We start from the raw sequence: 57,116 nt of genomic DNA, 5'->3' as shown, positions 1-57,116 counted from the left end.
GGCCGCCTGCGCGGGCGGTCGATCACCGTGCCGCCCTCGGGGACCCGGCCCACCACCGACCGCGTCCGCGAGGCCCTGTTCAGCGCGATCTGCAGCCGGATGGACCTGGACGGTGCCGCGGTGTTGGACCTGTTCGCGGGATCCGGCGCCCTCGGTTTGGAGGCGGTCTCCCGGGGCGCCGACGTGGTGTGGTTCGTGGAGGACAACCCCCGGGCGGTCGCGAGCATCCGCGCGAACACGGCGGGCCTGTCGTCGTCGTACCCGTCGGTCCGCCCGATCGTGAGGCGGGCGGCGCTGCCCGCCGCCGTCGCCGGGCCGTGCCCCGTGGCCGGCGGGTTCGACCTCGTTCTCGCCGACCCGCCGTACGAGAAGTCCGGGGAGCTCGACGCGCCCGTCCTCGAGGCGGTGTCGGCGGGAGGGTGGCTGGCCGGTGACGCCCTGGTGGTGTGGGAGAGGTCCAAGCGCGACCCGGCAGTGCGATGGCCCGGCGGATACGAGGTGGTGTTCGAACGGACCTACGGGGAGACCGCCGTCGAGATCGCCCGACCGGTTGATACGGTCGCCCGATGACCACCGTCGTGTGCCCAGGCTCGTTCGACCCGGTGACCCTCGGGCACCTCGACATCGTCCAGAGGTCGGCGCAACTGTTCGACGACGTGATCGTGTGCGTGGTGGCCAACCCCAACAAGCAGGGGACGTTCACCATCGACGAGCGGAAGGCGCTCATCGAGGAGGTCTGCGCCGACCTGCCCGGGGTCCGCGTCGACAGCTTCTACGGGCTGCTCGTCGACTACTGCCGCGACAAGGGCGCCACGGCCGTGATCAAAGGCCTGCGCGACTCGACCGACTACGACTACGAACTGCCGATGGCCCACATGAACAGGTCGATCGCGGGGGTGGACACCGTGTTCCTGCCGACCCGGGCGGACCTGGCCTTCGTGTCCTCGTCGCTGTGCCGCGAGGTCACTCGACTGGGCGGGGACGTCTCGCATCTGCTGCCGGATCCCGTCGCACGGGCCCTGAGGGAACGGCTGGGCTGAGCGCCCCTGGCGTCCCGGACCACCGGACACACCGCCGCCGCACCGGCACCGGGGCCCGGCTTGCGGGCACACTGGTGTGGCAAGAGTGACGATCCGGTGAAGGGACGAGCGTGTACCGAGTGTTCCAGGCCCTCGATGAGCTGAACGCGATGATCGAGGATGCCCGCAGTCTGCCCATGACCGCGAACTGCGTGGTGCCCCGGCACGAGTCCCTGCTGTTGCTCGACGACATCCGTGACTCCTTCCCCGGTGAGCTCGACGACGCCCAGGACGTGCTGGACCAGCGCGACAGTGTGCTCGCGGAAGCCGACGCGACCGCCCGGGACACCGTGTCCGCCGCGGACGCCGAGGCGGATCGAACGCTGCGCGAGGCCCGGGCGGACGCCGACGCGATGCTCGCCGACGCCAAGGCACGGGCCGATCGTATGGTCGCCGAGGCCACGGCCCACGCCGACGGCCTGGTGGGCGACGCCCGTGCGGAATCCGCCGATCTGCTCGACCGGTCCCGCCGCGAGGCCGAGTCGACCACCGCCCGTGCCCGTGCCGAGTCCGACCGGCTGGTGGAACAGGCCAACATCATCTACGACCGCACCATCACCGAGGCCCGTCAGGAACAGCAGCGGATGCTGTCGGAGTCCGAGGTCGTCCGGATCGCCGACGAGGAGGCCAGCCGGATCCGGGACGCCGCGCATGCCGAGAGCGACCGTCGGCGCGAGGAGTGCGACGCCTACATCGACGACAAGATGGCGCGGTTCGAGGAGTTCCTCGGCTCGACCATCCGTACCGTGACGCGCGGGCGCGAGGAACTCCACGGGGTCACCCCGGCCGGGCGACGTGAGGCCCCCGTCCGGCGCGGGGCGCGCGAGGGCGATCACTACGGCGACGGGTACGGGGACTACTGATCGGGGACGGGTAGTCTGCTGGGCGTGTCCACCACCTCCCGCAAGCGACGCCAAGGCCGCCCGGCCGCCGATTCCCTTGTCCTCGACACCCGCAGCATCGCCCGGTCCCCGGGGGCGATGACGCAGGTCCAGCGTGCCGCGGTCCTGCCGTCGGACATCGGGGTCGAGTTGATCCGGATCCCCGAGGGGACCGAGGTCGACCTGGATCTGGACCTGACCTTCGTCGAGGAAGGGGTGCTGGTGACCGGCACCGTCTCGGGGCGGGCCGCGGTGGAGTGCGCACGGTGTCTCGGCGAGTTCACCACCGAGGCCTCCGTGGATCTGACGGAGATGTTCGCCGCCGAGGGGACGGCCGCGGCGGACGGTGCGGAACAGGACGAGGTGCGCCTTCTCGACGGAGATCTGCTGGACCTGGAACCCGCTCTCGTCGACGCCTTCGGGCTGGAGTTCCCGATGTCGCCCACGTGCACGGACTACGGTCTCAGCGAGTGCGTCAACCCCGACACCCCCGCGCCGGACGGGGTCTCCGGCAGTACCGAGGGACGCATCGATCCGCGCTGGGCCGGCCTGGCGGAGAAGTTCGCCGACCCCGGGACCGACGAGGGGGCCGGGTGACGGACCCCTCCCCGGAGCTCGCCGCGGTCCTGGGTGTACAGCTCCCTGCGGAATTGGCCGCACAGGCGCTGACCCACCGGTCATTCGCGTACGAGCACGGGGGGCTCCCGCACAACGAGCGGCTCGAGTTCCTCGGCGACGCCGTGTTGGAACTCGTCGTGACCGAACATCTCTACACCGCGTACCCGGACCGCCCGGAGGGCGACCTCGCGAAGATCCGCGCGAGCCTGGTCAACACCTACGTCCTGGCCGACATCGCCCGCGAGTTGGGCCCGGACGGGCTCGGTGCACTTCTCCGGCTCGGCAGGGGAGAAGAACTCACCGGCGGGCGGGACAAGCACTCGATCCTGGCGGACACCCTGGAGGCGGTATTCGGCGCCGTGTACCTGACCCACGGCCTGGAGGTCGCGCGGGGGATCGTCGAGGGGATCATCGGGGAGCGCCTCCGGGTGGTGCCCACCCTGGGTGCGGCGCTGGACTGGAAGACCAGCCTCCAGGAGAAGTGTTCGGCGCTCGGCCGGCCCAAGGCCCGCTACGAGATCACCTCCACCGGGCCGGACCACGACAAGACCTTCTCCGCGGTGGTCCTGGTCGGCGACGATCCGCTGGGGGAGGGCGTCGGCCGGACCAAGAAGGAGGCCGAGCAGAAGGCGGCCGAGCAGGCCTGGGCCGCCCTGGACCGGGCCACGGGCTGACATGCCGGAACTCCCCGAGGTCGAGGTGGTGCGACGCGGTCTCGAGGCCCACGTGGTGGGTCGTCGGATACTCGACGTCGACGTGACCGGGGCTCGCACGGCCCGCCGTCAGCCCGGCGGTCCGGCGGAGATCGTCGCCCGATTGCGAGATCGGGTGGTGAGCGGTGCCGGCCGGCGTGGCAAGTACCTGTGGTTGACCCTGGACGGCGAGCACACCGCCGGTGCGGACTGTCTGTTGGTCCACCTGGGCATGAGCGGCCAGATGCTGGTCACGACCTCCGACGCGCCGCGGGTACGGCACCTGCACGCCCGCGCCGTTCTCGACGACGGCCGCGAGCTGCGGTTCGTCGACCAGAGGACGTTCGGCGGGTGGACCGTCGTCCCGCTGGCCGAGGCCGCCGACGGCTCCCGTGTGCTCCTACCCGCGCCGGCCGCCCACGTGGCCGCGGACCCGTTCGATCCCGCATTCGACGAGCTGGCCACGGCGCGGACGATCCGCCGCCGGGACACCGAGATCAAACGACTCCTGCTGGACCAGACCGTGGTGTCGGGCATCGGCAACATCTACGCGGACGAGGCACTGTGGCGCTCCGGTGTCCACGGCCGCCGGCGCGCGGGAGCGTTGACGCTGGCCACCGTCCGCGGGCTGCTCGGCCACGCCCGTGACGTGATGTCTGACGCGTTGGCCGCCGGGGGGACGTCGTTCGACGCGCTGTACGTCAACGTCAACGGCGCCTCGGGATACTTCGACAGGTCGCTCGACGTCTACGGGCGCGCCGGTCGGCCCTGTGCCCGGTGTGGGACGCCGGTGGTGCGCGAGGACTTCATGAACCGCGGTTCGCACTTCTGCCCGGGCTGCCAGAGTCCGCCCCGGCGTGCTGTGGCGCGGCGGCCTCGCTCCGTACGATGACCGACATGACGATGACCGACTCGGACGACAGCACTCAGCCCCCGCCGCCCGCCACAGAGCTCCGGGTGGAGCGGGCAGGGACCCGGCGATACGTGGGGCACTCGACACGGGGCGCGCGGGTCGAGATCGGGTCGGTGGACGTCGAGGGCGTGTTCACCCCGGGTGAACTGCTCAAGATCGCCCTGGCGTCGTGCACCGCGATGGCCTCGGACTTCACCGTCTCCCGCAGACTGGGCGACGACTACGCCGCGACCGTCCGCGTCTCCGGGGACGCCGACCGCGAGGCCGAGCGGTACCCGAGGTTGGAGGAGACCTACGAGCTCGACCTGTCCGGGCTCGACCCGGCGATGCGGGACAGGCTGCTGGACATGATCCGGCGCTCCGTGGACTCCGCGTGCACGGTCGGGCGGACGCTGGCGGCGGGGGCGGAGATCGAGTTGGGCTTCGATACCGGACGAGAGCAGGGCGCGGCAGCAGTGGACGGCCCGCGATGAGTGGGCGGGATCCGGACCCGGTCCGGCTGGTGGCCTGGGTCCACGGGCAGGTCCAGGGCGTGGGTTTCCGTTGGTGGACCCGGTCCAGGGCACTCGAGTTGGGGCTCGTCGGGTACGCCGCCAACAAGACCGACGGCCGGGTGCACGTGGTGGCCGAGGGGCCCCGCCAGGCATGCCTTCAGCTCGTCGACCTGCTGCGGGGCGGGGGCGGGCCGGGCACGGTGGAGCTCGTGGTGGACTCCTGGGAACCAGCCCGGGGGGACCTGTCCGGATTCCGCGAGCGCTGAACGCACCTCGGCCCCTGGCCCGGAAAGGTGCTGGGGCATCCTGGAGGCGGACCGATCGCGACGATCTAGACAGACCGGAGGACCGGACCATGACCTCACTCACGACCTCCGGCACCGGAGACGGTGACATGACCGCCGACAACTGGCACGCCCTGGAGGTGCCGGAGGTACTCGACCTGGTGGGCGCCGGTACCACGGGATTGACCTCCGAGGAGGCAACGCACCGGCTGGAGCGTCATGGGCCCAACCTGTTGGAGGCGACCGACGCCACCGCGGCGTGGCGGGTGCTGCTCCGGCAGTTCCGGAGTCCCTTGGTCCTGTTCCTGCTGGTCTGTGCCGCCATCACCGTGGTGCAGGGACACCTGGTTGACACCACTGCGATCATGGCGGCGGTCGTTCTCAACGCTGCGATCGGGTTCTGGCAGGAGCGCAAGGCCGAGACCGAGGTCCGTGCCCTGCAGTCCCTGGCCTCACCCACCGCCCGCGTACGCCGGGACGGTCACGTGCAGACCATCGACTCGGCTGCTCTGGTGCCCGGAGACCTCGTGCACCTCGACAGCGGTGACCGGGTCCCGGCGGATCTGCGGTTGATCGAGGCGGTGGCGCTGAGAGTCGACGAGTCGATGCTCACCGGCGAGTCCCTGGCCACGGACAAGGACACGGATCCGGTCGCCCCCGACGCGCCGACTGGTGACCGGAACGGCATGGTGTTCAGCGGCTCGCTCGTCTCGTCGGGCCGTGCGACCGGTGTCGTGGTCGGCACCGGCGCGCATACCGAGCTCGGGGCCATCAACGAGTTGGTACAGGACACCGCGGCGGCGGCACCGCTGACCGCTCTGATCCACTCCATGGAGCGGTGGATCGGCCTGATCGTGGGGATCTCCGCGCTGGCCGTCTTCGCCGCCGGACTCGCGCTCGGGCACGATGTGTCGCTGATGTTCCGGACCGCGGTGGCTCTCGTGGTCTCCGCCATCCCCGAGGCTCTACCCGTTGTGCTCACCGTGGCGATGAGCGTGGGCGTGGCCCGGATGGCGCGGCGTAACGCGATCGTGCGGCATCTGCCGTCGGTGGAGACCCTCGGGTCCACGACGGTGATCGGGTCGGACAAGACCGGGACCCTGACACAGAACCTGCTCACCGTGGAGCGGCTGTGGACAACGGAGGGGGAGATCGCCGTCGATGCCGCGACCTGGGTCGGCACCGACACCGGGCGGCTCACCACCGTCGCGGGGTCGGCCCTGCGCGCGGGCGCGTTGACCAACGAGGCCGTTCCCACGCGGGATGACCCCTTTCGTTTCAGCGGCGACGCGGTGGATGCGGCGATGGCCGCGGTGGCGGTGCGACTGGGCGCCGTCACTCCGATCGAACGGGCCGCCGCACCGGTGGCGCACATGCCCTACGAGCCCGAGCTCGGGTTCTCGCAGACGATCCGGAACGAGGGCGGTCGGCCGGTGTTGTACGTCAAGGGTGCGCCCGACGCGGTCTCCGCGATGTGTTCGAGCATGCTCACCGCGGGGGGCACCACGATCCTCGATCAGGCCGCCGTCCTGGCCGCCCACGACGCCCTGGGTTCGGAGGGGCTTCGGGTCATCGCCACGGCCCGCCGAGAGCTCGAGGACGGGGATCCGCGTCTGGCCGGCGCCACCCTGCAGGGCGCACCGGAAGATCTGACCTTCCTCGGCCTGGAGGGGATGACCGATCCTCCGCGTCCGGGCGTCCAGGAGGCGATCGCCGGCTGCGGGTCGGCGGGGATCCGGGTGATGATGATCACCGGTGACCACCCGGTCACCGCCGCCGCGATCGCCGGCAGGCTCGGGCTGGACACCGGGAAGCCCCCGCTGACCGGGGCCGAGATCGCGGCTCTGGACGACACGATGCTCCGGGCCCGACTGGCGGATACGACGGTCGCGGCCCGGGTGTCGCCGCAGGACAAGATGAGGATCGTCGAGCAGCTCATGGCGATGGGCAACGTGGTCGCGGTGACCGGGGACGGTGTCAACGACGCGCCCGCACTCCGCGTCGCCTCCATCGGGGTCGCGATGGGCGACTCGGGCACGGACGTCGCCCGCGAAGCCTCCGACGTCGTCCTCACGGACGACGACTTCAGCACGATCGTCCACGCCGTGGAGGAGGGGCGGGTCACCTTCGCGACCATCCGCAAGGCCACCTTCTTCCTCCTGTCGACGGCGATCGCGGCGCTCCTGGCGGTCGCGGTCAACGTCTTCACCAGTTCGCCCCTGATACTCCTGCCGGTCCAGATGCTGTGGGCGAACCTGGTGACGTCCGGGATACAGGTGATCGCCCTTGCGTTCGAACCCGGCGAGGGCGACGAGCTGGAGGTACCTCCCAGGACTCCCGGTGAAGGTGTACTCGACGCCACCATGTGGTGGCGCACCGCGCTGAGCGGGGTGTGGATGGCCGTCGTGACCCTGGTGGTCTACGAGCGCGCGATCTGGGACGGGGTGGAGACCGACCACGCCCGCTCCCTGGCGCTGACGGTGCTGGTTGCGGCCAGCTTCTTCCAGGTGATGAACGCCCGGGCGCTGCGTCGCTCGGTGTTGACCCTCAACCCCTTGGCGAACCCGCTGCTGCTGGCCGCCACGGCGGCCGCCGCCTGCCTGCAGGTGGTGGTGGTGAGCTGGCCGGTCCTGGCCGGCCCGATGGGCCTGAGCGCACTGAGCCCCGGTGAGTGGGTCCTGTGTGTGGCCGTCGGCGCCACGGTCATCGTGGTGTCCGAGATCCACAAGCTGGCGGTAAAACCGGCGGCTCGCCGGCGCGCAACCGCGATCGCCGCCGCAGGGGTCACGGCTCCGGGGCGGTAGCCGCCCGTGCCATAGGATCGACATCCGTGTACCTCAAATCGTTGACGCTCAAGGGATTCAAGTCCTTCGCGGCGCCCACGACCCTGAGGTTCGAACCCGGCATCTGCTGCGTGGTCGGCCCCAACGGCTCGGGCAAATCCAACGTCGTCGACGCCCTGACCTGGGTGATGGGGGAGCACAGCGCCAAGTCGCTGCGCGGCGGCAAGATGCAGGACGTGATCTTCGCCGGGACCGCCGGCAAGGCGCCGCTCGGCCGCGCGGAGGTGACGCTCACCCTCGACAACTCGGACGGCACGCTGCCGATTGACTACGCCGAGGTGTCGCTGACCCGGCGGATGTTCCGCGATGGTGCGGCCGAGTACGAGATTAACGGGGACCGCGCCCGACTGATGGACGTCCAGGAGCTGCTCTCGGACTCGGGCATCGGGCGCGAGATGCACGTGATCGTGGGCCAGGGCAAACTCGCCGAGATCCTCGAGTCCAAGCCGGAGGAACGGCGCGCCTTCATCGAGGAGGCCGCCGGCATCCTCAAACACCGTCGCCGCAAGGAGAAGGCGCAGCGCAAGCTCGCCGGGATGCAGGGCAACCTGGACCGGTTGAGCGACCTGACCGGCGAACTGCGCCGCCAGCTCAAGCCGCTCGGACGTCAGGCCGAGGTGGCGCGCCGGGCCCAGTCCGTCCAGGCAGACCTCCGCGACGCGACCTTCCGGCTGGCCGCCGACGACCTGGTGACCCGACGCGCCGAGCTGGCGGACGCGGAGAGCGTTCGGTCGCGGCTCGCCGACCAGGTGGCCGCGGCCGTCGACAGCCGGGACGAGCTCGCGCGGTCGGTCGCGGAGACGCAGGCCCGGCTCGACAGCCTCACCCCCGATGCCGACGCCGCCCAGCAGCGCCTGTTCGCCCTGTCCACACTGGCCGAACGCGCCCGCGCGACCGCCCGCATCGCCTCCGACCGTGCGCGGTCCCTCGCGGCGGAGTCGGCGGTCCACCACGGCACCGACCCGGACGAGTTGGATCGGCAGGCCGACCGCGCCGAGGCGCACGAGCGGGATCTGGCAGCCGAGGTCTCCCGCGCCGCGGACCGGGCACGCCGGGCCACGGAGACGCTGAGGTCGGCCGAGGCCACGCTCGCCGGGTTGGAGGCCGAACACCTCAAGGCCGTACGGGCCATCGCCGACCGTCGAGAGGGCGTGGCACGGCTCGCCGGCAAGGTGGAGACGCTCGCCGCACGGGTCGAGTCGACCGAGGCGGAAATCGCGCGACTCGACGCGGAATCGGAGAACGCCCGCGCCGCGGTGGCGGACGCCGAGGCCGAGTTCGACGCCGTCCACGCCCGGGTCGACGTCCACGCGGAGGGTGAGCGGACTCTCGACGAGCACCTGGGGCGGGCCGAGCGCGCTCACCTCGCGGCCCGCGCGCGCCTCGCCGAACTGCGGGGGATCGAGAGGGAGGCGGACCAGCGGATCGCCAGCCTGGCCGCCCGGATCGAGACACTCGAGCAGAACAAGGGGGCCGGCGACGGAGCCGAGTGGGTGCTCCGTCACCTCGGACCGGAAGTGGTCGCCGGAACCATCGGGGAGCTTCTCGGAGTCGAAGCAGGCTGGGAGCGCGCGGTGGGCGTGGCTCTCGGGCCGGCCGTCGACGCCGTCGTCGTCGACTCCGGCGTCGACCGCCGCTCGGTTCTGGCCGCGCTCCGTGAGGCCGACGCCGGCCGGGCAGGTCTGGTGGGAAGTGGCGCCGCAGGCGGCGACTACCGCCTTGAGGCGGACCTGGTTCCCGGCGCCCGGTGGGCGCTCGACGTTGTCGAGGCCCCCGCGGACCTGGTCGCCGCGGTCACGGCCCTACTGGTGGACGTGGTGGTGGTCGAGGACCTGACCGGGGCCCATGCACAGGTGGAGGCGGATCGGCGCCTACGCGCGGTCACGCGGGGTGGTGAGATCGCGGGGGCGGGATGGACCGTCGGGGGCTCGGCCGCCGGACGGACAGGGCTCGAGATCCAGTCCGCCGTCGACGCGGCCGTCGCCCAGAGGGACGCCGCACGCGCCGAGATCGAGACCACCCGCGCGGAGCTCGCAGGCGCCGAGGCGGAGGACGTCGAACGGGCGGACCGGTTCTCCGAGTCCCTCGCCGCGATCACCGAGTCCGACGCCGCGATCGAGGAGATCTACGCCGAACTCGCGAGGATCGGCACGCGCCGACGACGCGCCGAGGCGGAGGTGCGGCGCCTCGAGCAGGCACGGAGGATGGCCGTCGACAAGCTCGACGCCTCCCGGGCCGAACACGCCCAGCTCACCGACCGGCTCGCCCGAGCCGGTGACGACGACGAGGCCGAGCTACCCGCGGACGACGGACGGGTCGCCGCGCAGGCAGAGGTCGCTGCCGCCCGGGGGGCCGAACTCGAGGCCCGGCTGGCACACCGGTCGGCGGAGGAGCGCGCGGCGGGGGTCCGCGGGAAGTCGGCGTCGCTGCGCAGGGCAGCACAATCCGAGCGCGAATCCAGGGCACGGGCGGCCCGTGCCGCCGCGGCACGCCGGCGCGGGGCCGAGGTCGCCGGAGTGGTGGACGAGCTGAGCGTGCGGCTGCTGGCACGGCTCGACGAGCTAATCGCCGCTGCCGGGGCCGAGCGTGACAGACTGGCGTCCGCGCGGTCGGAGGCCTCCGCACGGGTGGCCTCGCTCCGGACCGAGTTGGCGGACGCGGAATCCGAGGTCACCAGACTGGGGGACGCCGCCCACCGCGACGAGATCGTCCGGGCCCAGCTCGAGGTCAAGGTCTCCGAACTCGAGTCCGCGGTGCTGGAACGGCACGGCATCGAGCCCGAGGCCCTGGTGGCGGACTACGGACCGGAGGTGCCGCTTCCGCCGTCCGCGCTCGAGATCGAGGAGTACGAGGCGGCCCGCGAGCGCGGGGAGGACGTCACCCCACCACCACCGATGCCGTATCTGCGTGCCGAACAGGAGCGTCGGCTCAAGCGGGCTCAGAAGGACCTCGCGACCCTGGGCAAGGTCAATCCGCTGGCGCTGGAGGAGTTCGCCGCCCTGGAAGAGAGATACGCGTTCCTGTCCACCCAGCTCGACGACGTCAAGAAGGCCCGCGCCGACCTCGAGGGGGTGATCGACGACGTGGACGAGAGGATCGAGCAGATCTTCACCGAGGCATGGGTGGACGTCGAACGCGAGTTCCGCGACGTGTTCGCCGTGCTGTTCCCCGGCGGCGAGGGCCGCCTGATCCTCACCGACCCCGCGGACATGCTGGCCACGGGGATCGAGGTCGAGGCCCGGCCGCCGGGGAAGAAGGTCAAGCGCCTGTCGTTGCTGTCCGGTGGCGAGAAGTCGCTGACGGCCGTGGCGATGCTCGTGGCGATCTTCAAGGCCCGCCCCAGCCCGTTCTACGTGATGGACGAGGTCGAGGCCGCACTCGACGACACCAACCTGCGCCGCCTCATCGGGTTGTTCGAGCAGCTGCGGGAGACCAGCCAGCTCATCGTGATCACCCACCAGAAACCCACGATGGACGTCGCCGACGTCCTCTACGGGGTGTCCATGCAGGGCGACGGTATCTCCAAGGTGATCTCCCAGCGCATGCGCTGACGTCCCCGGGCGCCCGCGGGCCGGTCACGAGCGTCTGAAGACCGCGCGGAGGCGCTCCCGGTTGACCATGCCGATCGCACGCAGTGGGATTCCCGCCGGGCACACCATCGAGCACTCGCCGTAGAGGGAGCAGGAGCCGAACTCCTGATCCGCGGCGCCGACCATCTCGCGTGCCCGGGACCCGCGTTCGCGGCTCGTCACCGGCATCAGGGCCAGATGCCCCAGCTTCGCACCCAGGAAGAGATTGGCCGATCCGTTGGGGCAGGCCGCCACGCACGCACCGCAGCCGATGCAGGCCGCCAGATCCAGTGCCGTCTCCGCGTCGTCGTGCCCCTGCGCGGTGAGGTCGGCGTCGGGGGCTGTCCCCGCGGGAAGTGACACGTGGGCCCCGGCCTCGACGATCCCGTCCAGCGCGAAGCGATCCACCACCAGGTCCCGGATCACCGGGAACACGGCCGCGCGCATCGGCTCGATGCGCAGGGTGTCACCGTCGGAGTAGGCGTCCAGGCGCTGATGGCACGAGGGGGTGTTCTGGGCCGGGCCGTGCGCGCGCCCGTCGACGGTCACCCCGCACGCTCCGCAGATCCCCTCCCGGCAGTCGGAATCGAAGGCCACCGGGTCCACCCCGTCGTCGACCAGTCGGTCGTTGAGTGAGTCGAGCAGCTCGAGCAGGCTCATCTCCGGTTCGGCGTCCGGCACGTGGTACTCCACGAAGGCACCGGTGTCCTCGGGACCGGCCTGCCTCCACACGCGCAGTGTGAGCCTCACGGGGTGCTTCCCGCAGTCGTTCGTCGGGTGGATCTCATCGGTAGTCCCTCGTGGTGAGCTCGACCGCGGAGAAGTCGAGCGGTTCGGCATGGCGGGTGAACGTGCGTGGGCCGCCGCGGTCGTCGCCGGCCGATCCCCACGCCGAGGCGAAGCGCCAGAGGTCGTCACGGCGCAGCGCCTCGCCACCCGGGGACCGGTGTTCGTCGCGGAAGTGGGCGCCGCAGGATTCATCGCGGTCCAGGGCGTCGACGCACATCAGTTCGGCCAGCTCCAGGTAGTCGGCCGTCCGGCCGGCCAGTTCGAGCACCTGGTTGAGGTGCTCACCGGTTCCGGTCACGCGGAGGTCGGACCAGAACCGGGCCCGGAGGTCGCGGATGCGCTCGATGGCGGCGGTCAGACCCTCGGCGGTGCGGGTGACCCCGCAGCCGGAGTAGAGGATCTCGCCCAGCGCGCGGTGGAAGTGTGCGGGCCCGGTGGATCCGCCCACCGCGAGGAGTGCCTCGACGCGCGCCCGGGCGCGGCCCACGGCGGTGGTGACCACCTCGTCGTCGTCGTCCGGTGGATCGTCCCCGAGGCGACCGGACAGGTACGCCGGCACCGAGTACGGGAGGGTGAACCAGCCGTCCACACTGGCGCTGAGCAGCGAGTTGGCGCCGAGCCGGTTGGCCCCGTGATACGCCCAGCCGCATTCGCCGCCCACGAACAGTCCGGGGATCGAGGTCTGGAGGTCGTAGTCGCTCCAGAGCCCGCCCATGGTGAAGTGACAGGTGGGCGCGATGCGCATCGGGACGGAGTACGGGTCCTCGCCGGTGGCGTGTGAATACATGTCGAACAGGTTGCCGTAGCGTTCGGTGATCCGCTGCCGGCCGTCGCGGGCGAGGGAGTCCCGGAAGTCGAGGTACACCGAGTTGCGGCGGGGGCCCACCCCGCGGCCGTCTCGGATCTCCGCCGTGATCGCCCGTGAGGCCACGTCGCGGGGGACCAGGTTTCCGTAGGCCGGGTAGCGGCGCTCGAGGAAGAAATCGCGGTCGGCATCGGGGATGTCGCCCGGCGGTCGGTCGTCGCCCGCGCGCCGCGGCACCCAGATGCGGCCGTCGTTGCGGAGCGACTCGCTCATGAGGATGGTCTTGGCCTGCCAGGTCGTGTCCTTGGGCAGTGCGGTGGGGTGGAACTGTACGAACGACGGCGAGGCGAACAACGCCCCCCGCTGGTGAGCCCGCCACACGGCCGAGGCGTTGGAGTTCACCGCGAGCGTGGAGTCGTGGAATACGTTCCCGTAGCCGCCCGTCGCCAGCACCACGGCGTGGGCGGTCTCGGCGCGGATGTGTCCGGTGACGAGGTCGCGGACCACGACCCCGTGACATCCAGCGTCGTCGACGATCAGATCGAGCATCTCGTGGCGGGTGTGCAACCGCACCGTGCCCGCCCGGATCTGCCGCTGGAGGGCCTGGGTGCCGGCGATCTGGAGCTGCTGACCGGTCTGCCCGCGTGAGTAGTAGGTGCGTGAGACCTGGACACCGCCGAACGACCGCGTGGACAACACGCCCCCGTACTCCCGGGCGAACGGCGTGCCGATCGCCGAGAAGTGGTCGATGACGCGGACCGACTCCTCGCCGAGCCTGAACGCCTCGGCCTCCCTGCTCCGGAAATCACCGCCCTTGACGGTGTCCGCCACGAAGCGGTGCAGGGAGTCGCCGTCGACCCGCCTCGCGCGGGCGGCGTTGATCCCGCCCTGGGCCGCCACGGAGTGCGCGCGCCGCGGCGCGTCGTGATAGGTCAGCGCGGTGACCCGGTACCCCAGTTCGCCGAGTGCGGCCGCGGCTCCCGCACCGGCCAGGCCCGTGCCCACCACGACCACGTGGAAGCGGCGCCGGTTGCCGGGGGAGACCAGGGGATAGGTGTCCCGCCGCCGCGCCCAGGCCGTGGCGGGATCGCCGTCAGGGGCACCCGAGGACAGGACGGACCCGACCCGAGCGCCGGGGACCGTCACGGGCGGCGATTCGAAGGTGCCGGACGACCCCGGCGCGCGCGGGCCGGTCACGCGAGCCACCCGGCCTGTACCGCGATCGGGATCAGGGCGTTGCCCACCAGGACGGCGACGGCGGCGACACCGCCCACGACCGTCACCGCGGCACGGCTCCGGATACCCGTCACCCCGAGATCGCCCGCCGCCGTGCGGACGCCGTGCGCCACGTGCGCCGCCAGCAGGACCATCGTGATCCCGTAGAACGCGGCCACCCACGGCCTGGCGAAGCTGGCCACGAGATTCGCGTACGCCGAACCGGGGACGAACGAGTCACTGGCGGCGGGCGGTGTGCCGGTGGTCATGTCCAGGACGTGGAAGACCACGAACAGCAGCATCACCACGCCGGTCAGCATCATGGATCGCGCGCCGAAGGAACCGGCGGTCGGACGGGTGCGATGACGACGAGGGCCCGCCGACGCCCGGGACCGCCGCGCGAGCACCACCGAGCACCCGATGTGTGCCACCAGGCTCAGCACCAGCACCACCCGCAGGGCCCACAGCACGCCCTCGTGCGGCACCAAGGGGTGGAGCAGCGTCCGTAACCACTCGGCGTAGCCGTCGAAACCGGCCGCACCGCCGAACACCTTGAGGTTGCCGATCATGTGCACCACGACGAACGAGGTGAAGACCAGGCCCGTCACGGCCATGACCGTCTTGGCGGCCCAGGTCGGAAACGCGGGGACGCGGCGGAGGTGAGGTCTCCGGGCTCTGACCGGGACGTGCGGGGCAGCGACCTCGGTCACGCGCGGCCACCTCCTTACGGGAACGCGCGCCAGTCTAGGTCCGCCCACGCCGCCCGGGGCCGGGATGCCGGCGGGGGTCGTCGTCCATACTGGGCACCGTGAACACCACCTGGATCATCATCGCCGTCGTCGCCGTCCTGTTGCTCGCCGTACTCGCGCTGGTCGTGGGGCTGCAGCTCCGCAAAAAGCGACAGATCTCGCTGAGCAAGCCGGAGGAACGCAGGGAACTCACCCGTGAGGAACGCTCCGGCAACTACCAGGCGGGGACGGGTTTCTCGTTCACCGAGGCGGGCGGCACCGCCACCGCGGCACCCCCGAGGGAGCCCCTGCCGCGCGAGACGTCCCGGCCGGGCGACACAGCCCCGCCGGTCGACACACACCCGCCGGTCGGGACAGCCCCGCCGTCCGGCTCACCCCGCCCGGCCGACACGGTCGAGGAGCCCCGGCCGGTCGAGACGCCGGTCGTGCCCGAGCCGGACACCCGATCCGGTCCGAGCGACGACACGGTCGTCGTGGAACCCGCGCCCGTCGAACCAGTGGTGGTACCGCCGGAGGTCCCGGACGAGGAGGTCCCGGTCCCGACGACCGAGCTGATCACCGGGGCCCCCTCCCCGGTCGCCCCGGTCGAGCGGATCGACCCGTCCGAGGGACGCCTGGACCGCCTCCGCGGTCGACTGGCGCGCTCCCAGGGCGCCGTGGGTCAGGGGCTGCTCGGGCTCCTGGGCGCAGGTGATCTCGACGAGGACGCGTGGGAGGAGATCGAGGACACGCTGATCATGGCGGACCTGGGCACCACGGTCACCCAGCGCGTCGTGGACCGTTTGCGCCAGGACATCGCGACCAGACAGATCCGCACGGAGGCGGAGGTCCGGGACCTGCTGCGGCAGGCCCTCGTGGACAACCTGCACCCCGAGTACGACCGCTCGTTACGTGCGCTGCCGAACGACGGCACCCCCGCCGTGATCTTGGTCGTCGGGGTGAACGGCACCGGCAAGACCACCACCACCGGCAAGCTGGCCCGCGTCCTGGTGGCAGACGGGCGCCACATCCTCCTGGGAGCCGCCGACACCTTCCGGGCCGCGGCCGCAGACCAGCTTCAGACCTGGGCAGAACGGGTGGGAGCGGAGGTCGTGCGCGGCAAGGAGGGCGCGGACCCCGCGTCGGTGGCGTTCGACGCTGTCGCCCGGGGTGTCGAGACCGGGGTGGACGCCGTCCTGGTGGACACCGCCGGCCGCCTCCACACCAAGACCGGGCTCATGGACGAGCTCGGGAAGGTCAAGCGGGTCGTGGAGAAGAAGACCCCGGTCGACGAGGTGCTGCTGGTCATCGACGCGACGACCGGGCAGAACGGTCTCATGCAGGCGCGGGTGTTCAAGGAGGTCGTCGACATCACCGGCGTGGTGCTGACCAAGCTCGACGGCACCGCCAAGGGCGGCATCGTCTTCCAGGTCCAACACGAACTCGGGGTCCCGGTCAAGCTTGTCGGACTGGGCGAGGGAGCCGACGACCTGGCGCCCTTCACGGCGGATGCCTTCGTCGATGCCCTGCTCGGAACCTAGGACGCGCGAGCACCCAGGACACATGATCGGAACCGGAGGGCCGGCCACGTTACAGACCGGAAACACGGCCGCGCATCCACGGAAACAGCGGAAAGGAATTCTTCTGAACCGAGAGTGAGTGACAAACGCTCACCATGGAGACGAGGAGGACCTCACCGTGAGAGGTGACAGTGTCTTGTTGCTCGCCCAGGAGGCGGCGACGGAGATCGATACGGGAGACACGGCCTGGATGCTCATGGCGGCATCCCTGGTCCTGCTCATGACGCCCGCACTGGCGATGTTCTACGGCGGGATGTCCCGCCAGAAGTCAGTGCTCAACATGATGATGATGTCCTTCAGCGCGATGGGGGTCATCGGCATCGTCTACGTGCTGTGGGGCTGGTCGATGTCCTACGGCGAGCAGGACATCCTCGGGCTGTTCGCCAACCCCTTTGAGATGTTCGGCCTCGCCGGGGTGATCGGGGACGCCGAGAACTGGGTCATGTCGGGTGAGGGCCCGTACCCGCAGGTCGTCGACGTGGCGTTCCAGGTCACCTTCGCCATCATCACGGTCGCACTCATCTCGGGCGCCATCGCGGAGCGCGTGAAGTTCGGCACCTGGCTGACCTTCGCCGCCGTGTGGGTCACGCTGGCCTACTTCCCCATGGCCCACATGGTCTGGGGCGGCGGGCTCCTCTCGCATTCGGAGAACAGCCTCGCCGCGATGATCTTCGGCACCGTCGACGACGGTGAGGGCGGCCTCGTCGCAGCCGTCGCCCCGGTCGACTTCGCGGGTGGCACGGTGGTCCACATCAACGCCGGTATGGCAGCGCTGGTCCTCGTCCTCCTGATCGGCAAGCGCTACGACTTCGGCCGCACCGCGTTCCGCCCCCACAGCCTCCCGCTCGTCATGCTCGGCGCCGGTCTGCTGTGGTTCGGCTGGTTCGGCTTCAACGCGGGTTCGGCCTTCGGTGCCAACGGGGCCGCCGGCCTGGCCTGGATCAACACCACGGTCGCCACGGCCGCCGCGATGCTCGGCTGGCTCCTCACCGAGCGGATCAGGGACGGCCATCCCACCAGCCTCGGCGCGGCCTCGGGCGTCGTCGCCGGCCTGGTCGCCATCACCCCGGCCGCAGGGTCGGTCCACCCCCTCGGCGCGATCGCCCTCGGTGCCGTGTCCGGCGCCCTGTGTGCCCTCGCCGTGGGACTCAAGCACCGCTTCGGTTACGACGACTCGCTCGACGTCGTGGGCGTCCACCTCGTGGCGGGTCTCTGGGGCACCATCGCCATCGGCCTCCTGGCCACCGGCACCTTCGACACCGATGCCGGCGTGTTCTACTCGGCGGACGGGTGGAAGCTGCTCGTGGTCCAGATCGTGATCGCCGTGGCGGCGCTCGTCTTCACCGCCATCATGACCGCGATCGCCTACGTGATCTGCCGCCCGCTGGGATGGCGCATCAGCGAGACGGACGAGCAGTCCGGTATCGACGGCGCCGAGCACGCGGAGTCCGCGTACGAGGCCTCCACCAACGCGCTCATCCGTTGAGCCGACATCTGCGAAAGGAATCCCTGACATGAAGCTCGTCACCGCGATCGTCAAGCCGTTCACGCTGGACGACGTCAAGGCAGCACTCGAACAGGCGGGAATCCACGGACTCACCATCAGTGAGGTCCAGGGTTACGGCCGCCAGAAGGGTCACACCGAGGTCTATCGCGGTGCTGAGTACGCCGTGGACTTCGTTCCCAAGATCCGGGTCGAGGTGGTCGTCGACGACGAGACCGCCGACACCGTCGTCCAACTGGTCGTGGATGCCGCGCGTACCGGGAAGATCGGCGACGGAAAGGTCTGGGTGACCCCCGTCGAGAGCATCGTCCGGGTCCGCACGGGCGAGGCGGGCGACGCCGCGATCTGATCGACGACACCACGAGGCGCGGTCGACCCCGGACCCGGGGTCGACCGCGTTTCTCGGTGATTCCCCCTGCCTCACCGGGGATCTCGGTGGACGTGCACCGGCGTTCACCAAAGTGAAACACCGTGGCCGCTACGAGGTGACACGGGGCCGACAGTCTGGAGACACACTCATGAGGGAAAGAGGGACGACGTGAGCCTGACGGGGGACGGTGAGCGGGCCATGGCGCTGCGGGCCGGACGCGAGCAGATCCTCTCCGCCGCGACGGCCGACCTCCCCGCGGCGCACCTGCGGGACGCACTGTGCGAGCTGTACGAGATGGAACTCGGACGGCTCGCGGAGGAGGCGGGGATCGGCCCGGGATCCGGTTTCGCCCTCGTGGCCTTCGGCGGGCTCGGCCGGCGAGAGGTGCTCCCGTACTCCGACCTCGACCTGGTGCTCGTGCACGAGAGACGACCTGACCGCGACGTCGGTGAGCTCGCCGATGCCATGTGGTACCCCCTGTGGGACTCGGGCGTGGGCCTGGATCACAGTGTGCGGACCGTGGACCAGTGTCTCGCGGTGGCGGCTGCGGACGTCTCCGTGGGGTTGAGTCTGCTGGACGCCCGGGTGATCGCCGGGGACGCGGATCTGGGCGCGCTCGTGGTCGACGGTGCCCGGCGACAGTGGCGTGACCAGATCGCCTCCCGGTTCGACGATCTCGTGGCCGCCGCGGTGGCCCGGCGTCAGCGTTCCGGGGTGATCGCGCATCGGAGTGAACCCGATCTCAAGAACGGCGTGGGCGGGCTGCGGGATTCTCAGTTGGTCACCGCGCTCGCGGTGGCCCACCTCAGCGACGGACGACCGGTCGTCCCCGGAGGGCTGACGACCGCGCACCGGCTCGTGCTCGACGCGCGGACCGAGCTCCACCGGGTGAGCGGACGGCCCCGGGAGGTCCTGCACGCCGAATACGGAGACGACGTCGGTCAGGCGCTCGGGTTGGGGGATCGCTTCGACCTCGCCCGTGCGCTCAGCGACGCCTCGCGGACCATCGCGTTCACCGCGGACCAGGCCATCCGCGGATCGGTCGCGACGCTGTCCTCCCGTGGACTGACCGGGCTGCTCCGCAGATCGCCGGTCCGCAGACCGCTCGACGACGGCGTGGTGGAGCACGCGGGGGAGGTGGCGCTAGCCAGGAGCGCACGGGTCACCGAGGACCCCTGGCTTCCGCTTCGGGTGGCGGCGGCGGCAGCCCGCTACACGCTGCCGGTGGCGAGCTCGACGCTCGGGGTACTGGTGGAGCGTTCGCCGATCCCGGAGGGCCGATGGCCTGCGGAGGCGCTCTCGGACCTTCTCGTCTTGCTCGGATCGGGCGAGGCCCAGGTGGTCGTTCTCGAGGCGTTCGACCGGAGCGGGTTGTGGGAGAGGATCCTGCCGGAGTGGTCGGGGGTGAGGGACCTGCCGGCCCGGGACCGGGCGCACATCTACACGGTCGATCGTCACCTGGTCCAGACTGCGGTGGAGGCATCCCGACTCACCACCTCGGTCGCGCGGGCGGATCTGCTCCTGTTGTCGGCGCTGTTGCACGACCTCGGCAAGAGTCGCGAGGGCGACCACAGCGAGACGGGCGCCGTGATGGTCGAACCGATCGCCCGGCGCATGGGGCTGGGTCCGGCCGACGTCGACACCATCGTCCGCATCGTCCGGCACCACCTGCTGCTGGCCGCGACCGCGACCAGTCGCGACCCCTCGGACCCGGCGACGGCCGACTCGGTGCTGGCCACGCTCGACCAGGACGCGACCGCCTTCGACGTGCTCGCCACGCTCACCGAGGCCGATTCGCTGGCCACCGGGCCGACGGTCTGGACTCCGGGCAGGGCCAGGGCACACGCGATGCTGGTCGACGCGTGCCGGGACCGGATGGGATCGCAACCCGGCGCGGTGGAGGCGCCGACCGTCGACGCCAGCCGGCCGCACGGCCCCCCCGACGTCGTGGTGGACCTGCGCCCCGCCGGGACGGGGACCAACCACGAGCTCACCCTCGTGGTGCCCGGCTCGGGGAAGTCACTCGCGGTGACCGCGGAGGTCCTCGCCGCGCACCGGTTGGAGATCGTCGACGCGGAGATAGACCTGCGCCCGCCCGGTGGGGTACGCGCGAGGATGACTGTGTCGACCCGTTTCGGTGACCCCGTCGATCCGAAGGTGCTCCGCCAGGATCTGCGTCGGGCGGTCGACTCCGGGGTGTCGGCGTCGCTGAGGGCGGCGCTCGCCCGCAACGCCTCCCGCCTGATCGGCCCGCCTCAGGCCAGGTCGTCGGTCCTGGTCAACAGACGGACGGATGCCGACGGCATCCTGCTCGAGGTGCGGGCCGAGGACAGACCGGGTCTGTTCGCCAAGGTCATCGCGTCGATCCTGGGCAAGGGGGCGAGGATCGACTGGGTCGTGGTGCGCACGCGCGGCGCCGCGGTCGAGGACGTCTTCGCACTGTCCGGCCCCGGAGCGGTGCTCAGCACGGCCACGGAGGTGGAGTCCCTGCTTCCCCGGCGCGATCCCGCCACGCCCGGCGTCGGGCGTGCCGATACCCTGTGAGCAGTCGTCGTCGACGACGCCGGGGCCACCACGCCCCCGGCCCGCGACCCAGGGAGCTGTAACCGTGTTCGATTCCTTGTCCGATCGCCTGGCAGGTGCGCTCAAGGACCTGCGCGGGAAGGGGCGGCTCAGCGACGCCGACATCGATGCGACGGCGCGCGAGATCCGCCTCGCGCTGCTCGAGGCGGACGTCGCCCTCCCCGTCGTGCGCACGTTCATCTCGCGCGTCAAGGAGAGGGCCAAGGGATCCGAGGTGTCGGAGGCCCTCAACCCCGCGCAGCAGGTCGTCAAGATCGTCGACGCCGAACTCACCGCGATCCTGGGCGGAGAGGCGCGGCGCATCGAGTTCGCCAAGCAGCCCCCGACGGTGATCATGCTCGCCGGCCTGCAGGGTGCGGGTAAGACCACTTTGGCGGGCAAGCTCGCGTACTGGCTCAAGGGCCAGGGCCACACCCCGCTCCTCGTGGCGTGCGACCTCCAGCGGCCGGGTGCGGTCGACCAGCTCCGGATCGTCGGCGAGCGCGCCGGCGTGCAGGTCTTCGCACCCCATCCCGGCACGTCCGTCGGGGGAGACGGGGAGGTCGTCGGTGTGCAGGAGCCGGTGTCCGTCGCGCAGCGGGGCCTCGCGCACGCCCGTGCCAAGATGCACGACGTCGTGATCGTCGACACCGCCGGCCGATTGGGTATCGACGACGAGCTCATGGCCCAGGCCAGGGGCATCCGGGACGCGGTCCAGCCGGACGAGACCTTCTTCGTCCTCGACGCGATGATCGGCCAGGACGCCGTGATGACCGCGGAGGCCTTCCGCGAGGGGGTCGGTTTCACCGGCGTCGTCCTGACCAAGCTCGACGGCGACGCCCGTGGCGGCGCCGCACTGAGCGTCCGTGAGCTCACCGGCACGCCGATCATGTTCGCCTCCGACGGGGAGAAGCTCGAGGACTTCGACGTCTTCCACCCCGACCGCATGTCGAGCCGGATCCTCGGCATGGGCGACGTGCTCTCGCTCATCGAGCAGGCCGAGACCGTCTTCGATGCCAAGGACGCGGAGAAGACCGCGGCCAAGATCGGCTCGGGGGAGCTGACGCTCGAGGACTTCCTCGACCAGATGCTGATGATCCGCAAGATGGGCCCCATCGGAAACCTGCTGGGGATGCTCCCCGGGGGCAAGGAGATGAAGGCGGCCGTCGGCGACATCGACGAGAAGTATCTGGACCGTATCCAGGCGATCATCCGGGGGATGACGCCGGAGGAGCGCGCCGATCCCAAGATCATCAACGGCTCCCGCCGCCAGCGCATCGCCAAGGGTTCCGGTGTCACCGTCACCGACGTCAACCAGTTGGTGGACCGGTTCTTCGAGGCCCGCAAGATGATGAGCCGCATGGCGGGACAGATGGGCATGCCCGGAGCCGGCCGGAAGAACCAGCGCAAGGGCAAGAAGGGCAAGGGCAAGGGCCGCGGACCGACCCAGCCCAAGAACAGGGGCATGATGCCCGGTGGGATGCCGGGAATGCCTCCGGGGATGCCGGGGATGCCCCCCGGGGGGATGCCGGATCTGTCACAGATGCCGCCCGGACTCGACAAGCTCCCACCGGGACTCGAGGGCATTGACCTGAACGACCTGAAGTTCCCCAAGCGCTGACCTGGTCGGCCGGGCGGGCGCCGATTGGTACCAGGGGTGGCGGGGCGTTTAGACTGGTGCGCTGGACGCCGTCACCGGTGGGTCCGGTCGTGCTGGTCGCGACCCGGGGCCCGCGCCGAACGGCGGTCACCCGGAAGGCGAAACCGGGCCCCGCAACAGGTGCGGGAGTCGCTGAATCGCCACGTGACCCGCAAGAGAAAGCGAGACGCCACATGGCCGTCAAGATCAAGCTCACCCGCCTCGGCAAGATCCGTAACCCGCAGTACCGGGTGGTCGTGGCCGACGCCCGCACCCGCCGCGACGGGCGCGCCATCGAGACGATCGGGCTTTACCGCCCCAAGGAGGAGCCGAGCTTCATCCAGATCGACTCCGAGCGTGCGCAGTACTGGCTCGGCGTGGGCGCGCTGCCCACCGAGGCCGTCGAGGCGCTCCTCAAGATCACCGGCGACTGGCAGAAGTTCAAGGGCCTCGAGGGCGCCGAGGGCACTCTCCGGGTCGCCGAGCCCAAGCCCAGCAAGCTGGAGCTGTTCAACAAGGCGCTCGAGGAGGCCCAGGGCGAGCCGTCCGCCGAGGCCATCACCACCAAGCGCAAGGCCGAGAAGGCCAAGAAGGCCGAAGAGGCGAAGAAGGCCGAGGACGACGCGAAGAAGGCCGCCGCCGAGGCCTCCGAGACCGAGTCCGCCGAGGCCGGGTCGCCCGACGCCGAGAACGCCGAGGCCTGAGTCGGATGAGTGACATGGTCGTCGACGCCGTCGACCATCTCGTCCGCGGCATCGTGTCGGATCCCGACGCGGTGTCCGTCCGGTCGAGCGGCGGTCGGCGCGGCACCGTGATCCGCGTGACCGTGTCGCCCGAGGACCTCGGACGCGTCATCGGCCGCGGTGGCCGCACCGCCTCCGCGATCCGGACGATCGTCTCCGCCGTCGGCGGGCCGGACATCCGGGTCGACGTGGTCGACACCGACCGCTAGTCCCACTCGGATCTCACCCGCACCGGAAGGACACCATGGAACTCGTCGTGGGCCGCGTCGTCAAATCCCACGGAGTCCGCGGTGAACTGGTGGTGGATGTGCGGACCGACTCGCCCCGTGACCGTTTCGCGGTGGGCGAGCGCCTGCTGGGTCGCACCGGCAAAGGGAACAACGTCACCGACCGAGAGGTCACCGTAGAGGCCGCCCGGGATCATTCCGGGCGGCTTCTCGTGCGCCTGGCGGGCGTCTCGGACCGGGACTCCGCCGACGCGTTGCGCGGGATGCTGCTGCTCGTGGACTCCGAGTCGCTGCCGGAGACCGGGGATCCGGACGAGTTCCACGACCACCAACTGGTGGGGCTCCGGGCCCTGGACACCGATGGGGCTGAGCTCGGCGAGGTCACCGAGGTCGTCCACACGCCGGGTGGCGAACTGCTCGCGGTGCGCCTCGCGAACGGTGCGGACGCACTCGTGCCCTTCGTCACCCGGATCGTGCCCGAGGTGGACCTCGGTTCCGGTACGTGCGTGATCGACCCACCGGAGGGACTACTCGACCTGGGGACCTCGTGACGGGGATCGACGACACGGTTCCCGCGCCGCGACTGCGACTCGACGTCGTCACCGCGTTCCCGAACTATCTCGCCCCGCTCCGTCTGGCGCTGCCCGGGCGGGCGATCGATCGCGGAATCCTGGATCTCGAGGTCCACGACCTCCGGGCGTGGGCCCACGACGTGCACCGGTCCGTCGACGACACCCCGTTCGGTGGGGGCCCCGGCATGGTCATGAGGCCGACGGTCTGGGGAGAGGCCCTCGACGAGTTGGTACCCCCGTCCGCGGACGAGTCCGCGGAGCGGTCCCTCCTCATCGTGCCCACCCCCGCCGGCCGGCCCTTCACCCAGGACGACGCCCACCGGTACGCCCGGCGCGGTCACCTGCTCTTCGCGTGCGGCCGATACGAGGGAATCGACCAGCGGGTGATCGACGAGGCCTCCACACGGATGGACGTCGAAGAGGTGAGCATCGGCGACTACGTGCTGATCGGGGGAGAGGTGGCCGTCCTGGTGATGGCGGAGGCCGTCGTCAGGCTCCTGCCGGGAGTCCTGGGCAACCAGCGCAGCCACGAGGAGGACTCCTTCTCCGACGGCCTTCTCGAGGGACCGAGCTACACCCGACCCGAGGAGTGGCGGGGACGGCCGGTTCCCGCAGTGCTCAGGAGCGGTGACCACGCGAAGATCGCGCGGTGGCGGCGAGACGAGTCACTACGACGCACCGCGCAACGCCGACCCGAGCTACTCGACGACGCGGATCTCCGTCCGGCGGACCTGGAGACGCTCGCCTCAGTCGGCTGGACGCCCCGCGCCGGCTGATTTGGGGCGGGCAGGCAGGTAATGGCACACTAGCGAGGTTGATCATCCGGGCGCATCCGTGCGTCCGCGGACGGTCGCGCTGATCCGGGCACGAACCGGTCGTCCCGCCTGGAGGCGGGCGCCAGGGTCCTCTGTCCTCAATTCCTGACATCCGAGGAACACAATGAACACTCTCGACTTCATCGACAACAAGTCACTCCGCGACGACATTCCGGCGTTCCGCCCCGGCGACACGCTCGACGTGCACGTCAAGGTCATCGAGGGCTCCAAGGAGCGCGTCCAGGTCTTCAAGGGCGTCGTGATCCGCCGCCAGGGCGGTGGCGTCCGGGAGACCTTCACCGTCCGCAAGGTCTCCTTCGGCGTCGGCGTCGAGCGCACCTTCCCGGTCCACTCGCCCACCATCGACCACATCGACGTCCTGACCCGCGGAGACGTCCGTCGCGCCAAGCTGTACTACCTCCGCAACCTCCGCGGCAAGGCCGCGAAGATCAAGGAGAAGCGCTGAGCGCGTAGAGCGGGTCGGACTCGGCCGCCGTGTGCGGTGGCCGATCGACTACGCTCGTCCGGGTGAGCAGCACCGAATCACCTGGACAGAACCCCTCCGAGCCGGGCCCCCGAGAAGACGGGGACCCGGCTCGAGGCGTGGGTGGGCGTCGACGCGACGCGCGGACCACCGAGAAGAAGGGGCAGCCCTGGTACATCGAGATCCCCTTGTTGGTGGTGATCGCCCTGGTGCTGGTGTTCGTCTTCCAGACCTTCGTCGGTCGGGTCTACCAGATCCCCTCGGAGTCGATGGAGCCCACGTTGCACGGGTGTGCCGGCTGCACGGGTGATCGGATCTTCGTGGACAAGATCTCCTACCGGTTCGGCGATCCGAAGCCCGGGGACGTCGTGGTGTTCGAGGGGCCGGATTCCTGGAACCAGGGATACCAGTCCATCCGTTCGGACAACCCGGCGATACGCACCCTGCAGGACATCGGAGGGGTCATCGGCATAGTCCCACCCGACCAGAACGACATGGTCAAGCGCGTGGTCGCCGTGGGTGGTCAGACCGTGGGCGGGTGCTCGCCGGAGGGTGGCCTCCTCGTGGACGGCGAACCCCTGGACGAGCCTTACCTCAACGCGGACCCCGCCCTCGAACGCAACCCACTCAACTGCGCGTTCGGCCCGGTCACCGTTCCGGAGGGCAACTACTGGGTGATGGGTGACAACCGGGGCAATTCGGCCGACTCCCGCTATCACATGGGCGACGAGTTCCAGGGCACCGTCCCCGGGGCGAACATCATCGGCAAGGTGCAGGCCATCATCCTTCCGTTCAACCGGATCGGGTCCGTCCCCTCGCCGGACATCCACGCGGGGTGAGCCCGGTCCGACCGGGCCGGGTCAGGGTGACCCGGCGTGACGGACGGCTGGCACTCGAGGCGGCACTGGGACGGCGCGGCCTCGGGCCGGTCGCCGGGGTCGATGAAGCCGGACGCGGGTCGTGCGCGGGGCCGCTGGTGGTGGCGGCATGCGTGTTGGGGGACCGTCTCCCCCCGGACCTCGCCGACCTCGATGACTCCAAGAAGCTGTCCCCGCTCACTCGGGAACGGCTCCACGACGCCGTGCTGCGGAGGGCGACCGCAGTCTCCGTGGTGGTGATCGAGCCCGATCGCATCGACGAGCGGGGCGTGCACCGGTGCAACCTCGAGGGCATGCGTCGCGCGGTGGCCGCTCTCGACCCGGCACCGGGTTTCGTCCTCACCGACGGGTTCGCCGTGGACGGTCTCGGATGCCAGTCCACGGCGGTGATAGGCGGCGACGCGGTCGTCGCATCCATCGCCGCCGCGAGTGTCCTCGCAAAGGTCACCCGCGATCGGATTATGGTGGACCTCGACCCGAGGTACCCGGGCTACGGGTTCGCCGCCCACAAGGGGTACAGCACCCCGGGTCACGCCAGGGCGATCGAGCAGCTCGGTCCCACCGACATCCACCGGATGTCGTACGCCAACGTCCGTCGCGCCGCCCAGGCGCATTCGAGGAGCAGCACTAGATGAGCGCCGAGGATCTGGAGAACTACGAGACCGAGATGGAGCTCTCGCTGTACCGCGAGTACCGCGACATCGTCGGTCAGTTCACCTACGTCGTCGAGACGGAGCGGCGCTTCTATCTCGCGAACGCGGTCGAACTGATCCCGAGGTCCGCGGACGGCGAGGTCTACTTCGACGTCCGGATGTCCGACGCCTGGGTGTGGGATATGTACCGACCTGCACGTTTCGTGAAGTACGTGCGGGTCCTGACCTTCAAGGACGTCAACATCGAGGAACTCGACAAGCCCGAACTCCGCCTCCCGGAGTAGAACCCGGCGGCTGGTCCTCCACAGCCTCCCACGCCCCCACAGGGCGCTCCCGGCCCGGTCCGTGTCCAGCGGATCGGGCCGTCGTCGTGGTGCAGGGTGAGCCGCGGTGGACCGGACGGACCGGACTGCCGGGGAGGGGCTCGGGATGGCGGGGGACAGGGCGGGATCGGTCGCCGGCACGGACGGGGGTGACGGTCGCCGACGGACCGGGGCGATCGGGGAGGCCCATGCCGCGGGGTTGATCGAGGCGCGTGGGGGCGCGGTGATCAGCCGGAACTGGCGGAGCCGGACGGGGGAGCTCGACCTGGTCGCCCTGGACGCCGGGGGACGGTTGCGGTTCGTCGAGGTCCGCACGCGGACCGGCACCGGGTTCGGAACACCGGCCGAGTCGGTGACCGCGGTCAAGCGTCGCCGCCTGCGCACGCTGGCAGGGGAGTGGCTGGCGGCGAACCCGGGTCCCTGGCGACAGGTCTGTTTCGACGTGATCGGCGTGGACCTCGCGGACCCCTCCCGTCCGCGACTCGAGCTCTTCGAGGACGTGTTCTGAGGTGGCGCTCGGACGGACGTGGGCGGTGACCCTGTCGGGGATCGGTGGCCAACTCGTCGAGGTCGAGGCCGATGTCGGGCGCGGACTGCCCGGGGTGAGCATCGTCGGAATGGGCGACGGTGCGGTCATGCAGTCCAGGGAGCGGATGCGGGCGGCGGTACTCAATTCGGGCCTGTCCTGGCCGAGGGGGAAGGTGGTGCTCTCGCTGTCACCCGCGGCGCTGCCAAAGCGCGGATCGGGATTCGACGTGGCGCTCGCGATCGGAGCGCTCACCGCGTCGAACGAGCTGCCAGCCAGCGGGTTCGAGGGGACTCTGCTGGTCGGTGAGCTGGCGCTCGACGGCCGCGTCCGTCCGGTGCGTGGAGTGCTGCCGGCCGTGCTCGCGGCGCGGGACGCCGGTCTTCGGCGCGCGATCGTTCCGGCCGGGAACCTGGCCGAGGCGAGGCTGGTGGGCGACATCGACACGGCGGGGGTGGAGTCCCTGGCGATGCTGGCTGCCTGGAGTCGAGGCAGCGGTGACCTCGTCACCGAGGCCCCGGACCCGCCGGCTGCGAGTACGGACGACGGGGTGGACCTCGCCGAGGTCCACGGTCAGGACGACTGCCGCCGCGCGATCGAGGTCGCGGCGGCCGGGGGACACGCGATGCTCCTCCAGGGTGCTCCCGGGACGGGCAAGACGATGTTGGCCCGGCGTCTGCCCGGTCTGCTGCCGGATCTGGGGGAGCGGGCGGCCCTCGAGGCCACAGCGATCCACTCGGTCATGGGCCGACTGTCGGACCACGACCCGCTGCTTCGACGCCCGCCGTTCGTCGCCCCACATCACACCGCGTCGGCGGCAGCGCTCGTTGGCGGTGGGAACAACACCGCCAAGCCGGGTGCCGCGACTCTCGCGCATCGGGGTGTGCTCTTCCTGGACGAGTGTGCGGAGTTCTCGGGAAGGGTCCTGGACAGCCTGCGGACTCCGCTCGAGGACGGGGAGGTCCGGATCGCACGCCGGGACGGCGTCTCGGTGTTCCCCGCCCGGTTCCAGTTGGTGATGGCGGCGAACGACTGCCCGTGTGGCTCACCGCGACCCTCCGAATGCTCCTGCACCCCCGACGCGCGGCGCCGCTACGGGAGGTCGTTGACCGGGCCGCTGCGCGACCGGCTGGACATCCTGGCCCGGACTCTGCCGTTGGGGTCAGGACTGTTCGCGGTCGGGGACGAGGAGGACAGCGCTGTGGTCCGCGCCAGAGTGGCAACCGCCAGGGCGGCGGCCGCCGAGAGGTGGTCGGCGTGCCCCGGCACGGCGGGCGCCCGCACCAACGCTGACGTTCCGGGGAGAGTGCTGCGCACAGTGCGCGGACTGGACCCGCGAGCGTTGCGGCCGCTCAACCGGTCCCTGGCGCTCGGGGTGCTCTCGCCCCGGGGGGTGGACCGGTGCCTGCGCCTGGCCTGGACGGTCGCTGATCTCGACGGCGCCGGTGTTCCCGGGGAGGCGCACGTGTCCGAGGCACTCGTGTTGAGGGGGGAGGAATGATGGACGACCGTGACGATGTCGTGGTGGCACCGGAGGTCCGGCGGGCGTACGCGTACCTGGGGGCCGTGACGGAACGTCCGACGACGGAACTGTGGGATCTGGTGGACGAGGTCGGACCGATCGAGGCCTGCGACCGCATCAGGGTGGCGTGCGTACCGGAGGCGCTCGCGGAGCAGTCGGCGTCCCGTCGCGATCGCGTGGACGGCGCGGCACTCATGGATGCCGCCGGTGAGGTCGGAGCCCACCTGCTGGTTCCCGGGGACCCGGGGTGGCCGGCGCACGCCCTCGAACCGCTGGACCGACCGAGGTGGAGGCGGCGAGGCGGCCGGGGCGGTGTCGCCACCGCGCTGCGCCCGCTGGGTCTGTGGTGGCGGGGGACCGCCGATCCCGCCCTGTCGCTCGGGAGATCAGTCGCCGTGGTGGGCACCCGCGCGCCGACGCCGTACGGTCGTGCGGTGACCGCGGATCTGGCCTCGGGCGTCTGTGCCGAGGGGTTCACAGTGGTGTCGGGAGGCGCGTTCGGTATCGACGCGGCCGCCCACAGGGCGGTCCTCGGCGCTGGTGGATGCACGATCGCGGTGCTCGCCGGGGGCGTCGACCGGCTCTACCCCCGCGGCAACGACGGGATGCTGAGGGCGGTCACGGAGTCGGGGGCGGTGGTCTCGGCGCAGGCCCCGGGTACCGGGGTGACCCGATACCGGTTCCTCGACCGGAACCGGCTCATCGCGGCCCTGTCCCGCGCCACGGTGGTGGTCGAGGCGGCCGCCCGCAGCGGTGCGCTGAGCACGGCGGCATGGGCCTCGGCACTGGATCGCCCGGTGGGCGCCGTTCCCGGACCGGTCACGTCGGTCGCATCGGTGGGGTGCCACCTGCTCGTGAGGGACAGGGGAGCGGTCCTGGTCGGTAGGACTGCCGACGTTGTCGAGCTGGCCGGCGACATGGGGGAGACGGCCGCGCCGCCCACCGGGCACTCGAGTCCCTGGGACGGGTTGGACGACGTGACCCGTCGGATCCTCGAGGCGCTGCCCGTCACCGGCGGATCCGCACCGGCTGAGATCGCGGCGTCCGCGGGGACGGCGCCGACGGTCACGCGGGCGGTCCTGGGCAGGCTGCTGTCCGCGGGTGCGGCGGTCCGCGGCCCCGAGGGGTGGCGCAGATCGGGGGACGGTGGTGTCCAGCTGACCATCCCCGTGGCGTGAGGCCCGAGCGGCCGCAGACGGCACGGCCAGACACGGCCATCGGAGAGCGACGAGTCCGCGATCTGAGAGCGACGAGTCCGCGCCGGGCCAGACCGTCACAGGAGCGCCTGCAACCCGAGGTAGAACAGCGAGGGCCCCAGGAGGCAGCCGAGTCCCGTGTAGAAGGTGGCGGTCATCGCACCGTAGGGCACCAATCGCTCGTCGGTGGCCGCGAGGCCGCCCGCGACGCCCGAGGTGGTCCCCATCATCCCGCCGTACACCATCGCCGATTTCGCATTGTTCAAGCGGATCAGCGGTGCGATGAGCGGGGTGGCGACCATCACCAGCACCGCCTTGATCAGCCCGGCCGCGACCGAGAGCGCGATGACCTCCGAGGAGGCTCCCACGGCCGTGCCGGTGACCGGTCCGACGATGTACGTCGCGGCGCCGGCGCCGATGGTCGCGAGTGACTCAGGGTCGGTGTAGCCGAACGCCCACGCCAGCGCGGCGCCCACGAAGAACGAGACCCACACGCCGGCGAGGAGGGCGATCACCCCGGCGAGGCCGGCTTTGCGGATCTCGCGCAGGTCCACCCCGAACGCGGTGGAGACGATGGCGAAGTCGCGGATCATCGCGCCGCCCATGAGCCCGAGTCCGGAGAAGAGGGCGATGTCCGCAACACCCTTCTCACCGCCTGTGTGCTGCCCTGCCCAGTACGCCAGGGCGAGTCCGACCATGATCGCGATCGCCGAACCGTGCAGAACGCCTCGGGTCAGTGTTCTCGACAGCCAGCCTGACACCAGGATCGTCACACCGACCACGGCGAACGCGACCAGCAGGCCGTTCGCCTCCAGGACTTCGATGACGGTGTCCATGTCAGATCTCCTGAGCTGCGGCGTCGGGGTCGTTCAGCGGCGGTAGAGGCGCGGAGGGCGGCCCGATTCTGGCGAGAACCGGCACGAGGGCCGCGCCGACGAGCATCGCGGCGAGGCCCGCCGCGACCGCAGCGGCGCCGCCGGACACCGCTGCGGAGACGTTCTGCACCGAGGCCATCGCGACGACCACCGGGATGTACATCGCGCTCCAGAACAGGACGCCCTGTTCGGACGGTCGGGGAAGCCGCCCCTTCCGCCGCATCACGTCGGTGACGACGATGAGCATCAGCATCGCGAAGCCGACACCGCCGACGTTCGCGTCAACCCCCAACAGCTCGCCGAGCAGCTGTCCGATCACGGCGCCCGCGAGGGTGCACCCCGCGAGAATCGCCACTCCGTAGGTGACCATGATCTCTCTCCCAGCCCGGCCGTCAGGCGCAGGTGTCGGTGTCGGTGAACAGTTCGGCGTACCGCTTGCGCAGTTCGGCCTTCTGGACCTTGCCCATCACGTTCCGGGGCAGCGCGTCGACCACGCGGACCGCCTTCGGCTGCTTGAATCGCGCCAGCCGATCCGCCACCGCACCGATCAGGTCGGGCTCGACGGGCGTGTGCCCCGGCGCGGCGACCACCACGGCGACGACGGTTTCGCCCAGATCGGGGTGGGGCACCCCGATCACCGCGGACTCGGCGACGGAGGGATGAGCGTCGAGGAGTTCCTCGATCTCGACCGGATACACGTTGAACCCGCCCGAGATCACCATGTCCTTGTCGCGGCCGACGATGCTGAGATAGCCGTCGTCGTCGAACCGGCCGACGTCGCCCGTACGGAAGTAACCGTCGTCGCAGAACTCCGCCGCCGTCTTCTCGGGCATGTTCCAGTACCCGGAGAACACGTTGGGCCCGCGCACCTCGATCCCACCGACCTCGCCTCCGGTGAGCGGCGCCCCGGTCTCCCTGTCGGTGACCCGGACCTCGATCCCGGGCAGTGGCAGGCCCACGCTGCCGGGCCGTCGCTCGCCCTCGTATGGGTTGGAGGTGATCATGCCCGTTTCGGTCATCCCGTAGCGCTCCAGGATCCGGTGGCCGGAGCGCTTCTCGAACGCCACGTGGTCGGCGGCGAGCAGAGGTGCGGATCCGGAGACGAAGAGCCGCATCTCCGCGCAGAGTCCGGGGGTCACCCGGGCGTCGGCGGCGAGCCGCGTGTAGAACGTGGGCACCCCCATCAGCACCGTCGACCGCGGGATCAGGTCGACGATGGCATCCGCATCGAACTTGGGGAGGTAGTGCATGCGCGCACCGGTGGTGAGGGTCAGATTCGTGGCGACGAACAGGCCGTGGATGTGGAAGATCGGGAGTGCGTGGATCAACCGGTCCTCGGCTGTGTACCGCCAGTACTCGCGGAGAGCGTCGCAGTTCGACGCCAGGTTGCCGTGGGTGAGTACCGCACCCTTGGACCGTCCGGTGGTACCCGAGGTGTACAGGATCGAGGCCGGGGCGCCGGGGGTCGCCGGATGGACATCGCGGTCGGTGTCGCGGGACAGGAGCAGACTGCCGTCGCCCTCGGTGCCGAGCGTCTCGACCACCGTGGAGGCCGGCGTGCGGCCGCGGAACTCCGCCTCGCGTGCGGGGGTGCAGACGAGCACGCGCGGCGTCGCGTCGCCGAGAAAGTAATCGACCTCGCCGCCCGTATACGCGGTGTTGAGCGGCAGAAACACCCCGCCCAACTGCAGGGTCGCCAGGTACAGGGCGATCGCCTCGGGCGATTTGTCCACTTGCATCGCGACCCGATCGCCGGGCTGGACGCCGTCCGCTCGTAACCGAGCAGCGATGTGGTGCACGCTCTCGGCGGTAGCGCCGTAGCTGATGGTGGTGCCGTCGGGGAGGTCGAAGAGGACGGCGTCGGGCCGCCGCCGGGCGTGGCCGAGGAACGAGTCCAGAACCGATTCGAACGTGCTCACGGGTGGGGGTTTCCTTTCATCGGGCGGGGCCGCCGGGGAGCAGCTTCCGCGGGGGAATGAGGAGGTCGGAGACCGCGTCGCTCAGGGCGACGGTGCCGTGCCGCACGAATCCTTCATGCCGGCGTTCGAGGTCGGCCGGTTCGTAGCGGTAGTTGATCATCGCGCCGTAGGACTGGCTGACTCCGTTGGCAGAGGTGTCCGCCGGCCAGTTGAGTCGCCAGGCCTCGGCGCCGTTGCTGAGGTGGAACCGGGCCACCCGGTCGAGGGGCCTGCCGCGGTCGTCCTTGGCCAGGGAGATGTATTTCGCTGCTGCCGCCAACACGAGCGGTCGCAGCGCCTCCACCTCCGCCGAGCCGGTCCGGTCCCATCCCGGCGGCAGGTCGAGGCCTGTGAGGCGGTGCCGGAGCTCGCGGAGGTGGGGGTCGTCCTGGGCGTCGAGCCAGCGCCGGAATCCGGGAATCGGCGACAGGGTGACGAAGGTGGTCAGGTGGGGAAGGGCGGCTCCCACGTCGTCGATGACCTGTTTGATGAGCAGGTTGCCGAGGGAGACACCGGCCAGCCCGTCGAGGCAGTTGTTGATCGAGTAGAGCACCGCGGTGTCGGCCTCCGCCTCCGCGAGCGCGGGGCCGGGGCGCAGAATCGGCGTGATGTCGGCCGGGACGCCTCTGGTGAGGGCGACCTCGACGAAGATCAGCGGCCGGATGCCGGTGGCCGGATGGAAGAACGCGTAGATACGCCGATCGGCCGGCTGGAGTCGGCGACGGAGCTCGTCGAGCCCGGCCATGGGGTGCACCTGTTCGTAGCGGATCAGGTGATCGAGCAGTTCTCCGGGGGAGTCCCACGTGACCTCCTCCATGCGGAGGAATCCGCGGTTGAACCACGAGCCGAGCAGGTGGTGCAGGTCGTGGTCGAGCGCCCGCAGTTGTGGATGGTCGGGCAGGAGGGCCCGCAGGTCGTTCCGCAGCTCGGTGAGCGCATGGGTTGCCCCGGGAGCGTGGTTGATGCGGCGGAAGAGCCGCTGCCGGAGCGGCTCGACCGCATCGACGAGCTCGATCTCGGCGGCCGCGGCGCGCGCCTTGTCCGGCCCGGTCGCGCTCCATGCCGCGTACGCCGAGTCCACACGGTGCGGGTCGACGCCGTAGTCCTCGACCAGGTGGGAGAAGAACTCGACGCGACGATCCGCCGGGAGGTCCCGGTACGCCCGCAGCAGGCCGTCGCCGACGTTCCGCATCGACGCCTCACCGATGTCGCTCATGAGCTCTCTACAGGCCTCCCTGAGTCGCGCGAGTGCGGGCATGGCGTTCTCCTCAGTGGCGTCTGGTCTGGTAGGGCGCTATTTGTATTTCATGCGCTCTGTTATATACATCACAAGTGGTATCAGACTGTGAGCGCGATCACAAGGATCAGCCGGGATATTCTGGGGCGAAAGGAGGTGGCCGATGGCCCGAGTGACCGAGTCCCAGCGCGTGCGGGACACACTGGAGAACGCGGTGATCGACGGTCGGTACCGCCCGGGCGACCGTCTTGATCCTGTGCGGTTGGCGGAGGAGTTCGGTTGCTCCCGCACCCCGATCAGAGAGGCGTTGCAGGCGCTCGAGCGCTCCGGGCTGGTGCAGATCAGGCCGAAGCAGGGCACCTTCGTCACGCATTTCGGCGTCACCGATCTGGCGGAGCGGTTCGAGGTGATGGCGGAACTGGAGGGTATGGCGGCCCGCCTCGCCGCACGCCGGATCCAGCCGGAGTCAGTGCACGCCATGGAGATCGCCCTGACCGAATGCGAGGACCGGGCCGCCGCTGCGGACGCGGACGGCTACTACTACGCGAACGCGCGCTTCCACGGAGTGATCTACGAGTCCTGCGGCAACGAGTACCTCACCCGGCAATCGTTCGGCCTGAAGAAGGTGCTGCAGCCCTACCGGCGACTTCAGTTGCGGGTGCCGGACCGGATGCGGCGCTCACTCGCCGAACACCGGGCTATCGCCGACGCGATCGTGGCCGGCGATCAAGACACGGCCGAGAACGCCGCCCGCGACCACGTCCTGGTGCAGGTTCACGAGTTCAGCGAGCTCGTTCGCATCCAGCGCACGATCGCCTCGAACTGAACCGGCCTGAACCGGCCTGGTGCAATCGGAGGGTTCCGGTCGACAAACGAAGGCCGGGACCCATGGCGGCACCACCAGCCGACGCATGGCATGGGCGCACCTTGCGCCTGGTGGTGACACAAGTGACAATTGATACCATGGGAGGCAAGGGTGAGTCGGTGGTGCGCGGCCGGACCCTGTCGGCTCCGCTTGAGAATGTCATCGACGACTACGTCCAGGACCTGATAACCGGCCGGTCGCGCTCGGAGGCCACCGCTCGGTCGTACCGCTCCGATATCCGGGCGTTGGTCGCGCATCTGGGAGCGAACGGCGACGGGCCGGACACGGTGACCGATCTCGCGGCGGCGCTCACCCTGCCCGCGCTCAGGGGTTGGCTGGCCGCCCAGGTCAGAGCCGGCGCGGCCCGGTCGACCATCGCCCGGCGCGTGGCCGCCGCCCGATCGTTCAGCACGTGGGCCTGTCGTCGAGGTGTACTCCCCACGGACGTGGCGGCCCGGTTGGAGGCGCCCCGGGCGCGACGTCACCTGCCGCAGGTCCTCGATCGGACACAGGCCGCCGAGACGATCCGGACCGCTGAGCTCGGGGCGGCTGAGGGCGACCCGATCGCGCTGCGTGACCGCCTGGTCGTGGAGTTGCTCTACTCGTGCGGCATCCGCGTGGCCGAGCTCTGCGGTGTGGACGTGGACGACGTCGACACCGGGCGTCGACTCCTGCGGGTGACCGGCAAGGGCGACAGGGAGCGTGCGGTTCCCTACGGTCCGCCCGCCGAGCGCGCACTGCGCGCCTGGCTCGACGGAGGCAGGCCCGCACTGGCCACCTCCGTCTCGGGTCCGGCCCTGCTCCTGGGGGCGCGGGGAGGCCGTCTCGACCCCCGGGCGGCGCGACGGGTGGTCAACGAGGTCACGTCCGCCACTCCCGGATCGCCGCGGGTCTCCCCCCACGCACTGCGTCACAGCAGCGCCACACACCTGCTCGAAGGTGGAGCCGATCTCCGCCACGTCCAGGAACTCCTGGGTCACTCGACGCCGGCGACCACCCAGATCTATACGCACGTCTCAGCGGAGCGGCTCCGTGCGGCCTACCGGGGCGCCCATCCGAGAGCCTGACCGGTTCAGTGCGGGGAGGGGTCAGCCGAGCCCGTCCCCGGGAAGGGTCGGCTTGAGGCGGATCGGCCTGGCATCGGCCGACAACAGGCTCAGCGGATCGATGTAGTCGTCGTCTCCCGACGGCCCACCCGAGGCCAGGCGCGCGCCCCAGTGCAGGCACGAGTCGACGGGACACCCCGCGTGGCCGGTGAGAAGATGTCCCACCGCATCCCCGGTGGTGACGCTGTCCCCGGCGCGCACGGTGGCCCGCACCGGTTCGTAGGTCGTGCGGAGACCCGCGCCGTGGTCGATCGAGAGTACCGGCCGACCGCCGACAGGCCCCGCGAACAGCACCGTGCCGCCTGCGGGTGCGCGAATCGTCGTCAGGGGTGGCGCCGCCAGGTCCACCCCACGATGGCCGGGCAGCCAGCGCTCGGCGGGAGGGTCGAAGGGCGTCACCACCGAGACCGGACCGGGGAGCGGCCCCCTCAGGTCCCGGCGCGGGGGATCCGGGACGGCGGCGGCAGGTGGGACGGTGACGAGGGTCGCGAGCACGGCTGCGGCCGCCACCGCGACCATCACCGTCGGTCGTCGGCACGGCGACCCGGTGCTCGGTGTCGGGGGGCTCATGGATCGAGTACACCCGGAGGCGCGGTGGGAAACCCGATCGACGGACCCCGCTGTGGAAGGGGTCCACGACGTTCCACAGGGGCAGGACGGCTACCGATCGCGTGTTGGAGTGCGGGCGCGGGCGGGTTATGATTGCCGATGCGGTCGACTGATGTCGATTGACTTCGCGTGTCCTGCGCCTTCCACGGGAGGAGCATCCGGACCCGGGGCCGAAAAGCCCTGGCTTCACCGGACACCGGACCCGTAGGTGCCCCTGCTCGTCGGGGGTTCGGTCCGGCGCGGACACCAGGGCCTGAGACCACCCGGTTTCTCGGGCATAACCCGATACACACCAGAAAGCGAGGACGAGGGCCTCGCGGTCCGGCTGCTTCCAAGCCGGACGAGCCCCTCAACACTTCCATGGCAGTTATCTCCATGAAGCAGCTGCTCGACGCGGGCGCACACTTCGGTCACCAGACCCGTCGCTGGAACCCGAAGATGCGGCGGTTCATCTTCACCGACCGCAACGGCATCTACATCATCGACCTGCAGCAGACGCTCACGTACATCGACCAGGCGTACGAGTTCGTCAAGGAGACCGTCGCCCACGGCGGCACGGTCCTGTTCGTCGGCACCAAGAAGCAGGCCCAGGAAGCCATCGCCGAAGAGGCCGCCAAGGTCGGGATGCCCTATGTCAACCAGCGGTGGCTGGGTGGCATGCTCACCAACTTCCAGACCGTGCACCAGCGCCTCATCCGCCTCAAGGAGCTCGAGGCGATGGAGCAGTCGGGTGGGTTCGAAGGGCGCACCAAGAAGGAGATTCTCATGCTCACGCGTGAGATGACCAAGCTGGCGCGCACGCTCGGCGGCATGCGGGACATGACCAAGGTGCCGTCCGTCGTGTGGATCGTCGACACCAACAAGGAGCACATCGCCGTCGGCGAGGCACGAAAGCTCAACATCCCGGTCGTGGCGCTGCTCGACACGAACTGTGATCCCGACCTCGTGGACTACCCGATCCCGGCCAACGACGACGCGATCCGCTCGGTCAGCGTCCTGACCCGGGTCATCGCCTCTGCCGTCGCCGAGGGCCTCAAGGCCCGTTCGCAGGCGGGCAAGGCCACCGGCGAGGAGTCCGAGCCCCTCGCCGAGTGGGAGGCCGAGCAGCTCGACCAGGTGACCGGTGAGACCGCGGCACCCGAGGGCGAGAAGCCAGCCGAGGCCCCCGTCTCGGAGATCACGGGCACCGAGTCCCCCGTGGCCGAGGCCCCTGCGGCCGAGGCCGCTGCGACGGAGGCCCCCGCGGCCGAGTCCACCGAGGCCTGATCTCACACCACCAGCTCGAGCACGTCGGGCCCGGCCGCCCACGATCCCCACGCGGGATCTCCCGGGGGCCGGGCCCGACGTGTCGGTGAAGGTGGGCGAGGGTCCCCCGGCGCCGAGGCGTCTAGGGTGGAGTCGATCGCGCCCGCCGGCCGACGTCAACAACTTCCGACACATCACGAACTCTTTTTAGGAGGGTCGCCCCACCATGGCGAACTACACCGCTGCCGACGTCAAGCGTCTGCGTGAGCTCACCGGCTCCGGGATGATGGACTGCAAGAAGGCACTCGAGGAGACCGACGGCGACTTCGACAAGGCCGTCGAGGTCCTGCGCATCAAGGGCGCCAAGGATGTGGGCAAGCGTGCGGAGCGCACCACCGCCGAGGGCCTGGTCGCCGTCAAGGACGGCGTCATGATCGAACTCAACTCCGAGACCGACTTCGTGGCGAAGAGCGCCGAGTTCATCGCGCTGGCCGACAAGATCGTCAACGTGGCCGCCTCCCAGGGCATCTCCGACCTCGACGCGCTCAACGCCGCCGAGCTCGACGGGTCGACGGTCGCCGACGCGGTGGTGTCGTTCTCCGCCAAGTCGGGCGAGAAGCTGGTCCTGCGTCGCGTGGGCAAGCTCGACGGCCCCGTCGCCGTCTACCTCCACAAGCGTTCCTCCGACCTCCCGCCGGCGGTCGGCGTGATGGTGGCGTACCAGGGCGAGGGCGAGTCCGCCGAGGCCGCCGCGCGCTCGGCGGCCATGCAGATCGCCGCGCTCAAGGCGCAGTACGTCTCGCGCGACGAGGTGCCCGCCGACATCGTGGCCAAGGAGCGCGAGATCGCGGAGGCCACCGCCCGCGAGGAGGGCAAGCCCGAGCAGGCGCTCGTCAAGATCGTCGAGGGTCGTCTCAACGGCTTCTACAAGGACGTCGTCCTGCTGGACCAGCCGTCCGTCACCGACAGCAAGAAGACCGTCGGCGCGCTCCTCACCGAGGCCGGCGCCACGGTGACGGCCTTCCTCCGTTTCGAGGTCGGCCAGGCCTGATCCGCCCCTGGTATCCGCGGTCGCGGGTACTCCTCCGACGGCGGCACCCGGACTCCCGGGTGCCGCCGTCGGCGCATGTCCGACCGATCCCGAATGCAGGCGCGCGGGCTGCGGTGTGGCGGCGGTGGCGATAGGGCAGAATAGACGAGGTCCCACCAAGGGCCGTACGGCCTCTCGACGACGACGTCGGGGGGCGTTGACGCACGAGACGGGCGTGATCCGTCCGGGACGAGGAGAGCGATGACCGACCCGCGGGACGGCTACAAGCGTGTGATGCTCAAGCTGGGTGGAGAGATGTTCGGCGGGGGCGGCGTGGGGATCGACCCCGATGTGGTCCAGTCGGTCGCCAGGCAGATCGCCGAGGTGTCCCGCACGGGCGCGCAGATCGCGATCGTCATCGGCGGCGGGAACTTCTTCCGCGGCGCCCAATTGCAGCAGCGTGGCCTCGACCGTGCCCGAAGCGACTACATGGGGATGCTTGGCACCGTCATGAACTGCCTGGCGCTGCAGGACTTCCTCGAGCAGGAGGGCGTGTCCACCCGCGTGCAGACCGCCATCCACATGGGACAGGTCGCGGAACCGTACATCCCGCTTCGTGCCGAGAGGCATCTGGAGAAGGGGCGAGTGGTGATCTTCGGTGCGGGCATGGGAATGCCCTACTTCTCCACCGACACGACCGCCGCCCAACGCGCCCTCGAGATCAAGGCCGAGGTGCTGTTGATGGCCAAAGCCGTCGACGGGATCTACTCCGACGACCCGCGGACCAACCCCGACGCCGAACTGTTCGCCCGGATAGAGCACCGCGAGTGCCTGGAACGGGGACTGAAGGTCGCCGACACGACCGCGTTCAGCCTCTGCATGGACAACAAGATGCCCATCCTGGTCTTCAACCTCCTCACCGAGGGCAACATCGCGCGCGCCGTCGCCGGTGAGGAGATCGGGACCCTGGTCAGCAGCCCGGCCTGAGGCGCAGGATCCGCGACCCTCACTCACGTAGAGAACGGAAGGCAACACATGATCGACGACACCCTGCTCGAGGCCGAGGAGAAGATGGAGAAGGCCGTCGAGCACGTCCGTGACGAGCTCGCCGCAATCCGTACCGGTCGCGCCAACCCCGGCATGTTCAACCGGGTCCTCTGCGAGTACTACGGGACCCTGACCCCCATCACCCAGATGGCGAGTATCGCGGTGCCCGAGCCCCGGATGCTCATCATCAAGCCGTACGAGATGTCCCAGATCGGTCCGATCGAGAACGCGATCCGGAACTCCGATCTCGGCGTCAACCCGACCAACGACGGCCAGGTTCTGCGCGTGACGGTTCCGCAGCTCACCGAGGAGCGCCGGCGCGATCTGGTCAAGCAGGCCAAGTCGAAGGCCGAGGACGGGCGTATCGCGCTCCGTGGTGTCCGGCGCAAAGCGATGGACGAGCTCAAGCGCATCGTCAAGGACGGCGAGGCGGGCGAGGACGAGGTCAACGCCGCCGAGAAGGAACTCGACAAGCTCACCCATCGGTTCGTGGCCGACGTGGACGAGCTCGTCAAGACCAAGGAAGGCGAGTTGATGGAGGTCTGATCTCCCAGCCCCTACCGACCGACCCCGAGACTCGAGGAGAATGACGTGGACACCGCCCCGCCCGGCCCACCAGGGCCCACAGCCGCGGCCGCGGCTCCGCCGTCGCGGGCCGGCAGGGACCTGACCCGCGCCATCCCGGTGGGCGTCGGACTCGGGGCGCTGGTGATCGCGAGTATCGCGTTCAACCCCAGGGCCTGGTACCTGGTCGCCGCCGGCGCCGTGGCCATCGGGACCTGGGAGGTGTTCAAGCGGCTGCGGCAGGCGCAGTTCCGTCTGCCACTGGTGCCCCTGCTCCTCGGTGGACAGGCGATGGTCTGGGCCGGGTTCTTCGCCGAGGCCAAGGGCGCCTTCGCCGCGTTCGCCGCCACCACCGTCCTTGTCCTGGTCTGGCGCCTCCTGATGGCGGGGCTGACCACAGCTCCACAGAACTATCTCCGTGACGTCTCGGTCGCCCTGTTCGTCCTCGTGTGGATCGCGGTCCCGGGCGCTCTCGGCGCCATGCTCGCGGACGGTGACCACGGGGCGCAGCGTGTCGTCGCCCTGATCCTGTTGGTGGTGTGTTCGGACGTCGGGGGATACGTCACCGGCGTGTTGTTCGGCAGACATCCGATGGCGCCCGCGGTGAGTCCCAAGAAGTCGTGGGAGGGCTTCGCGGGATCGATGGTGTTCGCCATCATCGGCGGGGCGCTCGTGGTGGTGCTGCTGTTCGACGACAACTTCCTCAAAGGCGTTCTGCTCGGCGTCCTCACCGTCTTCACGGCGACCCTGGGCGACCTCATCGAGTCACAGGTCAAGCGGGATCTCGGCATCAAGGACATGGGCACGATGTTGCCCGGCCACGGTGGCTTCATGGACCGCCTGGACTCGGTGCTGCCCACCGCCGTCGTGGTGTGGATCATCTTCACCTACGTCGTCCCGACCTGACCGCGCGGCCGCGCGCACCGCGGCGGTCGGCCGTGGGGACGATACCTCTCAGTGGTGGCGGGCCGACACCTTGCGCGCCTTCCGGGCGCGCATCCGCAGCTGCAGGATCCGGACCCCGGCGAACAGAGCCATGATCAGTGCGCCGGCGATGGCGGCGAACAGGATCAGGACCCCCAGGGGGAGGCTGAACTCCAGCCCCAGATAACGCACGTCCGTTGACGTGGTGTTCTGCGCGATGAAGATCAACAACAGGATCGTCACCAGGGCGCCGAGGACCAGTCCCACCCAGGCCGACCCCAGCTTGCCGCCGTGGGTGTCCATGACGTCGTCGTGGGGTGCGCGTCCGCCGCGTGAGTCCTCGGCGGGGACCGTTGCGGGAGCCGAGGCGTGGGTGTCCTCGACTGGCGCGAGCTCCGCCGTTCCGGCGGTGTGGTCGGTGTGGTCGGGATCAACTGGTTCGTGCGAACGCGTGGCCATGGGAGGACTCTATTCCCTCACCGGCGCCGACGGCATCCGCTGGCGGTGTGTCGTGCGGTCCGGTTTCTGACACAATGGCAGCCATCATGGTTGAGCCACTACCCCTCGTCTTCGACGCCCCCCGCCGGGGCCTTCCGCCTCGTCACTTCGCCGACCTCAACGCAGAGGGCCGGGCTGTGGCGATGAGCGAACTCGGGGTCCCCGCGTTCCGGGGGAAGCAGCTCGCCAACCAGTACTTCGGACGGCTCGAGGCCGACCCCGCGGAGATGACGGACCTCCCGGTCGGTCTGCGTGACCAGATCGGTTCCGAGCTGTTCCCGCGCCTGGCCTCCTCGGTCCGGCACATCTCCGCCGACGGGGGCACCACGCGCAAGACCCTGTGGAAGCTGCACGACGGCTCACTGGTGGAGAGCGTGCTCATGCGCTACCCGGACCGGGCGACGCTGTGTATCTCCAGTCAGGCCGGATGCGGCATGGCCTGTCCGTTCTGCGCCACCGGCCAGGCCGGGCTCGACCGCAACCTCTCGGCCGCCGAGATTCTCGAACAGGTGCGGGAGGCCGCCCGGGCGATGCGGGACGGTGAGGTCCCCGGTGGCCCGGGCCGACTGTCCAACGTGGTGTTCATGGGGATGGGTGAGCCGCTCGCCAACTACAAGCGGGTCCTCACGGCCGTCCGGGGGATCGTCTCGCCGCCGCCGTCCGGCTTCGGGTTGTCCCAGCGGTCGGTCACGGTCTCGACGGTCGGAGTCGTCCCCGCGATCCATCGCCTCGCGGAGGAGGGACTCCAGGTGACCCTGGCGGTCTCGCTGCACACCCCTGACGACGAACTGCGTGACACCCTCGTGCCGGTCAACAACCGGTGGCCGGTCTCCGAGGTGATGGACGCGGCCCGGCACTACGCCGATGCCACGGGCCGGCGGGTGTCGATCGAGTACGCGCTGATCCGCGATGTGAACGACCAGACGTGGCGCGGGGAGATGCTCGGTCGGCTGCTCGTGCAGCGCCTCGGGCCCATGGCCCACGTCAACCTGATCCCTCTCAACCCGACTCCCGGCAGCGAATGGGACGCCAGCCCGAAGCCCCAGCAGGACGCGTTCGTCGCCGCGGTCCAGCAGTCCGGCGTCTCCTGCACGGTCCGGGACACCCGTGGGCAGGAGATCGCGGCCGCCTGCGGACAGCTCGCCGCCGAAGGCTGAGCTGCGACGAGGCCGCCGCCCGCGGAATCCGGGGGCGGCGGCCTTCGTCGTGCAGGGGCTCTCAGCGCTTGGCGGGAGCCGTCGCGACCGCGCCGGTCGCCGCAGCGCCGAACACCGAGTAGTGATCGGCGGGGACCTCGTAGACCCTGGCCTTCTTGAGGCTGTCGTCCTTCTTCGGTCGCAGCGACAGGAACATCCACACGGCGAGGAACACGGCGATGGCGACCACCCAGATGTCCTCGACCCTGCCCACGTGGTTGCCGAACAGCATGGCGAGGAGGAACAACACGAAGAAGCCGCCCACGACGAGGCCGACCTTCCTGCTGTGCTGGTGCCAGCCCCACTGGACCGAGGGCTCGTCGAGGGTGCTGATGCCCCCCACGACGATTTCCTTGCTGGTGTGGTGCCCGTCCGCGCTCATGCTCCCCGGTTCTCCTCACGGCTCGCTGGCAGCCCTGCGGGCCGCCGACATCCCGCTCAGTCTGGCACACGCCCGGCCGGGGCCGACGGGTAACCCGCCGGTGTCAGGCCCCCGACGCGTCACGCGATGCGGCACCCGGGCCTCCGGACGTGGACAATGACGGTGTGACCACGCGCGTTCTCATCCTCGGAAGCACCGGCTCGATCGGTACCCAGGCACTGGAGGTGACCTCCGAGGCCGGCCCCGGCCGGTTCGAGGTCGTGGGCCTGGCCGCGGGCGGCGGTCGGATGGACCTGCTCGGTGAGCAGATCGCCGCGACGGGAGCCGGCTACGTCGCCGTCTCGGATCCCGCCGGCGCCGCGCGGATCCGATCGGAGTTCCCCGAGGCGACCGTCTTCGACGGGCCGGGTGGTGCGGCCGAGTTGGTCGGGGCGGTGGAGGCGGACGTCGTCCTCAACGGCATCGACGGCTCGATCGGTCTCGGTCCCACCCTGGCCGCGCTGGCGACCGGCGCCCGGCTGGCGTTGGCCAACAAGGAGTCCCTCGTCGCCGGTGGTGCGCTGGTGACCGGCGCCGCCGCCCCGGGGCAGCTGGTGCCCGTGGACTCCGAGCACTCGGCCATGGCGCAGTGCCTGCGATCGGGCACCGCGGACGAGGTCGCCGGCCTCGTCCTTACCGCGTCCGGAGGTCCGTTCCGGGGCCGGACGCGCGCGCAGCTGGCGGACGTCACCGCGGAGCAGGCGTTGCGGCATCCCACGTGGGCGATGGGTCGGATGATCACACTCAACTCGGCCACCCTGGTCAACAAGGCGCTCGAGCTCATCGAGGCTCATCTGTTGTTCGGGGTGCCCTACGACAGGATCGAGGTGACCGTCCACCCCCAGTCGGTGGTCCATTCAGCCGTGACCTTCGTCGACGGTGCCACCATCGCCAAGGCCTCTCCTCCGTCGATGAAGCTGCCCATCGCACTGGCCCTGGGCTGGCCGGACCGGATCCCCGGGGCCACGACCCCTCTGGACTTCTCCCGGTCCCACACCTGGACGTTCGAACCCGTGGACGAGCAGACGTTCCCGGCGATCTCCGTGGCCCGTGCGGCGGGATCGGCCGGAGGGCTGCGCACGGCGGTGTTCAACGCCGCGAACGAGGAGGCCGCACCGGCCTTCCTCGACGGGAGGATCGGCTTCACCGAGATCGTCGACGTGGTGGCCGAGACGGTCGCCGCGGCGGACGAGTGGTCGTCCGATCCGCGCGACCTCGACGACGTGACGGCGGCGGAGTCGTGGGCACGGCGCCATGCCGCCGCGCTCGTCTCGGGCCGGGAGGGCTGAGTCGTGATGGTGCTCGGGATCGTGCTCTTCGCACTCGGGATCATGGTGTCGATCGTGCTCCACGAGTACGGGCACATGCGGGTGGCGCAGTGGTCGGGCATGAAGGTCCGTCGGTTCTTCGTCGGCTTCGGTCCGACACTGTGGTCCGTGCGCCGCGGCGGGATCGAGTACGGACTCAAGGCGGTCCCACTGGGTGGGTTCTGCGATATCGCGGGGATGACCGCGTACGACGAGCTGGCCCCGGAGGACGAACCCAGGGCCATGTGGCGTCAGGCGTGGTGGAAGCGCGTGGCGGTGCTGTTGGCCGGCCCGGCCATGAACATCGTCCTGGCGATAGCACTCTTCTACACGGTCGCGCTGGGCTGGGGGCTGGTCAACCGCGATGTCCAACCGATCCCGACCGACCGCGTCGCGGCGGTGGTGGGCGACACCTGCGCGGGGGCGGACCGGTGTGGAGTCGGTGTGGGCCCGGCTGGTGAGGCCGGCATCCTGGCCGGCGACCGGATCACCTCCGTCGACGGCCAGCCGGTCGGCAGCTGGGCCGATCTGTCCGAGGTGGTCTCCGCGCGTCCCGGCCAGACCGTCCCCGTCACGCTCGACCGGGCAGGGGAGACCGTGACGACGACGGCGAGCCTGACCTCGTCCTCCGTCGGGGGTCAGGAGAGGGGCGCGCTGGGGGTGCAACTGTCCGAGGACGGCATCCCCCCGGAGATCCTCGACGATCCCGCCTATCAGACGGTCAACACCTACGACGCGCTCGGTGCGGTCCCGGCGACCTTCGTGTTCACCGGGGAGATGATCGAGGCCACGATCCAGGGGCTCATCTCGTTCCCGTCCAAGATCCCGGCGGTGGCGGCGTCGATCTTCGGCGCCGAACGGGCCGATGACTCTCCGGTCTCCGTGGTGGGCGCGAGCCATATCGGTGGCCAGGCCGCCGAGGCGGGTGCCTGGTGGCTGTTCCTGCTCTTCCTCGCCGGGCTGAACCTGTTCCTCGGCGCGTTCAACCTGGTCCCGCTCACCCCGTTCGACGGCGGCCACATCGCGGTGGTGTTCTACGAGAAGATCCGCGACGCGTTGCGACGGCTCCGTGGCCTGGCTCCGGGTGGGCCGGCCGACTACGAGAAGCTCGCGCCGGTCACCATCGGGGTGTTCGTCCTGCTGATGGGCGTGTCCGCGATCGTCATCACCGCGGACTTCGTCAACCCCATACTGCTGACGGGATGAGCGTGCGGACTCCCGATCTCGCCCCCGCGCCCCGGAACGCGGATAATGGCGGACGGGATCCGCGAGCACCCGGCTGGCGACCCCTACGGAAGGCCCTGTTGTGAACGACTCCTCCTCCATCCCCGTCGGACTGGGTATGCCAGACGGTCCGCCGCCGGTCCTCGCACCGCGCCGGAAGACGCGGCAGCTGTTCGTGGGCCAGGTCGGTGTGGGCAGCGATCATCCGGTGTCGGTCCAGTCCATGACCACCACCAAGACCCACGACGTCAACGCCACGCTCCAACAGATCGCCGAACTCACGGCGTCGGGCTGCGACATCGTCCGCGTGGCGTGCCCCCGCCAGGAGGACGCCGACGCGCTGTCGACCATCGCCCGCAAGTCGCCGATCCCCGTCATCGCGGACATCCACTTCCAGCCGAAGTACATCTTCGCCGCGATCGACGCCGGGTGCGCGGCGGTGCGCGTCAACCCCGGCAACATCAAGGAGTTCGACGGACGGGTCGCCGAGGTCGCCAAGGCGGCCGGTGCGGCGGGGATCCCCATCCGGATCGGTGTCAACGCCGGGTCCCTCGATCCGCGTCTGCTCGCCAAGTACGGCAAGGCCACCCCGGAGGCGCTGGTGGAATCCGCGCTGTGGGAGGCCTCGCTGTTCGAGGAACACGGCTTCGGCGACATCAAGATCTCGGTCAAGCACAACGACCCCGTGATCATGGTGGAGGCCTACCGTCAGCTCGCGTCGAAGAGCGACTACCCCCTTCACCTCGGGGTCACCGAGGCCGGGCCCGCGTTCCAGGGCACCATCAAGTCCGCGGTCGCGTTCGGCGCCCTGCTGTCGGAGGGGATCGGCGACACCATCCGGGTCTCGCTCTCCGCGCCGCCGGTGGAGGAGATCAAGGTCGGCACGCAGATCCTGCAGTCGCTCAACCTGCGTCCGCGCAAGCTCGAGATCGTCTCCTGCCCGTCGTGTGGTCGTGCCCAGGTCGACGTTTACAAGCTCGCCGACGAGGTCACCGCCGGCCTCGAGGGGATGAGCGTCCCCCTGCGTGTGGCGGTCATGGGGTGCGTGGTCAATGGCCCCGGCGAGGCGCGTGAGGCCGACCTCGGCGTGGCCTCGGGCAACGGCAAGGGGCAGATCTTCGTCAAGGGCGAGGTCATCAAGACCGTGCCGGAGGCGATGATCGTCGAGACCCTGATCGAGGAGGCCATGCGGATCGCGGAGGAGATGGGCGAACCCGTCGGTGAGGCCGCACCGGGGCAGGGCCCCCAGGTCAAGGTCACGCGATAGGCCGATGACCGATACGGCTGCGCCGGAGGCAGCGACCGGCGGGTGCCGCGGGGTGGGCCCCGGGGAGGCCCGAGCGCTGCTCGGCGTCCTCGAATCCGACCCCCTGGTCTCGTGTCCCGCGGCGGAGAAGTTCGCCGCGTCCGGCGCGGTCCCCGGGCCGGAGGGGCGGTTCCTCACGCTGGGGGGCCCCGAGAGGTCGCTGGTGTTCGTGGGGAGTTCGGTGCTGCCGCTCCGTGGTGACGCGCACGATCACCACGAGCTCGGTCACGCCGTGGCGGGGCTGGGGTTCGGCCCCATGTCCGTCCACGGGCGGAGGGATCAGGTCTCCGCGCTGTGGGGCGCCCTCGGCTCCTGCTGGGGGTCTTCCAGGGAACACCGCGGAGCGCAGCACCTCATGGCTCTGCGTCGACCGGTGGACCGCTCGCTCGTGCTCGACGATATCCGGGCCGCGACCCTCCTCGAGTTCGAGCAGGTGCTCGCCGCCGCGGCGGCGATGTACCGCGAGGAGCTGGGCTCCGATCCGTTCGCCGTGGGGTCGGGGATACCGTTCCGCCGCCGGGTCGCGCGCTCCCTGGCGAGGGGGAGGACCTGGATCGGGGTCGACGACGGCGAGGTGTTCTTCAAGGCCGACGTCGCCGCCGTGTCTCCGTGGTCCGCGCAGATCCAGGGGGTGTGGGTCCGGCCGGGCAGGAGGGGCGCGGGGCTCGGGGCCGGCGGCATCGCCGCCGTGTGCGCAGCACTCCAGGCCGGTCGACTGACACCGTCCCTGGTGGTCAACGAGTCCAACACCGCCGCCCGCTCGGCGTATCGGCGGGTCGGGATGGTCGACGTGGTCGACTACGCGACCGTCCTGATGTGACCTGCCGGGCCACGGTGGCGGCGCCCGGGGACCCGCGGCCGGGGCCGGGTCGGGGCCGGGTCGGCGGCGAGCCCCTGAACGCACCTATCCTTGAGGCCATGACCACCTCAACCCGTCAGCCCCTCGTCCCCGGCGATCCCACCCCGATCCGGACGGTTCCCGAGTCGATCCCGCGGCCGGAGTACGTCTGGCGGGAGGAGGTCGACGAGGCCAACGGGGAGCCGTGGGTGCAGACGCCCGAGGTGATCGAGGCGATGCGCAGGGCGTGCACCATAGCGGCGGACGCCCTCGTCGAGGCGGGGCGCGCCGTCGCACCCGGGGTCACGACCGACGAGATCGACAGGATCGCCCACGAGTACCTGTGCGACCACGGCGCCTACCCGTCGACGCTGGGGTACAAGGCGTTCCCCAAGTCCAGCTGCGTGTCGCTCAACGAGGTGATCTGCCACGGCATCCCCGACACCACGGTCATCCTCGACGGGGACATCGTCAACATCGACGTCACCGCGTACATCGGGGGCGTCCACGGCGACACCAACTCCACGTTCCTGGCGGGCGACGTCGCCGAGGAGAACAGGCTCCTGGTCGAACGGACGCGAGAGGCCATGAACCGCGGGATCAAGGCCATCCGCCCCGGCCGGGAGATCAACGTGATCGGGCGTGTCATCGAGTCCTACGCGCGCAGGTTCGACTACACAGTCGTCCGGGAGTTCACCGGGCACGGGGTGGGGCCCACCTTCCACAACGGCCTGGTGGTGCTCCACTACGACGAGCCCTCACGGACCGAGGTCCTCGAGCCCGGGATGACGCTGACCGTCGAGCCGATGATCTCGCTGGGCGGTCCCGGGTTCGACGTCTGGGATGACGACTGGACCGTCACCACGGCGGACAAGGCGTGGACCGCACAGTTTGAGCACACCGTGCTGGTCACCGACGAGGGCTACGAGGTGTTGACGCTGCCGAGCGGGGGCTGAGTCCGCCCCCCCACCCTGCTCGCGGGGTCGGAGCTTGTCGCCGAGCCCCGCGGGGGGTGGTGGGTCAGAAACCGCGGTCCGGGAAATCCAGTCCGAGGAGGGCGTTCTCGACCACCTCGGCCATCGCAGGGTGGATCCAGTACTGGCGACGCGCGAGCTCGGGGACGGTGATCTCGAACTCCATGGCCTGGATAAGGATCTGGATGAGGGACGGCGCGTGGGCCCCCATGATGTGGGCGCCGAGGAGTAGTCCGGTCGCCCGGTCGGCGATGAGTTTGCAGCACCCGACCGAATCCTCCATGGCCCAGCCGTACGCCACGTCGCCGTAGTCCTGAACCTTGACCGTGATGTCGAATCCGGCCTCCCGGGCCTCTGCCTCGGTCAGTCCGACCGACGCGATCTGCGGCCAGGTGAACACCGCCCAGGGAACGTGTCGGTGGTTGACGGGGTGGAGGTCGTCAGGGCGCCGCAGGTTGTGCCCGACCACCCGCTGCTCGTGGTTGGCGACGTGCTTGAGCTGGTAGGGGGAACTCACGTCGCCGAGTGCCCACACGCCGTCCGCGGTCGTGCGGCCGTACTCGTCGACTCGGACGCGCTCGATGTCCATCTCCACCCCGGCCGCGTCGAGACCGAGCAGGTCGCCGTTGGGGATCCGGCCGGTCGCCACCAGCAGTGCGTCGCCGGAGCAGGTCGACCCGTCCTCGAAGGTGATGTCGACGCCGCGCCGGTCCGCGCCGGTCGCGGTCATCGTGGTGATCTGCTGTCCGAGGCGGACGTCCCATCTCCGCCGGGCCTGGTCGGTGAACCGCTCGGCCAGTTCCCGGTCCACGTGCTTGAGGAGCACGTCCGAGCGGCCGATCACGGTCACCTCGACGCCGAGGGCCGAGAACACATGGGCGAACTCACAGGCGATGAAGCCGGAGCCCTGGATCACCATCGACCTGGGGAGCTCGGGGATCCGCATGACGTCGTCGCTGGTGTAGTAGGCCACACCGGCGTCGGTGACGATCTGGGGGATCGACGGGCGGGCCCCTGCGGCGATCACCACGGAGTCGGCCGTAATGGTCTCCCCGGTCCCCGTGTCGATGGTGCGCGGACCCACGAAGGTCGCGTGACCGTCGTACACGGTGACGTTGTCGCAGCGTGTACGCCGGTAGTCCTCGCCGCTGGAGGAGATGGGATCGATCCGGCGGTCGAACACCCGGGAGACGATGTCGGGCCAGCGGACGCCGTCGAGCGTCGAGTCGATCCCGTACGTGCTCGAGTGCGCCACGGAGACGGCGGTGTCGGCGGCGTAGACGAACATCTTGGTGGGGATGCAGCCCACGTTGAGACACGTCCCGCCGAAGGATCCCTTCTCGCAGATCGCCACGGACTTGTCGGCGAACGACTCGTCGATCAACGAGTTACCGCTGCCGGTGCCGATCACGACGAGGTCGAAATGCCGGGAGGGGGTCTGGGTCATTGTCGTCAGGACTCCTTGATGTGGGGGGCGAGGACCTGGTCCAGCCAGTCGCCGAGGTGCCGGAAGACCACCTCGAGCACGTCCGCGCGGGAGAGGAACACGTCGTGTCGGGCGCCGTCGACGGGGACGTCCGTGACCCGGTCCGAGACCCGGTCGGCGAATCGCTCCATCGAGCGGACATCCAGGATCAGGTCGGTGTCGACGTCGAGCACCCCGCCCGCGCCACGCGCGCCCACGGAGGACGCCGTCGACCTCAGCAGGAGCACGGGCAGCGGAAGGTGGACCCCCGACTGTAGAGCTTTCTGCGCCCGGCGGACGGCCGCCAGCCATCCGGCCCGGACCCCGACCCCGCCCGGGGGTTTGAGTGCGGTGTCGAAGTGGAAGTCCCCGTCGTGATCGATGTGGGTACTCACTACGTACCGGTCCGAGGTCTTGAGGGGCAACCGGTAAAAGGGCCTGGCGGTACCCAGGGTGCGGATGACCGGGTCCAGCAGGGGTCGGGCACGGTCGGGGACGTCGAGCTGGAACCAGGGGGAGTTCAGGACCAGTCCCACAACGGGGTCCATCGAGCCCCGGTCGCGGCGCCGCCCGAGCCACAGCGGCACGACCAGCCCGCCGGTGGAGTGTGCGGCCACGATGACGGGCAGGCCGGGGTGTTCGGCGGCGATCACGTCCAGGGACTGGTCCAGCTCGTCGTCGTACCTCTTCAGGTCGGTGGTGAAGTGCGGCGTCAGGCCGTCCCGCCTGGAGCGTCCACACTTGCGCAGGTCCACGCCGTAGGTGGCGATGCCGCGATCGGCGAGGAACTCGGCGAGATGGGTGTGGAAGAAGTAGTCGGACAGACCGTGGACCACGAGCAGGGCGGCGACGGGCCGCGCGGGTGCGTCCTCGTGCCGCACGAGAGTGGCGGAGATCGGTCCCTCACCGTCCGGATCGGTACCGAGAGGGAGCTCGAGACGGCGGTAGGACGGGCCCAGCAGGTCCGGGGTCCACTGCGCACCGGATCCGGTGGGGGCGACGGCATCGGGGGAGGGCGGAGGCACGACGACCACCCTAGTCCGGTGTGCCGCGGGGGCAGGCCGGTGAGTAGTCTTGGGATCCGGTGGACGCGGGGTCGCCGGACGGTCCCGTGTCGATTCCGATTCGGGTCCACGACCAAATAGCGAGGGTAACCGGTGACTGCAGACCAGGTGGCAAAGCACGGAACGACTGATGTGGCGCTCATCGGCGCGGGCACCATGAGCGCGACGCTCGGGGCTCTGCTGCGTCGCCTCCAGCCCGACTGGCAGATCGAGATATTCGAGCGCCTCGAGGGCCCCGCGCTGGAGTCCTCCGACGCGTGGAACAACGCGGGTACCGGCCATTCCGCCCTCTGCGAGCTCAACTACTCGCCCAAGACCGCCGACGGTGACGTGGACATCACCAAGGCCGTGAGCGTCAACGAGAAGTTCCAGGTCTCCCGGCAGTTCTGGTCCTATGCCGTGGAGAACACGATCCTCGGCGACCCGACGGAGTGGATCCGCCCGGTCCCGCACATGAGCTTCGTGGCGGGCAAGGACGGCCAGGACTACCTGCGGAAGCGGTACGACAAGCTCGCCGGCCACCCCCTGTTTCCCGGGATGGGCCACACCACGGACTTCGGAGAGCTCGAGCGGCTCGTTCCACTCATGGCTCGTGGCCGGTCCGCCGAGCAGCCGTTCGCCCTCAGTCACTTCGAGAACGGCACCGACGTGAACTTCGGCGCACTCACCCGACAGTTCGTCAAGTACCTCACCCGGACGGGCACCGAGGTCCACTACCAGAACCAGGTCAAGGACCTGGAGCGCAACACCGACGGCACCTGGCGGCTCACCGTGGCCAACCGCCACACCGGTGACGAGCGCACGGTCGATGCGAAGTTCGTCTTCGTTGGAGCCGGCGGCGGTGCCCTCCACCTCCTGCAGAAGTCGGGCATCCCGGAGATCAAGGGCATCGGCGGGTTCCCCGTGGGGGGCCAGTGGCTGCGCTGCACCAACCCCGACCTCGTCGACCAGCACCAGGCCAAGGTGTACAGCCAGGCGTCGGTCGGCGCGCCGCCGATGTCGGTGCCGCACCTCGACACCCGCGTCATCGACGGCAAGAAGGGTCTGCTCTTCGGCCCATTCGCCGGCTGGACCCCCAAGTTCCTCAAGATGGGCAGCTTCATGGACCTGCCCTCGAGCATCCGCCCGGGCAATCTGCTGCCCATGGCCAACATCGGGCTCACCGAGATGGGCCTGGTCAAGTACCTCATCACCGAACTCGCCAAGAATCACGGCGCGCGAGTGGAGACCCTCCGGGACTTCGTGCCGTCCGCGCAGGACGGCGAGTGGGAGAAGGTCGTCGCCGGCCAACGTGTCCAGGTGATCAAGCCCAACGGGCGCGGTGGCACCCTCGAGTTCGGTACCGCCGTGGTCAACGCCGCAGACGGCTCGATCGCCGGCCTGCTCGGGGCGTCCCCCGGGGCGTCCACGGCGGTCGACGCGATGGTCGACGTGCTGCAGCGCTGTTTCCCGAGCCGGTTCGCGGACTGGAAGCCCGCGCTCGAGGAGATGATCCCGTCCCTCGGTCGCGACCTGGCCGCGGAACAGGGACTGTTCGCCGAGCAGTTCGAGCGCTCGACCCGCACCCTCAAGCTCGATCAGCGGGCCTGACAGCGGGCCGGACCCCGCCCAATCACCCCCTCATCCCCCGGTCGCCGCGACGCTGCGGCCGGGGGATGACGCGTATCACAGTGCCTCGGGGCCGAGGCGGTCGCGGCCACCGACGGCGGATAGGATCTGCGGCATGATCCGGCCCGTGAACCCGTACCCCGTCGGCTTGGACCTCGAAGGCCGCCGGGTCGTGGTGATCGGCGGCGGATCGGTGGCCCAGCGGCGGATCCCGGTCCTCCTCGAGTCGGGGGCCGTCGTCCACCTGGTGAGTCCGGAGATCACGCCCACGTTGCAGGGACTGGTCGACTCCGGTCGCATCCGGTGGGAGGCCCGTGAGTACCGGTCCGGCGACCTGGAGGGCGCCTGGTACGTGGTGGCGGCCACCAAGGACTCGCTCGTCAACGCCAGGGTCGCCGCCGAGGCCGAGCAGGACCGCACCTTCTGCGTGCGGTCGGACGCCGTCAACTCGGGCACCGCGGTGACGCCCGCCGTCGTCCGCCGCGACGAGATGGTGGTGGCGGTACTCACCGGGGACCGCGCACGGACCGCCGAGGCCCGCGATGTGGTCGCCCGCGCTCTCAGCGACGCCGGCGCCGAGGCGCCGGAGGTCGAGGAGAGGCTGCGGGGGACGGTCGCGCTGGTCGGCGGGGGGCCGGGCGCCGACGATCTCATGACCGTGAGGGGCAGGCGTCTGCTCGCGCGCGCCGACGTCGTGGTGGCCGACCGGCTCGCGCCGCAGCGGCCACTGGGCGAACTGCGCTCGGACGTCGAGATCGTCGATGCCGCCAAGATCCCGTACGGCCGCTCCATGGCCCAGGACGCCATCAACCAGGTCCTCGTGGACCGGGCGAGGGAGGGCAAGTTCGTCGTCCGGCTCAAGGGCGGCGACCCGTTCCTCTACGGGCGCGGTTACGAGGAGGCCCACGCCTGCGCCGAGGCCGGGATCCCCTGCACCGTCGTCCCCGGGGTGTCCAGCGCGCTCAGCGTTCCCGCGCTCGCGGGGATCCCCGTGAGCAACCGAGGCATGACGCACGAGGTCACCATCGTCTCGGGTCACCTCCCGCCGGGACACCCGGGCTCCCTCGTCGACTGGGAGGCCCTGGCCCGGATGCGCGGGACGCTGGTCGTGCTGATGGGCGTCAAGAACTCCCCGGCCATCGCAGACTCGCTCATGGCCGGCGGCCGATCGGAGGACACCCCCGCCGCGATCATCGTGGACGGCAGCCTCGACGGTCAGGTCACCCACCGGTGCACGGTCGGCACTCTGGCCACCACGCTCGCCGACCGCGGGGTCAGGCCGCCTGCGATAGTCGTGGTCGGTGAGGTCGCCGGACTCCCGCAGGTGTTGACCCGGGCCTGAGTCCAGTCTTCAGAGGCCCTGGTCCTGTCCTCAGGGGCCCGCTGTCCCCCTCAGGGTTCGGTCACCATCGTCAGGGTGGAGGGTGAGCTGTGCTCGAGGGTGTGCCCAGCCCGGCGGGCCACCCGCAGGAGCGCCTGCACGTCCGCCATCTCCGCCCGTGAGGTCGCCAGCGTCCTGGCGAGCAGGCCCTTGTGGTGCTTGGAGAAATGGGACACCACCTTGCGGGTGCCGTCCGGGTACTCCGTGACCACGTCGACGGTGACGGCCCCCGGGACCGGCCCCAACTGGTGGTAGCCGCCCGAGCGGAGGTCCACAACGAGGTCGTCGGCCCATCCCGAGGTGGCGTCGGTGAGCGAGGGCTTCCACACCGCGCGGAGCGTTCCCAGGCCGGGCAGTCGCGTCCCCGCGGAGAGTCGGTAGTGGGGGATGGGGTCGGCGGCGGCGAGCAGACCGAACAGCGCTGACCCGATCCACAGCCGGGATTCGGCGCGCGCCCGGGTGGCCCGCGTGAAGGAGGACTGGTCCAGCGCGTCGTAGAGCACCCCGGTGTACCGGCTCAGTGCGGGGGCGGTGGGGGAGCACCACAGGTGTGCGTCGTGCGTCACCTCGTCGGCGAGCGCCTCGCTCAGGCCCAGCACGCGACGTGCACCCGGCGGGTCGTCGACACACATCGCGACCAGGGCCCCGGCCACCGACTCCCGGGTGTCGGAGAGCGCGGGCAGAGACAGCGCGGCCAGATCGAGGGGGTCGCCCGACCCGCCGACGGACTTGGTCTCGGAGGGCGAGAGGAGGATGCGCACCCGGCTGAGGCTACCGTCGCTCCGGTGGCGGCTCCCCGGGCGGCTACGCTTGACCACCGTGATCACGCGTCTGTCCCACCTCTTCCTGCGCACGCTCCGCGACGACCCGGCCGATGCCGAGGTCCTGAGCCACAAACTGCTGGTCCGTGCCGGCTACGTCCGGCGCGTCGCGCCCGGCGTGTACTCGTGGCTGCCGCTCGGCCTGCGCACCCTCCGGCGGATCGAGCAGGTGGTGCGAGAGGAGATGAACGCCTCCGGCGCCCAGGAGATCAGCCTGCCCTCGCTCCTGCCCCGCGAGCCCTACGAGACGACGGGCCGGTGGACCGAGTACGGATCGGCGTTGTTCCGTCTCAAGGACCGCAAGGGCAACGACATGCTCCTCGGCCCCACCCACGAGGAGCTGTTCACACTCACGGTGCAGGGCGAGTACTCCTCGTACAAGGACCTGCCCGTCACCCTCTACCAGATCCAGTCCAAGTACCGGGACGAGGAGCGGCCCCGTGCCGGGATCCTCCGGGGCCGAGAGTTCACCATGAAGGACTCGTACTCCTTCGACCTCGACGACGCCGGTCTCGCACGCTCATACCAGGTGCACCGGGAGACCTACCAGCGCATCTTCGACCGCCTGGGCATCGAGTACGTGATCTGCGCCGCCACCTCGGGAGCGATGGGCGGATCGGCGTCCGAGGAGTTCCTGGCGATCTCCGCGGCGGGGGAGGACACCTTCGTCCGGTCGACGGACGGGGAGTACGCGGCCAACGTCGAGGCCGTGGTGACCCCGGTTCCGCCCGCCCGTCCGCTCGAGGGACTCCCCGATCCCGTCGTCCACGACACCCCCGGGACGCCCACGATCGCGACGCTGGTCGACTGGGCCAACGGAGCGGGCCTCGGACGCCGGGTCACGGCGGCGGACACGCTCAAGAACGTGTTGTTCAAGGTCCGTGAGCCCGGAAAGGACTGGGAACTGCTGGGCGTGGGGCTGCCCGGGGACCGCGAGGTCGACATGAAGCGCGTCGAGGCGGCACTCGAGCCCGCCGAGGTGGTCGCGCTGGGCGAGGACGACTTCACGGCCAACCCGTTCCTCGTCAAGGGCTACATCGGTCCCGGGT

Annotated in this window: 55 protein-coding genes (2 of these 55 cut by a window edge); 42 read left to right on the top strand and 13 right to left on the bottom strand. The window is 70.4% G+C overall.

Going from position 1 to position 57,116, the window contains the following annotated elements; genetic code table 11:
* From rsmD to smc, 10 genes are all read left to right on the top strand, one after another.
* Window positions 1-570: the 3' portion of a 16S rRNA (guanine(966)-N(2))-methyltransferase RsmD gene (rsmD, locus tag ABIE38_RS05585; protein WP_354054398.1), read on the top strand. It extends 18 nt beyond the left edge of the window; only the last 570 of its 588 coding nucleotides appear in the window; its start codon lies beyond the left edge, outside the window; the stop codon is at window positions 568-570.
* Window positions 567-1,040: a pantetheine-phosphate adenylyltransferase gene (gene coaD / locus ABIE38_RS05580; RefSeq protein WP_354054397.1), complete on the top strand. Its 474-nt coding sequence runs from the start codon at window positions 567-569 to the stop codon at window positions 1,038-1,040. Before rsmD ends, coaD begins: the two co-directional genes overlap by 4 nt.
* A 110-nt stretch (window positions 1,041-1,150) precedes the next feature.
* A complete protein-coding gene (locus tag ABIE38_RS05575; protein ID WP_354054396.1) occupies window positions 1,151-1,942 on the top strand; it encodes a DivIVA domain-containing protein in 792 nt (263 codons plus the stop codon).
* A 24-nt stretch (window positions 1,943-1,966) separates the two neighbouring features.
* A complete protein-coding gene (locus ABIE38_RS05570) occupies window positions 1,967-2,557 on the top strand; it encodes a YceD family protein (protein WP_354054395.1) in 591 nt (196 codons plus the stop codon).
* Window positions 2,554-3,252: a ribonuclease III gene (gene rnc, locus ABIE38_RS05565; RefSeq protein WP_354054394.1), complete on the top strand. Its 699-nt coding sequence runs from the start codon at window positions 2,554-2,556 to the stop codon at window positions 3,250-3,252. Before ABIE38_RS05570 ends, rnc begins: the two co-directional genes overlap by 4 nt.
* Before the next feature lies 1 nt (window position 3,253).
* A complete protein-coding gene (gene mutM, locus ABIE38_RS05560; protein WP_354054393.1) occupies window positions 3,254-4,162 on the top strand; it encodes a bifunctional DNA-formamidopyrimidine glycosylase/DNA-(apurinic or apyrimidinic site) lyase in 909 nt (302 codons plus the stop codon).
* A gap of 5 nt (window positions 4,163-4,167) precedes the next feature.
* On the top strand, window positions 4,168-4,656 hold the full coding sequence (locus ABIE38_RS05555) for an OsmC family protein (RefSeq protein WP_354054392.1): 489 nt from the start codon (window positions 4,168-4,170) through the stop codon (window positions 4,654-4,656).
* A complete protein-coding gene (locus ABIE38_RS05550) occupies window positions 4,653-4,943 on the top strand; it encodes an acylphosphatase (protein WP_354054391.1) in 291 nt (96 codons plus the stop codon). Before ABIE38_RS05555 ends, ABIE38_RS05550 begins: the two co-directional genes overlap by 4 nt.
* A gap of 89 nt (window positions 4,944-5,032) precedes the next feature.
* Window positions 5,033-7,765, top strand: coding sequence for a cation-translocating P-type ATPase (locus ABIE38_RS05545; protein WP_354054390.1), 2,733 nt, complete (start codon window positions 5,033-5,035; stop codon window positions 7,763-7,765).
* Between the two features lie 26 nt (window positions 7,766-7,791).
* Complete coding sequence (smc, locus tag ABIE38_RS05540; protein ID WP_354054389.1) at window positions 7,792-11,355, top strand: chromosome segregation protein SMC; 3,564 nt, start codon at window positions 7,792-7,794, stop codon at window positions 11,353-11,355.
* 24 nt (window positions 11,356-11,379) lie between these two features.
* Here the strand turns inward: smc and ABIE38_RS05535 are convergent, their stop codons facing one another.
* The 3 genes from ABIE38_RS05535 to ABIE38_RS05525 are packed head-to-tail and all read right to left on the bottom strand — an operon-like array spanning window position 11,380 to window position 14,892.
* Complete coding sequence (locus ABIE38_RS05535; RefSeq protein WP_354054388.1) at window positions 11,380-12,123, bottom strand: succinate dehydrogenase/fumarate reductase iron-sulfur subunit; 744 nt, start codon at window positions 12,121-12,123, stop codon at window positions 11,380-11,382.
* Window positions 12,124-12,157: 34 nt separating this feature from the next.
* On the bottom strand, window positions 12,158-14,113 hold the full coding sequence (locus tag ABIE38_RS05530) for a fumarate reductase/succinate dehydrogenase flavoprotein subunit (RefSeq protein ID WP_354054792.1): 1,956 nt from the start codon (window positions 14,111-14,113) through the stop codon (window positions 12,158-12,160).
* A gap of 47 nt (window positions 14,114-14,160) precedes the next feature.
* Entirely contained in the window at window positions 14,161-14,892 is a 732-nt protein-coding gene (locus tag ABIE38_RS05525; RefSeq protein WP_354054387.1) for a succinate dehydrogenase cytochrome b subunit, read from the bottom strand.
* A gap of 98 nt (window positions 14,893-14,990) precedes the next feature.
* Between ABIE38_RS05525 and ftsY the strand changes: the two genes are divergently transcribed.
* The 16 genes from ftsY (at window position 14,991) to dprA (ending at window position 30,486) form a co-directional block, all read left to right on the top strand.
* The gene (gene ftsY, locus ABIE38_RS05520; protein ID WP_354054386.1) at window positions 14,991-16,451 is read left to right on the top strand and encodes a signal recognition particle-docking protein FtsY; all 1,461 of its coding nucleotides are present in this window, start codon (window positions 14,991-14,993) and stop codon (window positions 16,449-16,451) included.
* Window positions 16,452-16,680: 229 nt separating this feature from the next.
* Entirely contained in the window at window positions 16,681-17,976 is a 1,296-nt protein-coding gene (locus ABIE38_RS05515) for an ammonium transporter (RefSeq protein ID WP_354054791.1), read from the top strand.
* Window positions 17,977-18,004: 28 nt separating this feature from the next.
* Window positions 18,005-18,343: a P-II family nitrogen regulator gene (locus ABIE38_RS05510; protein ID WP_354054385.1), complete on the top strand. Its 339-nt coding sequence runs from the start codon at window positions 18,005-18,007 to the stop codon at window positions 18,341-18,343.
* 189 nt (window positions 18,344-18,532) lie between these two features.
* Window positions 18,533-20,908, top strand: a complete 2,376-nt coding sequence (locus ABIE38_RS05505) for a [protein-PII] uridylyltransferase (RefSeq protein WP_354054384.1) — start codon at window positions 18,533-18,535, stop codon at window positions 20,906-20,908.
* Between the two features lie 64 nt (window positions 20,909-20,972).
* A complete protein-coding gene (gene ffh, locus ABIE38_RS05500) occupies window positions 20,973-22,547 on the top strand; it encodes a signal recognition particle protein (RefSeq protein WP_354054383.1) in 1,575 nt (524 codons plus the stop codon).
* A gap of 212 nt (window positions 22,548-22,759) precedes the next feature.
* Window positions 22,760-23,269 (top strand): 30S ribosomal protein S16, encoded by a 510-nt coding sequence (gene rpsP, locus ABIE38_RS05495; protein ID WP_354054382.1) that lies wholly within the window; start codon window positions 22,760-22,762, stop codon window positions 23,267-23,269.
* 5 nt (window positions 23,270-23,274) lie between these two features.
* Window positions 23,275-23,517: an RNA-binding protein gene (locus ABIE38_RS05490; RefSeq protein WP_354054381.1), complete on the top strand. Its 243-nt coding sequence runs from the start codon at window positions 23,275-23,277 to the stop codon at window positions 23,515-23,517.
* 35 nt (window positions 23,518-23,552) lie between these two features.
* A complete protein-coding gene (rimM, locus tag ABIE38_RS05485) occupies window positions 23,553-24,086 on the top strand; it encodes a ribosome maturation factor RimM (protein ID WP_354054380.1) in 534 nt (177 codons plus the stop codon).
* A gap of 32 nt (window positions 24,087-24,118) precedes the next feature.
* The gene (gene trmD, locus ABIE38_RS05480) at window positions 24,119-24,883 is read left to right on the top strand and encodes a tRNA (guanosine(37)-N1)-methyltransferase TrmD (RefSeq protein ID WP_354054789.1); all 765 of its coding nucleotides are present in this window, start codon (window positions 24,119-24,121) and stop codon (window positions 24,881-24,883) included.
* Between the two features lie 163 nt (window positions 24,884-25,046).
* On the top strand, window positions 25,047-25,388 hold the full coding sequence (rplS, locus tag ABIE38_RS05475) for a 50S ribosomal protein L19 (protein ID WP_017836979.1): 342 nt from the start codon (window positions 25,047-25,049) through the stop codon (window positions 25,386-25,388).
* A gap of 62 nt (window positions 25,389-25,450) precedes the next feature.
* The gene (gene lepB, locus ABIE38_RS05470; RefSeq protein ID WP_502914718.1) at window positions 25,451-26,245 is read left to right on the top strand and encodes a signal peptidase I; all 795 of its coding nucleotides are present in this window, start codon (window positions 25,451-25,453) and stop codon (window positions 26,243-26,245) included.
* Window positions 26,242-26,919: a ribonuclease HII gene (locus tag ABIE38_RS05465; RefSeq protein WP_354054379.1), complete on the top strand. Its 678-nt coding sequence runs from the start codon at window positions 26,242-26,244 to the stop codon at window positions 26,917-26,919. The genes lepB and ABIE38_RS05465 overlap by 4 nt, the downstream gene beginning before the upstream one ends.
* Window positions 26,916-27,221, top strand: coding sequence for a DUF2469 domain-containing protein (locus tag ABIE38_RS05460; protein WP_007632861.1), 306 nt, complete (start codon window positions 26,916-26,918; stop codon window positions 27,219-27,221). Before ABIE38_RS05465 ends, ABIE38_RS05460 begins: the two co-directional genes overlap by 4 nt.
* Window positions 27,222-27,366: 145 nt before the next feature.
* The gene (locus tag ABIE38_RS05455) at window positions 27,367-27,768 is read left to right on the top strand and encodes a YraN family protein (RefSeq protein ID WP_354054785.1); all 402 of its coding nucleotides are present in this window, start codon (window positions 27,367-27,369) and stop codon (window positions 27,766-27,768) included.
* Window position 27,769: 1 nt separating this feature from the next.
* Window positions 27,770-29,287, top strand: a complete 1,518-nt coding sequence (locus ABIE38_RS05450) for a YifB family Mg chelatase-like AAA ATPase (RefSeq protein ID WP_354054378.1) — start codon at window positions 27,770-27,772, stop codon at window positions 29,285-29,287.
* Complete coding sequence (dprA, locus tag ABIE38_RS05445; protein WP_354054377.1) at window positions 29,287-30,486, top strand: DNA-processing protein DprA; 1,200 nt, start codon at window positions 29,287-29,289, stop codon at window positions 30,484-30,486. The genes ABIE38_RS05450 and dprA overlap by 1 nt, the downstream gene beginning before the upstream one ends.
* Before the next feature lie 95 nt (window positions 30,487-30,581).
* Here dprA and madM read toward each other — a convergent pair whose 3' ends face one another.
* The 4 genes from madM to ABIE38_RS05425 are packed head-to-tail and all read right to left on the bottom strand — an operon-like array spanning window position 30,582 to window position 34,595.
* Window positions 30,582-31,340, bottom strand: coding sequence for a malonate transporter subunit MadM (gene madM / locus ABIE38_RS05440; RefSeq protein ID WP_354054376.1), 759 nt, complete (start codon window positions 31,338-31,340; stop codon window positions 30,582-30,584).
* 1 nt (window position 31,341) lies between these two features.
* A complete protein-coding gene (madL, locus tag ABIE38_RS05435) occupies window positions 31,342-31,749 on the bottom strand; it encodes a malonate transporter subunit MadL (RefSeq protein ID WP_354054375.1) in 408 nt (135 codons plus the stop codon).
* Window positions 31,750-31,771: 22 nt separating this feature from the next.
* Window positions 31,772-33,298 (bottom strand): AMP-binding protein, encoded by a 1,527-nt coding sequence (locus tag ABIE38_RS05430; RefSeq protein WP_354054374.1) that lies wholly within the window; start codon window positions 33,296-33,298, stop codon window positions 31,772-31,774.
* Window positions 33,299-33,314: 16 nt separating this feature from the next.
* Window positions 33,315-34,595, bottom strand: a complete 1,281-nt coding sequence (locus ABIE38_RS05425) for a malonyl-CoA decarboxylase domain-containing protein (protein WP_354054373.1) — start codon at window positions 34,593-34,595, stop codon at window positions 33,315-33,317.
* A 142-nt stretch (window positions 34,596-34,737) separates the two neighbouring features.
* Between ABIE38_RS05425 and ABIE38_RS05420 the strand changes: the two genes are divergently transcribed.
* Together ABIE38_RS05420 and ABIE38_RS05415 are read left to right on the top strand one after the other, a co-directional pair.
* Window positions 34,738-35,400, top strand: coding sequence for a GntR family transcriptional regulator (locus tag ABIE38_RS05420; protein WP_354054372.1), 663 nt, complete (start codon window positions 34,738-34,740; stop codon window positions 35,398-35,400).
* 137 nt (window positions 35,401-35,537) lie between these two features.
* Entirely contained in the window at window positions 35,538-36,506 is a 969-nt protein-coding gene (locus ABIE38_RS05415) for a tyrosine recombinase XerC (RefSeq protein ID WP_354054371.1), read from the top strand.
* A gap of 21 nt (window positions 36,507-36,527) precedes the next feature.
* Here ABIE38_RS05415 and ABIE38_RS05410 read toward each other — a convergent pair whose 3' ends face one another.
* Window positions 36,528-37,115, bottom strand: a complete 588-nt coding sequence (locus ABIE38_RS05410; protein WP_354054370.1) for a M23 family metallopeptidase — start codon at window positions 37,113-37,115, stop codon at window positions 36,528-36,530.
* A gap of 399 nt (window positions 37,116-37,514) precedes the next feature.
* Here ABIE38_RS05410 and rpsB point away from each other — a divergent pair, with 399 nt between their 5' ends.
* From rpsB to ABIE38_RS05385, 5 genes are all read left to right on the top strand, one after another.
* The gene (rpsB, locus tag ABIE38_RS05405; RefSeq protein WP_354054369.1) at window positions 37,515-38,420 is read left to right on the top strand and encodes a 30S ribosomal protein S2; all 906 of its coding nucleotides are present in this window, start codon (window positions 37,515-37,517) and stop codon (window positions 38,418-38,420) included.
* 205 nt (window positions 38,421-38,625) lie between these two features.
* Window positions 38,626-39,450 (top strand): translation elongation factor Ts, encoded by an 825-nt coding sequence (tsf, locus tag ABIE38_RS05400; protein ID WP_354054368.1) that lies wholly within the window; start codon window positions 38,626-38,628, stop codon window positions 39,448-39,450.
* Between the two features lie 240 nt (window positions 39,451-39,690).
* Window positions 39,691-40,416: a UMP kinase gene (gene pyrH / locus ABIE38_RS05395; RefSeq protein ID WP_107747435.1), complete on the top strand. Its 726-nt coding sequence runs from the start codon at window positions 39,691-39,693 to the stop codon at window positions 40,414-40,416.
* Window positions 40,417-40,464: 48 nt separating this feature from the next.
* Window positions 40,465-41,022 (top strand): ribosome recycling factor, encoded by a 558-nt coding sequence (frr, locus tag ABIE38_RS05390; protein WP_354054367.1) that lies wholly within the window; start codon window positions 40,465-40,467, stop codon window positions 41,020-41,022.
* A 45-nt stretch (window positions 41,023-41,067) separates the two neighbouring features.
* Window positions 41,068-41,946 (top strand): phosphatidate cytidylyltransferase, encoded by an 879-nt coding sequence (locus ABIE38_RS05385; protein WP_182644736.1) that lies wholly within the window; start codon window positions 41,068-41,070, stop codon window positions 41,944-41,946.
* Window positions 41,947-41,994: 48 nt separating this feature from the next.
* On the opposite strand, the gene ABIE38_RS05380 is transcribed toward ABIE38_RS05385, so the two are convergent.
* Window positions 41,995-42,423, bottom strand: coding sequence for a LapA family protein (locus tag ABIE38_RS05380; RefSeq protein ID WP_354054366.1), 429 nt, complete (start codon window positions 42,421-42,423; stop codon window positions 41,995-41,997).
* 86 nt (window positions 42,424-42,509) lie between these two features.
* Between ABIE38_RS05380 and rlmN the strand changes: the two genes are divergently transcribed.
* Window positions 42,510-43,619, top strand: a complete 1,110-nt coding sequence (rlmN, locus tag ABIE38_RS05375; RefSeq protein WP_354054365.1) for a dual-specificity RNA methyltransferase RlmN — start codon at window positions 42,510-42,512, stop codon at window positions 43,617-43,619.
* Window positions 43,620-43,680: 61 nt separating this feature from the next.
* Here the strand turns inward: rlmN and ABIE38_RS05370 are convergent, their stop codons facing one another.
* On the bottom strand, window positions 43,681-44,040 hold the full coding sequence (locus ABIE38_RS05370; protein WP_354054364.1) for a DUF2631 domain-containing protein: 360 nt from the start codon (window positions 44,038-44,040) through the stop codon (window positions 43,681-43,683).
* Window positions 44,041-44,204: 164 nt separating this feature from the next.
* Here ABIE38_RS05370 and dxr point away from each other — a divergent pair, with 164 nt between their 5' ends.
* The 5 genes from dxr (at window position 44,205) to map (ending at window position 49,710) form a co-directional block, all read left to right on the top strand.
* On the top strand, window positions 44,205-45,368 hold the full coding sequence (gene dxr, locus ABIE38_RS05365) for a 1-deoxy-D-xylulose-5-phosphate reductoisomerase (RefSeq protein WP_354054363.1): 1,164 nt from the start codon (window positions 44,205-44,207) through the stop codon (window positions 45,366-45,368).
* 6 nt (window positions 45,369-45,374) lie between these two features.
* Window positions 45,375-46,592, top strand: a complete 1,218-nt coding sequence (locus tag ABIE38_RS05360; protein ID WP_354054362.1) for a M50 family metallopeptidase — start codon at window positions 45,375-45,377, stop codon at window positions 46,590-46,592.
* Between the two features lie 136 nt (window positions 46,593-46,728).
* Window positions 46,729-47,877 carry a flavodoxin-dependent (E)-4-hydroxy-3-methylbut-2-enyl-diphosphate synthase gene (ispG, locus tag ABIE38_RS05355; protein WP_354054783.1) on the top strand — a complete coding sequence of 383 codons (1,149 nt, stop codon included), beginning with the start codon at window positions 46,729-46,731 and terminating at the stop codon, window positions 47,875-47,877.
* A 4-nt stretch (window positions 47,878-47,881) separates the two neighbouring features.
* Entirely contained in the window at window positions 47,882-48,736 is an 855-nt protein-coding gene (locus tag ABIE38_RS05350; RefSeq protein ID WP_354054361.1) for a GNAT family N-acetyltransferase, read from the top strand.
* A gap of 98 nt (window positions 48,737-48,834) precedes the next feature.
* Window positions 48,835-49,710 (top strand): type I methionyl aminopeptidase, encoded by an 876-nt coding sequence (gene map, locus ABIE38_RS05345; RefSeq protein ID WP_354054360.1) that lies wholly within the window; start codon window positions 48,835-48,837, stop codon window positions 49,708-49,710.
* A 64-nt stretch (window positions 49,711-49,774) separates the two neighbouring features.
* Here the strand turns inward: map and mtr are convergent, their stop codons facing one another.
* Window positions 49,775-51,175, bottom strand: coding sequence for a mycothione reductase (gene mtr, locus ABIE38_RS05340; RefSeq protein WP_354054359.1), 1,401 nt, complete (start codon window positions 51,173-51,175; stop codon window positions 49,775-49,777).
* 5 nt (window positions 51,176-51,180) lie between these two features.
* On the bottom strand, window positions 51,181-52,218 hold the full coding sequence (locus tag ABIE38_RS05335; protein WP_354054358.1) for an alpha/beta hydrolase: 1,038 nt from the start codon (window positions 52,216-52,218) through the stop codon (window positions 51,181-51,183).
* Window positions 52,219-52,350: 132 nt separating this feature from the next.
* On the opposite strand from ABIE38_RS05335, the gene mqo reads away from it, so the two are divergent.
* Together mqo and cobA are read left to right on the top strand one after the other, a co-directional pair.
* Entirely contained in the window at window positions 52,351-53,847 is a 1,497-nt protein-coding gene (gene mqo / locus ABIE38_RS05330; protein WP_354054357.1) for a malate dehydrogenase (quinone), read from the top strand.
* A 133-nt stretch (window positions 53,848-53,980) separates the two neighbouring features.
* Complete coding sequence (gene cobA / locus ABIE38_RS05325) at window positions 53,981-55,207, top strand: uroporphyrinogen-III C-methyltransferase (protein WP_354054356.1); 1,227 nt, start codon at window positions 53,981-53,983, stop codon at window positions 55,205-55,207.
* Between the two features lie 50 nt (window positions 55,208-55,257).
* On the opposite strand, the gene ABIE38_RS05320 is transcribed toward cobA, so the two are convergent.
* Window positions 55,258-56,007 (bottom strand): YaaA family protein, encoded by a 750-nt coding sequence (locus tag ABIE38_RS05320; protein ID WP_354054355.1) that lies wholly within the window; start codon window positions 56,005-56,007, stop codon window positions 55,258-55,260.
* A 58-nt stretch (window positions 56,008-56,065) separates the two neighbouring features.
* On the opposite strand from ABIE38_RS05320, the gene ABIE38_RS05315 reads away from it, so the two are divergent.
* Window positions 56,066-57,116, top strand: the 5' portion of a protein-coding gene (locus tag ABIE38_RS05315; RefSeq protein ID WP_354054354.1) for a proline--tRNA ligase. Its footprint extends 701 nt past the window's final position; only the first 1,051 of its 1,752 coding nucleotides appear in the window; the start codon lies at window positions 56,066-56,068; its stop codon lies beyond the right edge, outside the window.

The organism is Dietzia sp. 2505 (genome assembly GCF_040546785.1).
GTDB lineage: Bacteria > Actinomycetota > Actinomycetes > Mycobacteriales > Mycobacteriaceae > Dietzia.
This window is presented reverse-complemented; position numbering and strand designations above follow the sequence as displayed.

Excerpts from the sequence above, each read along its gene's own strand:
- dprA (WP_354054377.1), top strand. The coding sequence starts at position 29,287 with ATGGACGACCGTGACGATGTCGTGGTGGCACCGGAGGTCCGGCGGGCG.
- rimM (WP_354054380.1), top strand. The coding sequence starts at position 23,553 with ATGGAACTCGTCGTGGGCCGCGTCGTCAAATCCCACGGAGTCCGCGGT.
- ABIE38_RS05460 (WP_007632861.1), top strand. The coding sequence starts at position 26,916 with ATGAGCGCCGAGGATCTGGAGAACTACGAGACCGAGATGGAGCTCTCG.
- ABIE38_RS05555 (WP_354054392.1), top strand. The coding sequence starts at position 4,168 with ATGACGATGACCGACTCGGACGACAGCACTCAGCCCCCGCCGCCCGCC.
- ABIE38_RS05490 (WP_354054381.1), top strand. The coding sequence starts at position 23,275 with ATGAGTGACATGGTCGTCGACGCCGTCGACCATCTCGTCCGCGGCATC.
- madL (WP_354054375.1), bottom strand. The coding sequence starts at position 31,749 with ATGGTCACCTACGGAGTGGCGATTCTCGCGGGGTGCACCCTCGCGGGC.
- ABIE38_RS05380 (WP_354054366.1), bottom strand. The coding sequence starts at position 42,423 with ATGGCCACGCGTTCGCACGAACCAGTTGATCCCGACCACACCGACCAC.
- ABIE38_RS05455 (WP_354054785.1), top strand. The coding sequence starts at position 27,367 with ATGGCGGGGGACAGGGCGGGATCGGTCGCCGGCACGGACGGGGGTGAC.
- ABIE38_RS05550 (WP_354054391.1), top strand. The coding sequence starts at position 4,653 with ATGAGTGGGCGGGATCCGGACCCGGTCCGGCTGGTGGCCTGGGTCCAC.
- ABIE38_RS05410 (WP_354054370.1), bottom strand. The coding sequence starts at position 37,115 with ATGAGCCCCCCGACACCGAGCACCGGGTCGCCGTGCCGACGACCGACG.
- ABIE38_RS05370 (WP_354054364.1), bottom strand. The coding sequence starts at position 44,040 with ATGAGCGCGGACGGGCACCACACCAGCAAGGAAATCGTCGTGGGGGGC.
- mutM (WP_354054393.1), top strand. The coding sequence starts at position 3,254 with ATGCCGGAACTCCCCGAGGTCGAGGTGGTGCGACGCGGTCTCGAGGCC.
- ABIE38_RS05545 (WP_354054390.1), top strand. The coding sequence starts at position 5,033 with ATGACCTCACTCACGACCTCCGGCACCGGAGACGGTGACATGACCGCC.
- ABIE38_RS05415 (WP_354054371.1), top strand. The coding sequence starts at position 35,538 with ATGGGAGGCAAGGGTGAGTCGGTGGTGCGCGGCCGGACCCTGTCGGCT.
- ABIE38_RS05515 (WP_354054791.1), top strand. The coding sequence starts at position 16,681 with ATGCTCATGGCGGCATCCCTGGTCCTGCTCATGACGCCCGCACTGGCG.
- cobA (WP_354054356.1), top strand. The coding sequence starts at position 53,981 with ATGATCCGGCCCGTGAACCCGTACCCCGTCGGCTTGGACCTCGAAGGC.
- pyrH (WP_107747435.1), top strand. The coding sequence starts at position 39,691 with ATGACCGACCCGCGGGACGGCTACAAGCGTGTGATGCTCAAGCTGGGT.
- ABIE38_RS05420 (WP_354054372.1), top strand. The coding sequence starts at position 34,738 with ATGGCCCGAGTGACCGAGTCCCAGCGCGTGCGGGACACACTGGAGAAC.
- coaD (WP_354054397.1), top strand. The coding sequence starts at position 567 with ATGACCACCGTCGTGTGCCCAGGCTCGTTCGACCCGGTGACCCTCGGG.
- ABIE38_RS05350 (WP_354054361.1), top strand. The coding sequence starts at position 47,882 with ATGACCGATACGGCTGCGCCGGAGGCAGCGACCGGCGGGTGCCGCGGG.
- ABIE38_RS05425 (WP_354054373.1), bottom strand. The coding sequence starts at position 34,595 with ATGCCCGCACTCGCGCGACTCAGGGAGGCCTGTAGAGAGCTCATGAGC.
- map (WP_354054360.1), top strand. The coding sequence starts at position 48,835 with ATGACCACCTCAACCCGTCAGCCCCTCGTCCCCGGCGATCCCACCCCG.
- madM (WP_354054376.1), bottom strand. The coding sequence starts at position 31,340 with ATGGACACCGTCATCGAAGTCCTGGAGGCGAACGGCCTGCTGGTCGCG.
- mtr (WP_354054359.1), bottom strand. The coding sequence starts at position 51,175 with ATGACCCAGACCCCCTCCCGGCATTTCGACCTCGTCGTGATCGGCACC.
- ABIE38_RS05360 (WP_354054362.1), top strand. The coding sequence starts at position 45,375 with ATGGTGCTCGGGATCGTGCTCTTCGCACTCGGGATCATGGTGTCGATC.
- rpsP (WP_354054382.1), top strand. The coding sequence starts at position 22,760 with ATGGCCGTCAAGATCAAGCTCACCCGCCTCGGCAAGATCCGTAACCCG.
- ABIE38_RS05510 (WP_354054385.1), top strand. The coding sequence starts at position 18,005 with ATGAAGCTCGTCACCGCGATCGTCAAGCCGTTCACGCTGGACGACGTC.
- ispG (WP_354054783.1), top strand. The coding sequence starts at position 46,729 with ATGCCAGACGGTCCGCCGCCGGTCCTCGCACCGCGCCGGAAGACGCGG.
- rpsB (WP_354054369.1), top strand. The coding sequence starts at position 37,515 with ATGGCAGTTATCTCCATGAAGCAGCTGCTCGACGCGGGCGCACACTTC.
- rplS (WP_017836979.1), top strand. The coding sequence starts at position 25,047 with ATGAACACTCTCGACTTCATCGACAACAAGTCACTCCGCGACGACATT.
- frr (WP_354054367.1), top strand. The coding sequence starts at position 40,465 with ATGATCGACGACACCCTGCTCGAGGCCGAGGAGAAGATGGAGAAGGCC.
- rlmN (WP_354054365.1), top strand. The coding sequence starts at position 42,510 with ATGGTTGAGCCACTACCCCTCGTCTTCGACGCCCCCCGCCGGGGCCTT.
- tsf (WP_354054368.1), top strand. The coding sequence starts at position 38,626 with ATGGCGAACTACACCGCTGCCGACGTCAAGCGTCTGCGTGAGCTCACC.